52 protein-coding genes, 1 tRNA gene and 1 pseudogene (2 of these 54 running past the window's edge) are annotated in these 57,671 nt (G+C 51.6%); 18 read left to right on the top strand and 36 right to left on the bottom strand.

The genetic code is table 11. From position 1 onward, the window contains the following. The 14 genes from prmA to hrcA all read right to left on the bottom strand — a co-directional run. Positions 1–443, bottom strand: the beginning of a protein-coding gene (prmA, locus tag J2S20_RS00810) for a 50S ribosomal protein L11 methyltransferase (RefSeq protein WP_307252006.1). Its footprint begins 538 nt before the window's first position; the window shows 443 of its 981 coding nt (coding positions 1–443); its start codon is at positions 441–443; its stop codon lies beyond the left edge, outside the window. A gap of 267 nt (positions 444–710) precedes the next feature. Further along, positions 711–1,589, bottom strand: a complete 879-nt coding sequence (locus J2S20_RS00815; protein ID WP_307252210.1) for a ribokinase — start codon at positions 1,587–1,589, stop codon at positions 711–713. 16 nt (positions 1,590–1,605) lie between these two features. After that, positions 1,606–2,259: a class II aldolase/adducin family protein gene (locus J2S20_RS00820; RefSeq protein WP_307252009.1), complete on the bottom strand. Its 654-nt coding sequence runs from the start codon at positions 2,257–2,259 to the stop codon at positions 1,606–1,608. 17 nt (positions 2,260–2,276) lie between these two features. Further along, positions 2,277–2,720 (bottom strand): RbsD/FucU family protein, encoded by a 444-nt coding sequence (locus J2S20_RS00825; protein ID WP_106612733.1) that lies wholly within the window; start codon positions 2,718–2,720, stop codon positions 2,277–2,279. 11 nt (positions 2,721–2,731) lie between these two features. Continuing rightward, positions 2,732–3,826 (bottom strand): S-methyl-5-thioribose-1-phosphate isomerase, encoded by a 1,095-nt coding sequence (mtnA, locus tag J2S20_RS00830; protein WP_106612734.1) that lies wholly within the window; start codon positions 3,824–3,826, stop codon positions 2,732–2,734. A gap of 12 nt (positions 3,827–3,838) precedes the next feature. Next, a complete protein-coding gene (mtnK, locus tag J2S20_RS00835) occupies positions 3,839–5,068 on the bottom strand; it encodes an S-methyl-5-thioribose kinase (protein WP_307252016.1) in 1,230 nt (409 codons plus the stop codon). Between the two features lie 46 nt (positions 5,069–5,114). Beyond that, positions 5,115–6,092 (bottom strand): ABC transporter permease, encoded by a 978-nt coding sequence (locus tag J2S20_RS00840; protein WP_106612736.1) that lies wholly within the window; start codon positions 6,090–6,092, stop codon positions 5,115–5,117. Beyond that, positions 6,089–7,642, bottom strand: coding sequence for a sugar ABC transporter ATP-binding protein (locus tag J2S20_RS00845; RefSeq protein ID WP_307252020.1), 1,554 nt, complete (start codon positions 7,640–7,642; stop codon positions 6,089–6,091). The genes J2S20_RS00840 and J2S20_RS00845 overlap by 4 nt, the downstream gene beginning before the upstream one ends. A gap of 120 nt (positions 7,643–7,762) precedes the next feature. Further along, entirely contained in the window at positions 7,763–8,968 is a 1,206-nt protein-coding gene (locus tag J2S20_RS00850; protein ID WP_307252023.1) for a substrate-binding domain-containing protein, read from the bottom strand. 320 nt (positions 8,969–9,288) lie between these two features. Beyond that, complete coding sequence (locus J2S20_RS00855) at positions 9,289–10,296, bottom strand: LacI family DNA-binding transcriptional regulator (protein WP_106612739.1); 1,008 nt, start codon at positions 10,294–10,296, stop codon at positions 9,289–9,291. A gap of 263 nt (positions 10,297–10,559) precedes the next feature. Continuing rightward, positions 10,560–11,696 carry a molecular chaperone DnaJ gene (gene dnaJ, locus J2S20_RS00860; RefSeq protein ID WP_106612740.1) on the bottom strand — a complete coding sequence of 379 codons (1,137 nt, stop codon included), beginning with the start codon at positions 11,694–11,696 and terminating at the stop codon, positions 10,560–10,562. A 227-nt stretch (positions 11,697–11,923) separates the two neighbouring features. Continuing rightward, entirely contained in the window at positions 11,924–13,780 is a 1,857-nt protein-coding gene (gene dnaK, locus J2S20_RS00865) for a molecular chaperone DnaK (protein WP_307252030.1), read from the bottom strand. Between the two features lie 108 nt (positions 13,781–13,888). Next, positions 13,889–14,599 (bottom strand): nucleotide exchange factor GrpE, encoded by a 711-nt coding sequence (gene grpE / locus J2S20_RS00870; protein ID WP_307252033.1) that lies wholly within the window; start codon positions 14,597–14,599, stop codon positions 13,889–13,891. A gap of 1 nt (position 14,600) precedes the next feature. Beyond that, positions 14,601–15,641, bottom strand: a complete 1,041-nt coding sequence (gene hrcA, locus J2S20_RS00875) for a heat-inducible transcriptional repressor HrcA (protein ID WP_106612743.1) — start codon at positions 15,639–15,641, stop codon at positions 14,601–14,603. Positions 15,642–15,856: 215 nt separating this feature from the next. Here hrcA and J2S20_RS00880 point away from each other — a divergent pair, with 215 nt between their 5' ends. Continuing rightward, positions 15,857–16,414, top strand: coding sequence for an RlpA-like double-psi beta-barrel domain-containing protein (locus tag J2S20_RS00880; RefSeq protein ID WP_307252037.1), 558 nt, complete (start codon positions 15,857–15,859; stop codon positions 16,412–16,414). A gap of 197 nt (positions 16,415–16,611) precedes the next feature. After that, complete coding sequence (locus J2S20_RS00885) at positions 16,612–17,385, top strand: 3D domain-containing protein (protein WP_307252041.1); 774 nt, start codon at positions 16,612–16,614, stop codon at positions 17,383–17,385. A 153-nt stretch (positions 17,386–17,538) separates the two neighbouring features. Here the strand turns inward: J2S20_RS00885 and J2S20_RS00890 are convergent, their stop codons facing one another. Further along, positions 17,539–18,720 (bottom strand): pyridoxamine kinase, encoded by a 1,182-nt coding sequence (locus J2S20_RS00890; RefSeq protein ID WP_307252044.1) that lies wholly within the window; start codon positions 18,718–18,720, stop codon positions 17,539–17,541. Positions 18,721–19,118: 398 nt separating this feature from the next. On the opposite strand from J2S20_RS00890, the gene J2S20_RS12090 reads away from it, so the two are divergent. The 5 genes from J2S20_RS12090 to J2S20_RS00915 all read left to right on the top strand — a co-directional run bounded on the left by J2S20_RS12090 (position 19,119) and on the right by J2S20_RS00915 (position 24,582). Continuing rightward, positions 19,119–19,307, top strand: a complete 189-nt coding sequence (locus J2S20_RS12090; RefSeq protein ID WP_330692707.1) for a hypothetical protein — start codon at positions 19,119–19,121, stop codon at positions 19,305–19,307. Between the two features lie 13 nt (positions 19,308–19,320). Beyond that, positions 19,321–20,253: a cysteine synthase A gene (gene cysK, locus J2S20_RS00900; RefSeq protein WP_106612747.1), complete on the top strand. Its 933-nt coding sequence runs from the start codon at positions 19,321–19,323 to the stop codon at positions 20,251–20,253. Between the two features lie 188 nt (positions 20,254–20,441). Further along, on the top strand, positions 20,442–21,641 hold the full coding sequence (locus J2S20_RS00905) for an amidohydrolase (RefSeq protein ID WP_307252052.1): 1,200 nt from the start codon (positions 20,442–20,444) through the stop codon (positions 21,639–21,641). 26 nt (positions 21,642–21,667) lie between these two features. After that, entirely contained in the window at positions 21,668–23,038 is a 1,371-nt protein-coding gene (locus tag J2S20_RS00910) for a YfcC family protein (RefSeq protein WP_307252054.1), read from the top strand. 176 nt (positions 23,039–23,214) lie between these two features. Next, positions 23,215–24,582: an MATE family efflux transporter gene (locus J2S20_RS00915; protein ID WP_106612750.1), complete on the top strand. Its 1,368-nt coding sequence runs from the start codon at positions 23,215–23,217 to the stop codon at positions 24,580–24,582. 182 nt (positions 24,583–24,764) lie between these two features. Here the strand turns inward: J2S20_RS00915 and J2S20_RS00920 are convergent, their stop codons facing one another. After that, the gene (locus J2S20_RS00920; RefSeq protein ID WP_307252058.1) at positions 24,765–26,528 is read right to left on the bottom strand and encodes a hypothetical protein; all 1,764 of its coding nucleotides are present in this window, start codon (positions 26,526–26,528) and stop codon (positions 24,765–24,767) included. Between J2S20_RS00920 and J2S20_RS00925 the strand changes: the two genes are divergently transcribed. Then, positions 26,476–27,117 carry a hypothetical protein gene (locus J2S20_RS00925; RefSeq protein ID WP_307252060.1) on the top strand — a complete coding sequence of 214 codons (642 nt, stop codon included), beginning with the start codon at positions 26,476–26,478 and terminating at the stop codon, positions 27,115–27,117. The two genes, J2S20_RS00920 and J2S20_RS00925, sit on opposite strands and share 53 nt — an antisense overlap. A 90-nt stretch (positions 27,118–27,207) precedes the next feature. Here J2S20_RS00925 and J2S20_RS00930 read toward each other — a convergent pair whose 3' ends face one another. Both J2S20_RS00930 and J2S20_RS00935 read right to left on the bottom strand, forming a co-directional pair. Further along, positions 27,208–28,203 (bottom strand): hypothetical protein, encoded by a 996-nt coding sequence (locus J2S20_RS00930; protein WP_307252062.1) that lies wholly within the window; start codon positions 28,201–28,203, stop codon positions 27,208–27,210. Between the two features lie 96 nt (positions 28,204–28,299). Continuing rightward, a complete protein-coding gene (locus tag J2S20_RS00935) occupies positions 28,300–28,434 on the bottom strand; it encodes a hypothetical protein (protein WP_307252064.1) in 135 nt (44 codons plus the stop codon). 124 nt (positions 28,435–28,558) lie between these two features. On the opposite strand from J2S20_RS00935, the gene J2S20_RS00940 reads away from it, so the two are divergent. Then, positions 28,559–30,238, top strand: a complete 1,680-nt coding sequence (locus J2S20_RS00940) for an AAA family ATPase (protein ID WP_307252066.1) — start codon at positions 28,559–28,561, stop codon at positions 30,236–30,238. A gap of 174 nt (positions 30,239–30,412) precedes the next feature. Then, positions 30,413–30,688: a hypothetical protein gene (locus J2S20_RS00945; protein ID WP_106612753.1), complete on the top strand. Its 276-nt coding sequence runs from the start codon at positions 30,413–30,415 to the stop codon at positions 30,686–30,688. A 7-nt stretch (positions 30,689–30,695) separates the two neighbouring features. Here J2S20_RS00945 and J2S20_RS00950 read toward each other — a convergent pair whose 3' ends face one another. Together J2S20_RS00950 and J2S20_RS00955 are read right to left on the bottom strand one after the other, a co-directional pair. Beyond that, entirely contained in the window at positions 30,696–31,847 is a 1,152-nt protein-coding gene (locus tag J2S20_RS00950) for a sensor histidine kinase (protein WP_307252068.1), read from the bottom strand. Beyond that, entirely contained in the window at positions 31,844–32,521 is a 678-nt protein-coding gene (locus J2S20_RS00955) for a response regulator transcription factor (protein ID WP_106612755.1), read from the bottom strand. Before J2S20_RS00955 ends, J2S20_RS00950 begins: the two co-directional genes overlap by 4 nt. Positions 32,522–32,667: 146 nt before the next feature. Here J2S20_RS00955 and J2S20_RS00960 point away from each other — a divergent pair, with 146 nt between their 5' ends. From J2S20_RS00960 to msrB, 4 genes are read left to right on the top strand one after another with little or no spacing between them, the layout of a single operon-like run. After that, positions 32,668–32,814, top strand: coding sequence for a CD1871A family CXXC motif-containing protein (locus J2S20_RS00960; protein ID WP_170065407.1), 147 nt, complete (start codon positions 32,668–32,670; stop codon positions 32,812–32,814). Positions 32,815–32,839: 25 nt separating this feature from the next. Then, on the top strand, positions 32,840–33,733 hold the full coding sequence (locus J2S20_RS00965; protein ID WP_172463669.1) for a 4Fe-4S binding protein: 894 nt from the start codon (positions 32,840–32,842) through the stop codon (positions 33,731–33,733). A 5-nt stretch (positions 33,734–33,738) separates the two neighbouring features. Continuing rightward, complete coding sequence (locus J2S20_RS00970; protein ID WP_330692709.1) at positions 33,739–34,695, top strand: TlpA disulfide reductase family protein; 957 nt, start codon at positions 33,739–33,741, stop codon at positions 34,693–34,695. 37 nt (positions 34,696–34,732) lie between these two features. After that, positions 34,733–35,845, top strand: coding sequence for a peptide-methionine (R)-S-oxide reductase MsrB (gene msrB, locus J2S20_RS00975; protein ID WP_307252076.1), 1,113 nt, complete (start codon positions 34,733–34,735; stop codon positions 35,843–35,845). Here msrB and J2S20_RS12375 read toward each other — a convergent pair. From J2S20_RS12375 to J2S20_RS01030, 11 genes and pseudogenes are all read right to left on the bottom strand, one after another. Beyond that, positions 35,760–36,214: pseudogene (locus J2S20_RS12375) on the bottom strand (DUF6061 family protein). The gene msrB and the pseudogene J2S20_RS12375 overlap by 86 nt on opposite strands. A 169-nt stretch (positions 36,215–36,383) precedes the next feature. Further along, positions 36,384–36,527: a hypothetical protein gene (locus J2S20_RS00985; protein ID WP_170065406.1), complete on the bottom strand. Its 144-nt coding sequence runs from the start codon at positions 36,525–36,527 to the stop codon at positions 36,384–36,386. Positions 36,528–37,243: 716 nt separating this feature from the next. Beyond that, on the bottom strand, positions 37,244–38,341 hold the full coding sequence (locus J2S20_RS00990) for a Fic family protein (RefSeq protein ID WP_307252080.1): 1,098 nt from the start codon (positions 38,339–38,341) through the stop codon (positions 37,244–37,246). A 314-nt stretch (positions 38,342–38,655) separates the two neighbouring features. Continuing rightward, positions 38,656–39,045, bottom strand: a complete 390-nt coding sequence (locus J2S20_RS00995) for a hypothetical protein (RefSeq protein ID WP_307252082.1) — start codon at positions 39,043–39,045, stop codon at positions 38,656–38,658. After that, positions 39,026–40,096 carry a 5-methylcytosine-specific restriction endonuclease system specificity protein McrC gene (gene mcrC / locus J2S20_RS01000; protein ID WP_307252085.1) on the bottom strand — a complete coding sequence of 357 codons (1,071 nt, stop codon included), beginning with the start codon at positions 40,094–40,096 and terminating at the stop codon, positions 39,026–39,028. Before mcrC ends, J2S20_RS00995 begins: the two co-directional genes overlap by 20 nt. Then, positions 40,093–42,588 (bottom strand): AAA family ATPase, encoded by a 2,496-nt coding sequence (locus J2S20_RS01005; protein ID WP_307252088.1) that lies wholly within the window; start codon positions 42,586–42,588, stop codon positions 40,093–40,095. Before J2S20_RS01005 ends, mcrC begins: the two co-directional genes overlap by 4 nt. Positions 42,589–42,633: 45 nt before the next feature. After that, entirely contained in the window at positions 42,634–43,764 is a 1,131-nt protein-coding gene (locus J2S20_RS01010) for a hypothetical protein (protein ID WP_307252091.1), read from the bottom strand. 97 nt (positions 43,765–43,861) lie between these two features. After that, positions 43,862–44,251, bottom strand: coding sequence for a hypothetical protein (locus tag J2S20_RS01015; RefSeq protein ID WP_307252094.1), 390 nt, complete (start codon positions 44,249–44,251; stop codon positions 43,862–43,864). Positions 44,252–44,357: 106 nt separating this feature from the next. Then, on the bottom strand, positions 44,358–45,743 hold the full coding sequence (rlmD, locus tag J2S20_RS01020) for a 23S rRNA (uracil(1939)-C(5))-methyltransferase RlmD (RefSeq protein WP_307252097.1): 1,386 nt from the start codon (positions 45,741–45,743) through the stop codon (positions 44,358–44,360). Positions 45,744–45,811: 68 nt separating this feature from the next. After that, positions 45,812–46,756, bottom strand: coding sequence for a 3'-5' exoribonuclease YhaM family protein (locus J2S20_RS01025; RefSeq protein WP_307252099.1), 945 nt, complete (start codon positions 46,754–46,756; stop codon positions 45,812–45,814). A 36-nt stretch (positions 46,757–46,792) separates the two neighbouring features. Next, the gene (locus tag J2S20_RS01030) at positions 46,793–48,181 is read right to left on the bottom strand and encodes a S1C family serine protease (protein ID WP_307252101.1); all 1,389 of its coding nucleotides are present in this window, start codon (positions 48,179–48,181) and stop codon (positions 46,793–46,795) included. Positions 48,182–48,433: 252 nt separating this feature from the next. On the opposite strand from J2S20_RS01030, the gene J2S20_RS01035 reads away from it, so the two are divergent. From J2S20_RS01035 to J2S20_RS01050, 4 genes are all read left to right on the top strand, one after another. Beyond that, positions 48,434–50,815 carry an endonuclease MutS2 gene (locus tag J2S20_RS01035; protein ID WP_307252103.1) on the top strand — a complete coding sequence of 794 codons (2,382 nt, stop codon included), beginning with the start codon at positions 48,434–48,436 and terminating at the stop codon, positions 50,813–50,815. 21 nt (positions 50,816–50,836) lie between these two features. Next, positions 50,837–51,541, top strand: coding sequence for a response regulator transcription factor (locus tag J2S20_RS01040; protein ID WP_307252107.1), 705 nt, complete (start codon positions 50,837–50,839; stop codon positions 51,539–51,541). Between the two features lie 14 nt (positions 51,542–51,555). Continuing rightward, entirely contained in the window at positions 51,556–52,965 is a 1,410-nt protein-coding gene (locus J2S20_RS01045; protein ID WP_307252109.1) for a sensor histidine kinase, read from the top strand. Between the two features lie 87 nt (positions 52,966–53,052). Then, positions 53,053–53,125 (top strand) — tRNA-Gln (locus J2S20_RS01050). 160 nt (positions 53,126–53,285) lie between these two features. Here J2S20_RS01050 and J2S20_RS01055 read toward each other — a convergent pair. From J2S20_RS01055 to J2S20_RS01075, 5 genes are all read right to left on the bottom strand, one after another. Next, positions 53,286–54,356, bottom strand: coding sequence for a tartrate dehydrogenase (locus J2S20_RS01055; protein ID WP_307252111.1), 1,071 nt, complete (start codon positions 54,354–54,356; stop codon positions 53,286–53,288). A gap of 41 nt (positions 54,357–54,397) precedes the next feature. Next, a complete protein-coding gene (locus J2S20_RS01060; RefSeq protein WP_307252113.1) occupies positions 54,398–54,694 on the bottom strand; it encodes a VOC family protein in 297 nt (98 codons plus the stop codon). A 149-nt stretch (positions 54,695–54,843) separates the two neighbouring features. Next, positions 54,844–56,166: a TRAP transporter large permease gene (locus tag J2S20_RS01065; protein WP_307252115.1), complete on the bottom strand. Its 1,323-nt coding sequence runs from the start codon at positions 56,164–56,166 to the stop codon at positions 54,844–54,846. 2 nt (positions 56,167–56,168) lie between these two features. Continuing rightward, positions 56,169–56,708, bottom strand: coding sequence for a TRAP transporter small permease (locus J2S20_RS01070; protein WP_307252117.1), 540 nt, complete (start codon positions 56,706–56,708; stop codon positions 56,169–56,171). A 147-nt stretch (positions 56,709–56,855) separates the two neighbouring features. Further along, positions 56,856–57,671 carry the 3' portion of a TRAP transporter substrate-binding protein gene (locus tag J2S20_RS01075; RefSeq protein ID WP_307252119.1) on the bottom strand. Its footprint extends 294 nt past the window's final position, so only the last 816 of its 1,110 coding nucleotides appear in the window; its start codon lies beyond the right edge, outside the window — the gene reads right to left on this strand; its stop codon occupies positions 56,856–56,858.

The raw sequence follows: 57,671 nt of genomic DNA on the forward strand, positions 1-57,671 counted from the left end.
CCCGGATCTATCTGGATGGGCGTCTTCCCCTCCGCTCCGGCCGGAATCTGCTCCCAGCTCGGCTTAATCAGAATATCGTCCACCGTGAAGGGATGAAAAAAGGTCTTCCAGTTGTTGATCCAGTCCCGGTCCTCCGTCTCGCTCTCCGAAATCTCTCCGGGGCCGATGTCCGTGAACAGCCTCAGCTCCTCAAGGCTCTCCCGCACACGGACAAGCATCTCTTCCGTATCGCTCTCCGGCTCCAGATAGAAGCTGACCCGCGCACGCCCGTCATCCGGCGGCAGCTCCGGCAGTATGTCAATGAACATACCCTTCGTGTCCTGCTCCGAGAGCGGCACATGATCCTCTATTTCGATCCCCTCTATCCCAAGCTCCGAAAACGCGGCGCTCACGAGATCCACCGCCGCCGTCGTCGTGCTCAGCGTATACTTCTTCCACTTCATCTGTTCTGCTCCTGACTGCTCCTAAAAAAGGCCTGCCGCGCAGATACCACTGCCCCTTTTACAAGGACGCGGGTAATGCTGCCGACAGGCCGGTATTCTCTGCTGAATCATGGTAACACAAGACGACGCTTCCTGCAATGCGAAGGGCTGAAAGGCCTGCAAAAGACAGCGCCGCCCTGAACGAAACAGGATCGTCCGGAACGGCTGTCTTCTCTGTTTTCTTTTCAGGTCTGCGTGCTGCCAGGCAGAACATGTTCCTTCCCCGCCTCACAGCTCCTCTCTGCGGGGGATCGCGGGTGCTGCGCCCCGGCGCGATACGGTGATCGCAGCCGCCCTTGCGGCGAGAGCCATGGCCCGCTGCACCGTCTCTCCCGCAAGCAGGGCGGCGAGAAGATAACCCGTGTAGGTGTCCCCGGCTGCCGTCGTATCCACCACCTCCGTCCGGTAGATTTCCTGACAAAAGCGCTCCTCCCGATAGCCGTAGAGGGCCCCCGCCTCCCCGAGAGTCAGAACGATATGCGCCTCCGGGAACTTTCGCATGAGCTCTGCAAGCAGCAGCTCTCCGTCCGACGCCTGTCTTTCCGTGAGCTGCGCCGCCTCCACCTCGTTCAGAATAAACCAGTCAATAAGCTGAAGCGGAAGCGCCGTGATCTTTTGATCCATGGGGGAGGGATTCAGGACAATCACCATGCCCCTCTCGTGCGCCTTCTCCACAATATAATGCAGCTCGTTGATCTCATTCTGAAGCACACAGTAATCTCCTGCAAAAAAGCCGGAGAGCGTCTCATCAACCTCCTCTCTCGTGATAGCTAGGTTGGCGCCACCGTAGAGCAGGATGCAGTTGTCTCCCTGTGCATCGTTCTGAATGATTGCATTCCCGGAGCGCTCCATCTCTGTCACCCGTATAAAGTCCGTGTGTACACCGGCCTCCCGCAGCACTTCGAGCAAAAAGCTTCCGTCCTTCCCTATCTTTCCGGCGTGATATACCTCTGCGCCCGCCCTGCCGAGCGCCACAGACTGATTGAGCCCCTTTCCTCCGGAATAGACGTGCAGTGCCTCAGAGGAGAGAGTCTCCCCCTTTTTGACGAAGTGATCTACTTTATATACATAATCAATATTCAAGGATCCAAAGTTCAGTATTTTCATGGGAAATATTCCGTTCTTATAGTTTGATCTCACTGGGATAGGCCCACTTCTTAAGCTCCTCCGCCGGGAGCGCTGTGGGCTCCTTTCCGCCCATGGCTGTCAGCGTGAGGTAGTAGAGCTCTGCGACCTCCTCGACATACTGTGCCTTCAGAAAGGCCTCCTCCATGTCCGTACCGATTGCTATGGCTCCGTGGCTCTGCAGCAGACAGCAGTCCACTCTCTTCAGTGTCTCCGACACCACCTCCGCCAGCTCTGCCGTGCCCGGTCTCCTGTAGGGAGCCACCGGTACGACCCCGCCCCCTGTGATGCAGGCGCTCTCATAGACAATCGCCGGAATCTCCTTATTCATCACCGCAAAGGCTGTCGAGTAGCGCGCGTGGGTGTGGACGATGGCCCGCATCTCCGGCCGCACCCGGTAGGTATAGAGGTGCATCAGCGCTTCGCTCGAAGGTCTCGCCGCACTCCTTCGCTCCACAACCCGCGCGTCCAGATCCAGCACACAGACATCGTCCGGCGTAAGCAGCTCTCTTGCGACACCGCTCGGCGTGATGACCACATAGCCGCTCACCGCATCATACATACTGAAATTTCCCGATTTGTGTTTGCACATCCCGATGCGGTCCGCCTCCTTTGCGACCGCAACCACCTGTTGTTTCAGCTCTTCCAGCATGTCTTCCTCCTCTGCCTCTACAGACAACCCTTTTGCAGTATGATACAGGCATAAAATGCCTTTTCTGTCGTTGATACGACCGCGTAAGCCTGCTTCGCCTCCTCATAGAACTGAAAGCGATCCAGAAAACCGATGCGATCCGCCATCTCCGGTGCGTTTTCCCTGACAATCTCACGAAACGCATCCCATACAGGTGTCTCGAGCTCCGCATGCATGGGCATCTTATCCATGATGAGCACCGGCTTTTCCACAAAATCGTCCAGCGGCAGGAGCTTCAGAATCGCGTCCAGAAGCTCCGTCGCCCGCAGTCCGTCACAGCGGATATTGGTATGATGCTCTGCGGCCGCGACAGAGGCCGCTGGAAAATTCGCATCTCCGATCACAATGCGGTCTCCGTGTCCCATCTCATGCAGCGCCTTCAAAAGCTCCGGCGAAATGCAGTCCGGTATGTTTTTCAGCATAGGCGCTTCCCTCACATTCCAAGCTGCCGGAACGCTGCACCATAAGGCGCGGTGCAGAGTCCCTTTTCAGTGATGATACCGGTGATCAGCTCGTGATCTGTCACATCAAAAGCAGGATTGTAGACATCCACCCCATCCGGAGCCATGCGCTCCCGGTACCACATCTCTGTGACCTCATCCGGATCCCTCATCTCGATCGGGATTTCCGCTCCCGTCGGCGTCCTCATGTCAATCGTGGAGCTCGGCGCACAGACATAGAAGGGAATCCCGTAGTGCTTCGCGAGGATCGCAACGCCGGAGGTGCCGATCTTATTCGCTGCATCGCCATTCGCCGCGACACGGTCGCAGCCCACAAAGACAATATCAATCTTTCCGGACTTCATGAGGATGGAGGCCATGTTGTCACACTGCAGAGTGGTTCTGATCCCTGCACTGTGCAGCTCAAGCGCTGTGAGCCGCGCGCCCTGAAGGAGCGGTCTGGTCTCGTCGCAGTAGACATGGATCTCCTGACCGGCCCAGCCGTGCTCCAGGGCGACATACATGGGTGCAGTCGCCGTGCCGTACTTCGCCGTGGCGAGCGTGCCCGCATTGCAGTGAGTCAGAATTCCGATCTCCCTTCCCTTCTGTTTCAGTTCCGACAGCAGCCGGAAGCCGATCTCCCCTATGCTTCTGCTGATCTGCACATCCTCCTCCCGGATCCGCTCTGCCTCCGCGAAGAGCAGCTCACACAGCTCCCGCAGCGGCATTTCTTCATGCTTCTTGACACAGTCCTCCATCCGGTTCAGTGCCCAGAAGAGATTCACAGCTGTCGGCCTTGAGGACGCGAGATACTCTTTCTCCTTCCTGAATTCTTCAAAAAAGTGCGCGTAGTCCGCCGCCTCAATCTTCGATGCCAGCAAGGCTATGCCACAGGCCGCACACACACCGATCGCCGGTGCGCCGCGCACCCTCAGTTTTTTAATCGCCTCCCATATCTCCTCCCTTGTGGAGAGACAAATCCGCTTTCTGGTTCCCGGCAGCAGGGTCTGGTCGATGATATCGACTGCCGTTCTGTCGGCATTCATCCTTACAGAGAGTAGCTCGTCAAAAAAACGTTCCGCATCCATCGTCCTTCCTCCTCATCTGAGACTTTCCGCTGCCTTCCGCTCCGCGCGGCGCACTGCATCCACAAAATCGCGCCCGCAGCGATACTCCGCTGCATTCAGGATATAATCCTTGCCCGCGTAGATGTTGATGCGCTCCGCCATCAGGCGGTCGTGTTCATCCTCGATCCCCGTGACATCGGCTACATTCGCCATGCCGACTGTCCTCCGGTGAAGCTCTGTGCCCGCATAGCCCGCGGTGTCTCTGAGTATCCCGGCGAGATACCACTCCTTAAAGCCCGGCACCTTCGCCATGGGCTCCGTGACCGCCTCATCGTACTTCCGGCAAAACTTCTCGATAAAGAGATCCATGCTCTTCTCGATCGACTTGAGGATCCAGTCACAGAACTCCCGCTTTCCGTGCGCCAGACCGTTGTCGTAGGCAAAGATCAGGTTTGCAACGACATTGCCCGTGTCGTAGCCCATGGGCGCGTAAGTGCCAAACTCCGAATCAAAGACCTTCGTCGCCCCCTCCCTGATGAATATGGATCCGGTGTGCAGGTCCCCCTGAATGAGTGCCTGTGCATTTGTCATGAACCCAAATTTCAGCTTTGCAACCTCGAGCTGCAGAGTCTCGTCCTCATAGAGCTCCCGGCGTACAAAGTCCGCATTCGGTGCATAGATATTGTTTCTGCAATTAATATCCATGTAGGGCTCCATGAGCACCAGCTTCTCCGTGATGTCGCAGAGATCCGGAGAGATGAACCGTCCCACGAGCTCCTTCTTCTCCCGGTGATCCATGACCAGATCGCTGCTTAAGAGCAGTGTGTTCACCAGAAAGTCCGAGATGTCCTCCGCAAAGTGCGGGTAGATCTCGTGCTTCAGCATGGCTTGGCGCATCACCTGAAAATCCGAGCAGTCCTCCATGCCGCAGGCGCACATCACCGTGTCATAGAAATAGATGCGCGGCACCATGCCCGGCGCGAATTTATCCTCCAGGGTGATGATCTCTGCCTCAAGGCGGTTTCTGTCCTTTGAGGGCTTCATATCCTTCGATATACGGGTCTCTGTTCCCGCCTGCTTCACAAAAATAGAGTTTCCCTTGCGGTCCATCACGCGGTAGACATAGTTCAGGTTGCCGTGCTCCGCAGGGACTATCACTTCCATGCTCGCCTCATCCCAAGCTATCATGGAACCTGTCTTTTCAAGCGTATACTCCTTTACATCGCTCGCTTCCATCTGAAAATAACTGTCAAATCTGGACATACTTCCTGATTCCTCCTTTGCTTACTCTCACTCGCTGTCTTCTGTTTCAACTTTCCTTCTTGTACGCGTATGCTGCAATCAGAGCCAGTGCCAGCACCGCTCCCTTCACTGCCGGAAGCACGTAAAACGGCACTGCGCAGATGGTAAGGCCGTTCTCCAGTGTGGATACCAGCATGGAGCCGATCATGGTTCCGAGCGCGTTCGGCTTCTCCGCGCCGCCCACCGTTCTTCCGACGAAGACCGCCGCGAGAGAGGGCATCAGATAGTTGTCACAGCACATCACCTGCGCGGAGCTCCCTCGCGAAGCCACCAGTATACCGCCGATCGCGATGAAAACCGCAGTGATCATACCCGCGAGATAGCGGTACTTCTTCGTGTCGATGCCGGAGAGCTTTGCCGCCTCCTTGTTCCCGCCCATCGCATAGAGATAGCGTCCATGCTTCGTGAAGTTCAGAAAGACGTAGGCCGTGAGCACACAGCCCAGCATGATAATGATGATCCACGGAGCTCTTCCGATCGCCGAGAAAGACTCTGAGAGCGCGGTTCTGACCGGTGCTGTGTTCCAAGGCGTCTTCATGCCTGTGGAGACTGCGCCGCCGCCGATATACCACTGCCCCAGCCCCTGATGCACAAACATCAGCGCACAGGTGGCAAGCATATCCGGAATCTTGCAGATCAGGATCAGGAACATGGTCAGCTGATACATGATCAGCGTCGCAACAATGCAGACGAGTATGGACATCGGAAGCGAGAGCCCGAACCACAGGTATGCAGAAACAAAAACATAGGCAGAGCAGCTCGCAAGCGTGCCCGCTGACATATCAAAGCCGTCCGGCGCCATGGTTACAGTCGCTGCAATTCCAAAGACCGTATTGATCGCCATAGCTCTCAGAATATTGACCATATTGCTCTCTGAAAAAAATGCGCTGCCCTTCATCGCCGTGAAGACCACAAAGCACACCAGAAGAGCGAGGACCGCGGCCCAGTCCACGAGAAACTTTACTGTGTTTTTCTTCTGTTTCATAGCTGCATCTCCTGTCGTTCTTTTCCTTTTATTTGCTTTCCGCCGACGGAATAGTACATGATTTCATCCTCGCTCGTCTCTGCACTCACAAGCTCCGCCTGGATCTGTCCGTTGTACATCACATACATCCGATCGGTCAGAGAGAGAAGCTCCGCGTTCTCACAGGTCGCATAGAGCACCGCATTGCCCTCCGCGGCAATCTTCTGGATCAGGTGGAAGATATCCTGCTTCGCACCGACATCAACCCCCTTCGTGGGCTCGTCAAAGATATAGAGATCACAGTCCGCCGCAAGCCACTTTCCGACCGCGACCTTCTGCTGGTTTCCGCCTGAGAGATTCTTGACAAGCTGGCGCTCCGACGGTGTTGCAATTCCGAGATCCCGGATATAGCTTCTCGCATTCTCCAAAACCTTTCCGCGGTTCACAAAGGAGGCGGTGCAGAAGCGGGACAGGCAGGCCGCCGAGAGATTGAAGCTCACATTCTCATGCACCAGAACGCCCTCTTTTCTCCTCTCTTCCGGAACCAACGCGATGCGCTGCTTTACCGCATCCGAGGAATTCCGGATATTCAGGGCCCTGCCCTTCAGCTTCATACTGCCGCCGGTTCTTCTGTATGCGCCGAAGATCGTCTTGCAGAGCTCCGATTTGCCTGCGCCGACCAGTCCCGCGATACCTACGATCTCGCCACGCCGCGCGTAAAGGGAGATATCCCGTATTCTTCCATCCGCTCCGGAGAAGCCCTCCAGCTCAAAGAGTATCTCTCCGGTATGAGCCGCCTCTCTTCTATGATTCTCCTCAAAGCTTCTGCCCAACATCATTTCAACAATTTCTTTTGTTGTGGTCTGCTCTATAATATTCCTGCTCTCTATGATCTGTCCGTTTCGCATAACCGTGTAGCTGTCACAGATCTCCAAAATCTCATTCAGACGATGGGAGATAAAGAGTATCGCTACATTTTCCGTCTCGTGCAAATGTCTGACTACACGAAAGAGCTCCTCTGTCTCCTGACTGCTGAGCGGCGCGGTCGGCTCGTCCAGTATAAGAAAATTGCAGCGCGCACGTATCGCCTTCGCGATGAGCACCATCTGTTTCTGTGCGAGCGAGAGATTCTGCACCAGCTCCCTCTCATCGATCTGCTCTCGGCTGATATGGAGCTTTTCCAGCGCCTCACGTCCCTCCTGATAGGTCTTCTGCCAGTTCATGAAGAAGCCGGTTTTTCCCATGACCATATCGTTCTGGATAATATTTTCCGCCACAGAGAGCGTCGGATAGAGCGCGGTATCGACCTCCTGATACACGATCTGGATGCCGAGACGCTTCGCCTCCACCGGCGTCCGTATCTCCACAGCTCTCCCGCCGAGCGATATCTCTCCGGTGTAGCGGGGATTTGCCCCCGCAAGTATCTTCATCAGAGTGGATTTGCCCGCGCCGTTTGCACCAACCACCGCCCGTATCTCCCCGGTTTCCACCTTGAAGTTCACCTGATCCAGCGCCTTGACCCCCGGAAATTCAATCGATATATTCCTTGTCTCAAGCTTTATTTTTTCCATATTATTCCATGCTTTCTCTGCACTTTTTAAACCAGAGGGAGGTCTCGGCTCCCCGATACCTCCCTCTTTCAAAGCTCTGTCTGCGGCTCCGGCAGCGCCACGCGCCGCAGCGCGGATTTCTTACTTGTGAATCAGATCCTTCGGCATCCACTCCGCCTCAGAGAGATAGTCTATATTGCCATAAGTCTCGCCCGCAATCTCGCCGAGATTCTCAACGGTGGACTCTGCCTTCAGCTCGCTCGCCTTGATTGCAGTTCCCGGAACCTCTACGACATCAACACCTGCTTCCTTGCTCGCCGGATCGTAGATCTTGTCGTACTCACCAGCCAGCTCGAGCATGAGAATGCGCATACCGATCTCGCCGTTCATCGTCCAGTCCGTGGTTCCCGCTGCGGTCCAGATATCAGATCTCATCTGCATATTGGTGACATCCACCGGATCGATATCGACAGATGCCATGGGAAGGGCCTCGCCGTTCTTACCGTTGAAATTGTCGTTCTCGGCAATAGCGTTGTAGACGCCCTGACCGTACATATCATAGTAGGCGATCACACCATCCACATCCTCGCGCTTCACACCCTGCAGGTACGCAGCGGTGACAGTATTTGCGGAGTCAACGGAATCCTGAAGCGGCTGAATCTCGCCGACGGTCTTGATCTTTCCGGCAGCCTCGTACTCTGCCCAGCCTACCTCGCGGCGGTCAAACGGGCTGTTGAAGTTCGGGCCTCTCCAGACCTTGATGAGACGGACGCCTTCGCCGTACTTTTCGATCATCTGATCCAGGAGCACGGTCACGAGAGACTTGTCCTGCTGGAACATCTGGGTTACACCCGGGAGCTTCTGGTACTGACCATCGGTGTAGAACTGTGTGTCAAAGGTCACGATCTTCAGATCCGGATACTGCTCTGTGATCTCCTTCAAGAAGACATAGGAGCCATCCTGGTTTCCGTGGCTCAGCAGCAGTCCGTCGTAGCCCGCGGATGCGCAGGTTCGGATGGTATCCTGCCACTTGTTGAAATCGCCGTCACAGAAGAAGAAATCAAAATCCACGCCGAGGGAATCGCAGAGATCCTGGCAGGAATCCTTCCACATCTGGAAGATGGTCGCGGAGGGCAGGAGCATGACATAAGCCACCTTTTTGCCCGCTACCGGGTTCTGTGCAGCAGCCGCCTCGGGGGTCTCTGCCTGAGCTTCGCTCGAGACCTCTGCCTGCGCCGTCGTCGCAGCCGGAGTCGCACCGCCGCCGGAGCTTCCGCAGCCGACAAGCATGGGGATGACCATAGAAACCGCAAGTACTGTACTCATTAATTTCCGAAACTTCCTCATAATACTTCTCCTCCTTGTTTAGTAAACATTTTTGCTTTGGTTCTGAAATGTTCAACTAAACATTAACCCTATTTTGATTCAAAGTCAATATTTTATATATATTTCTTACACTTTGTATAATTTTATCCCCACTTACTTGTGCATAATCCCCATTGCCTCTCCTCTACCATTTACTAAACTACGTTATTTTTTTATCTAATTTTCAGAGGACGTAGGAATGTTTTCTGCGCAAAAAAAATCGCAGACAGAATGTATTCCGTCTGCGAAGCTATATTATAGATATATGGAATGCTTTACGGCCGCTCTGCACTTTCGACTCTCTACGGCTGCGGCAGCACCCTGACACTGTCTCTCACAACCAGCCTCCCTGTGAGCTCCGTCTTCATAGTAGAAAATCCCGGATCACTGATGAGCTGCAGCAGCTGCAGCACCGCCTGCCTGCCGATCAGCTTCCGCTGCACATGAACCGTAGTCAATGCCGGCGAGCTGATTGAGGCATAGGGAATATCATCAAACCCGATGATCGAGACATCGCGCGGAATCTTGTAGCCCTTCTCCTTCAGCGCCTTCATGGCCCCCAGCGCAATGGTATCATTTTCCGCAAAGAAGGCGGAGGGAAGTGTGACATCACCCTCAAGATGAGCCAGAAAATCGTCGTGCGTGCCGATCATGGTGGGATTCAGCTTATAGTCGTGCTGCTCGTCAAAGCTTAATTCCAGCTCGTGAACCAGCTTCCGGAATGCCTCCTCGCGCTCCCGGAAATTTTCCGTGTCCATAGAGCTCCCGAGAAAACCGATCTGTCTGTGTCCGCACTTCCTCAGATAAAGCAGCGCAAGGCGGACATTTTCATAATTGTTCATGCACACGCTGCTGTAGCTGTGACTCGGAATATTGTTATCCACAACCACAAAAGGAATGCGGATATCCCCCATGAGCTGATACTCCTCCCGGCGAAGCTCTGTCCCGATCATGATCATACCGGCATATTTCTCATAATCAAGGTTTTTGAGTCCCTGCTCGAGATCGCTCTTCATGACCGTGAGCGTCATGCCGATATTTTCCTTGCGCAGCTGTCCCTCGATCGCATCAATGATCATGGAAATGAAGCCCTGATTCTCCTCCACAAAGAAGCCGTTCTTATAGTATTTCATCACCAGTACGTTCCGCTCCGCAGCCGCCCGCTTCGGTGACGGGTGATAATCATATTTCTCCAGTGCCTTCCGGATCTTCTCTCTGGTCTCGTCACTCACACCTTTTTTTCCATTCAGCACGATGGAGATTGCAGAAGGGGAAAAACCGGTGATCTTCGACAGCTCCCGAATTGTCATACCCTCCCCTCCTCTCTCTCATAAACAAAGCTAAACTCTTTCATAATTTTACTAATCGTTCGCTTGTAATATACTATTCCCTTCGTATTCTGTCAAGAATCACCGAAACCCTGCGCTTTCCCCGGGACTGATCAATCTACCGCGACAGTGATCGGACAGCAAGAACTGCTCTCCAACAGATGAGCAGCAAAAGGGCCTGCACTCCTCTCCGGAAATGCAGGCCTCCATGTGACGTACCTCCGAAGGAGAGATGCGCCGCAAGTTTACTTAAACAGTCCCTTTTTCTTCTCCTTGCCGTCCATCGCATCGGCAAAGCCCTGAAGCGCCTCTCTCTGCGCCGCCGTGAGCCTGGTCGGAACATCCACCACAAGCGTCACATAGTGATCGCCCCGGATGTTTTTATTTCTGAGAGAGGGGACGCCCTTGCCGCGCAGACGCACGCGCGTATCCGTCTGGGTTCCCGCCTTTACCTCATACTCCACCTCTCCGTCCACGGTCCTGATGCGGATCGCACCGCCGAGTGCCGCCGTCGCAAAGGAAATCGGCACTGTGGAAAAGATGGTGGTCTCCTGCCGCTTAAAGATGGGATGCGGACTCACAATGCACTCCACCAGAAGGTCTCCCCGCTCACCGCCGTTCACACCCGGCTCACCGCCGCCCGCCATACGGACGGACAGGCCGTTGTCAATGCCGGCCGGAATGGTCACGCGGAAGGTCTTACGCTTCTGGTTATAGCCGGTTCCATTGCAGCCCGGGCACTTCTCCTTCACAACCTTTCCCGCTCCATGGCAGTTCGGACAGGTCTGCACGTTCTGCATGGTTCCAAACATCGTGCGGCTCATCTGTACAATCTTTCCCTTCCCGTTACAGGTGGGACAGGTCTCCGGACTGGTTCCCGCCTTCGCACCGCTGCCGCCGCAGGAGCTGCAGGTCTCCTTGAAATTGACTGTGATCTCCTTCTCACAGCCAAAGACCGCCTCCTCAAAGGTCAGGCGCACGGAGCTGCGCACATTTGCACCGCGCATAGGCTCATTCGCCGCCCGCGCTGAGCGCCTGCCGCCGCCAAAGAAATCACCGAATATTCCGCCGCCGTCTCCGAAGAGATCGCCGAAAATATCGCCGAAATCGGCAGCATTCCCCTCGTAATAGCCACCGCCGCCCGCGGCGCCGTCAAAGGCCGCGTGACCAAACTGATCGTACTTTCTTCGCTTATCCGGATCGCTCAAGACGGAATACGCCTCGCTGGCTTCCTTGAAGGCGGCCTCTGCCGCCTTATCGCCGGGGTTCGCGTCCGGATGGTACTTCTTTGCAAGCGCGCGGTAGGCCTTCTTCAATGCCGCATCGTCCGCATTTTTTGGAACGCCGAGCACCTCATAATAATCGCGTTTCTGTTCTGCCATCGTGATCCTTTCTTCGCTTTATCGAAAATCCCATTTCCCATAAAGCAGACCTGCTCCGGGAAATGCAGCCGGTGCGCAGCCGAAAAGCTGAAAATGCAGGCAAAAGCCTGCCGCACCGGCGCGCAAAGAGCGCGCTGCATCTTTGCGCTTTTAATGGCGCGGCCTGTGGCCGCGCCGAAAGACTCTGTTCTTCAGAATAAGCCTGAATCTGATTCAGCAGGAGCAGCTCAGACCTCCTTGAAGTCTCCGTCCACAACGCCATCATCCGCTGCCGGACCGCTCTGCTGTGCATCACTTGCATTTGCCGCGCCCTGCTGTGCCTGTGCGCTCTCATAGACCTTGGAGAAGAGCTGCTGCGCAGACGCCATGAGCTTCTCCTTGCCGCTCTTGATATCGTTTACCTGATCGTCTGTCATGGACTCCGCCGGAGCGCGGTTGATCGCCTCCTTCAGTGCGGAGAGATCTGCCTCCACAGTCGCCTTGTCTGTCGGATCCAGCTTATCGCCGACTTCCTGGATTGCCTTCTCGGTCTGGAACACCAGCGAATCGGCCTCATTTCTCGCGTCAATGCTCTCTTTTCTCTTCTTGTCCTGCGCCTCGTACTCCGCAGCTTCCTTCACTGCCTTGTCGATGTCGTCCTTCGACATGCTGGAACCGGAGGTGATGGTAATGTGCTGCTCCTTGCCCGTGCCGAGATCCTTTGCAGAGACGTTTACGATGCCGTTTGCGTCAATATCAAAGGTGACCTCGATCTGCGGAACGCCCCTTCTCGCCGGAAGAATGCCGTCCAGACGGAACTGACCCAGCGTCTTATTGTCTCTTGCGAACTGACGCTCGCCCTGCACGACATGAATATCAACCGCAGACTGATTGTCCTCCGCAGTGGAGAAGACCTGACTCTTTCTGGTCGGAATGGTCGTGTTGCGCTCAATGAGCTTCGTCGCGACGCCGCCCATGGTCTCAATGGAAAGAGAGAGCGGAGTGACATCGAGGAGCAGGATGTCGCCGGAGCCCGCCTCGCCGCCGAGCTTTCCGCCCTGAATGCTTGCACCGATCGCAACACACTCATCCGGATTCAGAGTCTTGGAGGGCTCATGTCCGGTGAGCAGCTTCACCTTCTCCTGTGCATTCAGCATACGGGTAGAACCGCCGACCAGCAGCACCTTGCCGAGCTCGGTATTTGTAATGCCCGCATCCCGCATTGCGTTCTGTACCGGAACTCCGGTGCGCTCAATGAGATCTGCGCTCAGCTCATCAAACTTCGCGCGGGTCAGAGTCATGTCAAGATGCTGCGGCCCCGCCGAGGTCGCCGTGATGAAGGGGAGGTTGATGTTGGTTGTGGTAGCTACGGAGAGCTCCTTCTTCGCCTTCTCCGCCGCCTCCTTGAGTCTCTGCAGCGCCATCTTATCCTGTCCGAGATCCACGCCGACCTGCTTTTTGAACTCATCGATCATCCACTGGGTGATCTTGTTGTCAAAGTCGTCACCGCCGAGGCGCGTATCGCCGTTTGTCGCAAGTACCTCGATCACGCCGTCTCCGATCTCAATGATGGAGACATCAAAGGTGCCGCCGCCGAGATCGTAGACCATGATCTTCTGCTCCTTCTCGTTGTCAAGGCCGTAAGCCAGCGCGGCCGCGGTCGGCTCGTTGATGATACGCTTGACATCGAGACCTGCGATCTTGCCTGCGTCCTTCGTCGCCTGACGCTGTGCGTCGTTGAAGTACGCCGGAACCGTGATGACCGCCTCCGTAACCTTCTCTCCGAGATAGCTCTCTGCATCCGCCTTCAGTTTCTGAAGTATCATCGCGGAGATCTCCTGCGGAGTGTAGTTCTTGCCGTCGATATTGACCTTGTAGTCCGAGCCCATGTGACGCTTGATCGAAGAGATGGTGCGCTCGGAGTTGGTAACTGCCTGACGCTTTGCCGGCTCACCAACCAGACGCTCGCCGGTCTTCGTGAATGCAACAACGGACGGGGTAGTTCTGGAGCCCTCGCTGTTCGGGATCACGACGGGCTTTCCGCCCTCCATAACCGCCACGCAGCTGTTGGTTGTTCCCAAATCAATGCCGATGATCTTGCCCATAAGTTTATCCTCCTGATAATATCCTGATTTATTCTGTTATGATTCTGCCCCGGCAGTCGCCGAAGCCCTGTCTGTAATATCCTGTTGCCGCTCTTAAGCCCTCAGAACTCAGTTTGCGACCTTCACCATGCTGTGCCGCAGCACGCCGTCCTTGTAGTAGTATCCCTTCTGAAACTCCTCCACAACGACATTCTCTTCGAGGCTCTCGTCCTCTACGTGCATCACTGCGTTGTGCAGGGCCGGGTCAAAGGGCTTGCCCTTCGCATCCATGGGTTTCGCCCCCGCCTCCTCCAGGTTCTTAAGGAGCTGACGGTATATCATCTCCATACCATCCGCATAGGGCTTAAGCTCCGGCGCGTCCGGTGCGCTCTCGAGACTCCGTTCGAAGTTATCGATCACAGGAAGGAGCTTCTCCAGCACGTTCTTAGCTCCGAGATCAAACATCGCCATTTTTTCCTTCTCCGTGCGCTTCCGGAAATTATCAAACTCCGCAAGGTTTCGCTTCAATCTGTCCGTGAGCTCCTCAATCTTCTCATCCTTTGCGTCCTGCTTCGGTTTTGCCCGTCCCGTCTCCGGCGCAGACTTATCACTCTCCTCAGCCACAGCCGCCATAGCCGCGGCCTCCGCCGCAAGCTCCTCGGAGCTCTTCTGCTCCTCCGGCTGGTTTTCAGAGACTTCCTCCGCCTCCTTAGAAGTCCGCTGCGCCTCACACTCTGCCTGCCCGGAGCTCTCCCCGCCGACAGGAGCATTTACCTCTGTCTCTGCCCCTGCGACCTTCTCCTTCTGCTCCGTTCCGTCCTCTTTTCTGTACTCGTTCATTCTAAGTCTCATCCCTTCCAAAATGCTGATCCAGCTGACTCATAAGACTCCGCAGCGTGGTGAGCACCTTCTCATAATCCATGCGCTTCGGCCCGACAATGCCGATCGTGCCCCGAAGTCCGCCGCCAAGATCATAATTCGCAGTGACCATGCTGCAGTCATTCATCTCCGGTACCGGAGACTCATCGCCGATGAACACCTGTATCCCGTGGTGCTCCTCGTCTTCGCCGGTATTGACCTCCTTCAGGAGCCTGCGCAGCCTGTCCTTCTCCTCAAAGGTATCTATGATCCGGCTCGCGCTGTTGCCATCTGTAAGTTCAGGATACTTAAACACATTCGTGGCTCCGCTGGTGTAAATCTGAAGATCCTCGTCATTCGAGAAGGACTCCGAGAGCTCGTTTAAGATGTGCTCGACCAGCTCCTTCTGAGCCCCTGCATCCTGCTTCAGCTGACGCATAATATCCAGATTGATCTCATTGATCGTGAGGCCGTTCAGTGTCGTGTTGAGGAGTATGTTCAGATTCAGGAGCTCCTGATCGCTGATCTCCGTCTCCGCAGGAATGATACGGTTGCTAATGATATTCCCCTCCACAACAATCACCGCGAGCAGCCTGTGAGCATCCATGCGTGAGAGCTGCAGCAGCTTGATCCTCGCCTTGTGCGCGCTGGGACTGCTGATCATCGCCGCGTAGTTCGTCTTCGCCGCAATGAGTCGCGCCATCCGCTTCAGCACCAGCTCCAGGCGGTCCACCCGCTGAAACATCTGATCCTTCAGCTCCTGTACCTCGGCCTGTTTCTCCTTCAGGATCTCATCTACATAGAAGCGATAGCCCTGATCGGAGGGAATGCGCCCCGCAGAGGTATGAGGCTGAATCAGATATCCCATGTCCTCCAGATCACACATCTCATTTCGGATCGTGGCGCTGCTGAGCTTACAGTCCGGGAGCTTCGAAATGGTTCTGGAGCCGACCGGCTCTCCGGTCTCCATGTAATTCCTGATCACCGCCTTCAGAATCATAATCTTGCGATTGTCCAGTTCCATGTACCGCTCCCTTCCGTTATTAGCACTCAATTATCAGGAGTGCTAACATCTACATTGCCTAATATATTCCAGCCGACCAGCTTTGTCAACTGCTTTCGTAAAATTTCACCATTTCAGGCATATTCCCCCCGCAGATAGCTCTTGCAATCCTTCTCCGGCTATAGTAAAGTGTTCGTAACAATTATGTAACATATGAGAAATCAAAGGAGCTTTCTATGAAAAATATATGTATGCTTCGCCTCTCCACCACTCTGGTGCTCTCTGCAGCTCTCCTGCTCGCAGCGCCGGCTGAGAGCTATGCGGCAAAGATACGAAAAAATCGTCAGCCTGCCATATCCGCTGAGCAGAGTGCCCAGGCCGAGCAGGACAGCAGCACCGGTCCTTCCTTTCAGAAGGGTACAGAGACAGGAAACGCGGAGCCTGTGAAAGACGGCGCCGCTGCAAATGCAGCCGCCACGGACACAGTCTCTACAGAGACTGCCGCAGCTGACAGCAAGACGGAAGTGTCACTCGGAATCTTCTGCACCAGCGGCTACTCCAATCCGCACGGCGAGCGCAGTGCGGACGGCTCCGCTCCTCAGGTGGGGCACACGGTTTCCACAGACTGGTCTGTAATCCCGGCGGGCAGCAAAATACGTCTCGCAAACAGCGAGCTGATCTACACGGTCGAGGACCGGGGCGTGCACGGCAACTGGGTGGACGTCTATTACAGCACGGAGGCCGAGGCGGAGACACATGGGCTTCAGTATCTGGAAGTGTTTTTGATCCGGTAAAGCTTAACATTTTACTTTCATCTCAAATCTTAAGTTTATCCATATCATGTCAACAAGCCGGGGCGAAGTAACCATTTCGCCCCCATTTTTATGCTTTTTTTTGCATTTTTCTCCCACTTTTCTATTGACAACCCCACTTTTCGTGTTATTATAGGCGTGTAAAAATATTACATAATTATTAAGAGGATTTTACGAAAATGTTCAAGATGTTGTTGCCAATCAAGAAGGCCACCATATATCTCGTGGTTATGGCACTTGTCTTCTCCCCGCTGACTGTACTCGGCCTCTCAAAAAAGACCTATGCCGCGAACAGTTCCCAGTCAGGCATCCAGGCGACCTCTGCAGAGGCGGAGACGCAGACTGCCGCAGATAATACAGAACTGGTGCAAACAGACACGGGAGAGAACAGCCCCATGCTGCGTACACATCTGGGCAGCAGCGCCATCCAGAGCCCGGCAGAGCTACCGGAGATCGATCAGCTGGATATCCCGGAGCTTGAGAGTGCCAGAATCGTCGCACAGAATACCCTGATCGCAAAGCGCCAGGAGATGGATGAGGAGTGGCTGAAGGCCGTGCAGAGCGAGAACAGCGCGGCAGAAGAATCTGATGAGCAGACTCAGACTTCTGAAAATGAGAGCTCAGAAAGCGAGAGCAGCTCTGGCTCCGCAGAGAACCCCGGCACTGTGAGCCTCGGAAGATTCAAGCTCACCGCCTACTGTCCCTGCTACCAGTGCTCCAAGGGCTGGGGCCGCATGACGAGCTCGGGAAAGATCGCCCAGCCACACCACACCATTGCGACAGACCCCTCAGTCATTCCGGAGGGTACCGTCGTCATGATCAATGGCGAGCGCTATGTCGCAGAGGATATCGGCGGCGGTGTCAACGGAAATCATATTGACATCTTCTACGAGAGCCATTCTGTCGCGCTGGATTTCGGCGTGCAGTACGCAGAGGTCTACGCAGTGTATTAAAGCAGCGCGAAGATTTTCTCTCCCGACTGCAATTCGAATTGAATTCTGAAGATAATATTTTCCAAAAGGCGTGGAGCGAAGGGATTTCTCCCCTCCGCTCCACGCCTTTATTTTTATATCAGGAATATGTCTATTCCGCAGAAGGCTGCACATTCAGAATTCTATCTTTAACACACAGTCATGCTCCTCCTCGTGATTCAGGATAATGCTCACGATGCGGAGCAGCTGCTCTGCTCCGAGAGTCTCTCTGCTCTCCTCAAAGCTCTCCCATATAAGCTCTATGGGCTCACCATAGGCGTGCCGCCCAAAGCCGCCTCTCAGAAGATCATTCAGCGCATCCAGATTGTGACCGGTCGGCACAGAGCCATCGGTCAGAAGTTGATCCATCTCGCGGTAGAATCCCTCAAGGTCACGGAAGCTGCCGCCATGAAGCACATAGCGTCTCCGCGTCCGCTCTTCCGCTGCTGCGGCGGCGCTTTTCGGCGCACTCCGGTTCAGGCGACGCACCAACAGCGGCAGTGCCTTTTCGAACTTTACACCATACCAGTGTGCAGGGTCGTCTTCCGTCTGCAATATGCTCTCCACCACAAAATCTGCGGCAAGTGCTGTTGCCTCACAGGCGTCAAGTCCCTGCATGAGAGCTCCTGTAAAGGCTGCTGCGAAGCAGTCTCCAGTTCCATGGCTGCTCCTCGGAATGCGCTCCGTAAAGCAATAGTGCAGCTCTCCGCTCGCGCAGTCATACACTGCATTGCCGAGCTGATCCGGCCGGAAGAAGATCCCCTTCAGTATCACCTTGCGGGCGCCAAGAGCAGCCAGGCGTGAAAGAAGCTCCCGCACATAGTCTTCGGTCTGAACATCTGAAGTATACTCCATACCAGTCATAAAACAGGCCTCTGTGAGATTTGGCAGTATGATATCCGCCTTTCCGCAGAGCTCTGCCATCTTCTGCACAAACGGCTGGTCGAAGCCCTGATAGAGACTCCCATTGTCTGCCATGGCCGGATCTACAATCTTCAGGCCTCCCGGAAGCAAAAGCCTGTCCATAATCTCCCTCACCAGGGCGATCTGCGCTACACTGCCGAGATATCCCGTGTACACCGCGTCAAAACGGATACCCTCCTTCTCCCACTGGCTGCATATTTCCGGAATATCCTCTGTAAGATCCCGAAAGGTAAAGCCGTGGAATCCTGCTCCCGTGTGGTTTGAGAGTACCGCAGACGGCAGTATGCAGGTCTCCACACCGCAGGCAGAAATGATGGGCTGAGCCACTGTGAGAGAGCACTGTCCCACGCAGGAAATATCCTGCACCGTCAAAATTTTCTTGTCCTGAGCCATATGTTTACGCGCGCCCTTGACACAGGGCTTCCTTTCTCCCGGAGTTCCCCGAGTGCTTCTGTACTATATTATAATATAAGGTATGCCTATATACCGTAATGCCCGGCGCTCATTGCCACGCTTCCACCACTGAAGTCTTGGTTTCCAGTATAGCACAGAATCCCGGTGCCCTTGCAAAGATTCTATTTCGGTACTAAAATTAACTAAAGTGCGATAATCCACCAAGACTTTCGTTCCTCCGCCAAGTACGGATACGAACATCGGAACAGAAGCTTTTATGGTAGTATCAACAAGAGGGCGCTATGCACTCAGAGTTATGATCGATTTGGCGAAACAGAACAACGCTTCCTATACTCCTCTGCGGGATATCGCACGCAGAGCTCTGCCTGACTCTGCCCATGTGGAAAAAGCTGGACCATATCATCAATGAATTTTTTGACAGCTACACACTGGCAGATCTCCTCGCTCCAGCTCAGAGCGGAAAAGATTCTGTCATATGCTCAACTCTGCCCTTAAAAAATGTTAAGGTTCCCGATATTGACGAAATCCCGAAGGTTCGGAGCTCCAAGCCCTGCCAGAAGCCCTGAAAGGAGTGCCTCCATGTCCCGCATTTACAGCTCTGCCGATCAGCTGATCGGCCACACACCTCTGTTGCGCCTCTCCCGCGTTGAACAGCGCACAGGTGCAGGCGCCGCGATACTTGCCAAGCTTGAATACCTGAACCCAACCGGATCCGCAAAGGACAGAATTGCAAAAGGTATGCTGGATGATGCTGAAGCCCGCGGTATTCTGCATCCCGGCTCGGTCATCATTGAACCCACCTCAGGCAATACCGGCATAGGCCTCGCCTCCGTCGCCGCAGCGCGCGGTTACCGCATCATCATTGTAATGCCGGATTCCATGAGTGCAGAGCGTCGAAGGCTCATGGCTGCCTATGGCGCCGAGCTGGTACTCACACCGGGCGCTGAGGGAATGGCCGGTGCCATCAAAAAAGCGGAAGCACTCGCACAGGAGCTTCCGAACAGCTTCATTCCCGGACAGTTTACCAATCCGGCAAATCCGGCGACACATCTTAACACCACAGGACCGGAAATCTGGGAGGATACCGGAGGCAACGCAGACTACCTGGTTGCCGGCGTCGGCACCGGAGGGACCTTAAGCGGAAGCGGGCGCTACTTAAAAAACCGGAATTCCAAAATTAAAATAGTGGCAGTAGAGCCGGAAGGCTCTGCCGTGATCTCCGGAAGGCCCGCAGGACCGCACGGACTTCAGGGCATCGGGGCCGGATTTATCCCAGATACCTTTGACAGAACCATCTATGATGAAATCATCACAGTATCTGACAAAGATGCCTATTCCACAGGACGCCTGCTCGGGAAATCCGAAGGGATACTCTGCGGAATCACCTCCGGCGCTGCACTCTGGGCTGCACTTCAGATCTCCATGCGCCCCGAAGCAAAGGGAAAAGCAATTGTAGTGGTGCTCCCGGACTCCGGGGATCGCTACCTCTCCTCACCGCTGTATGAAGCGTGATTTCGCCCTGTACGCCTGACAATTCCGTCTGCCGCTTTTTGCGGCAGTTTTTTTATTTGAATCAGAAACATTTCTAAAAATATGATTTAATACTTCTCAAAAGTGGTATGATTATATAAAAAGCTGTTTTATTACGCGTTCAGCGTGTATTTTTTGAGCAGCTCCAATTCATTCAGAAGGAGAGGTATATGCAATTAAGACAACAAGTGGATCTCGCAATTGATCGCAACACTGAAACGGCAGAGCAGCTGGTCCGCTTCATGTATGAGCATCCGGAGACCGCCAAGGAGGAGATTCTTGCGAGTTCCAGGATCACCGAGCTGTTGAAGAAAAAGGGCTTTGCTGTGGAGTATCCTTACCTTCAGAAGGAACTCGGTTACGGCACAGCCTTCCGAGCGGTCCTGGAAAATGGCAGTGGTCCGAAGGTCGCGATTCTGGTGGAATATGATGCACTTCCGGAACTCGGACACGGCTGCGGACACAATCTGCACGGCGCCCTGTCAACATTAGCCTCATTGGCTCTCTTTGATCTTAAGGAGCAGTTTCAGGGCACCCTTTATGTGATTGGAACTCCTGCTGAAGAAGGAGACGGCGCCAAGCTCCTCATGTCAGAGCTTGGAATCTTCGATGCGATGGATCTCGCAGTCATGATGCACAGCTGTGGTGCCATTTCCTATACTGACATGGATGCACTGAGCCTGCGCTGCTATGAGCTGACATTTCACGGACAGCAGTCTCACGCTGCCGCTGCTCCCTGGGCAGGTCACAATGCTCTGACGGCAGCCAGAAAATTTTTAGATCTGGTGGATGCGAGGAGGGAGAGTCTTGCCCCGTACAGCATATTCAGCGCGGTCATAAAGGAAGGTGGTATACAGGCAAATATCATTCCGGATTACGCGATGCTTCACCTGGAATTCCGCTCAAAGTCAAGAGCGGAACTGGAGGAGCTCAATAGAATTGTAAAGAACTGCGCCTCTGCTGCGGCACTGGCGATGGACTGTACAGCAGAATTCAAAGCGCTCTTCCCCGATTTTTACGATATGGTTCGCATCCCTGTGCTCGAAGAAGAGGTGCATACGCTCATGCAGTCGCGTGAGGAGGAAATTGCCGCGCCGGAGCGTCCTTCCGGTTCCACAGACATGGGAAATGTCAGTTACCGTTGTCCATCAATTCAGCCAATGATCTGCATCACAAAGCAGGCACTGGCACTGCACACCGCAGAATTGCGCGACAGTACAATACAGCCTTTTGCCATAGAGCAGATGAAGAAGGGGGCCGCTGTGATCTGCGAGCTGGCACTGAAGCTATTTCACGATAAAGCATTTTGCACCGAGGTAAGAAAGAGCTTTGAGACAGAGCTGAAAAAAAAGGAGGACATTGCGTTATGACAGCAACAGCTTCAAAAAAGAAGAATTTGAAACTGCCACATATTTATGTACTGCTTTTTGGCATTACTGTGCTCTGCACTATTCTCACTTGGATATTGCCGGCAGGAAGCTTTGACCGAACACTGAACGAGGCCGGAAGGGAGATCGTTGTTGCAGGGACCTTCCACCTTACAGATCCATCTCCTGTGGGTCCCTTTGAGATGTTCAAATGTATCTATGAAGGGCTCTGCGATGCCGCAGGAGTAACCATGTTTGTCTTTGTCGCCTATGCATTCATAGGGCTGATTATTTCCACAGGTGCCTTTGATGGACTGATCGCCGGCCTGCTCCGCACCTTTAAAGGGAAATCAAAGGCCATCATCATTCCTATCTTTATCACACTGATCGGATTTGCCTCCTCTACCATCGGCGTGTTTGAGGAGACCTTCCCCTTTATTCCGATCTTTGTCGGCATCTCAATCGCCATGGGCTACGACGCAATCGTCGGGCTGGCTATTGTTGCCCTGGCAGCTGCCATTGGTTATTCCGGTGCATTTATGAACCCCTTCACAGTCGGAACTGCACAGAGTATTGCAGATCTTCCCATCATGTCCGGCGCCGGCTTCCGTATCTTCTGCCATATCTGTATGATTATTGTCGCGTCTGTCTACACCGTCCGCTACGCGCTGAAGATCGAGAAGGATCCGACCAAGAGTCTGGTATACGGTGAAACAAATGAATTTGCCATCTCAGAGGAGGAAGTGCAGAACCATCCCTTCGGTATTCGTGAAAAGCTCGTGCTGGCAACACTGCTGGCAGGCATCTTACTGCTGATTTATGGCACAAAGACCTTTGGCTGGTACTTCACAGAGCTCAGTGCACTTTTTATCATTATGGGGCTCGTAAGCGCTATTATCATGGGATGGTCATCCAATGTTATCGCGGGAAAGCTCTCAAAGAGCTTTTCTGATATCGCAGAAGCCTGTCTCATGATTGGAATTGCCCGCGGCGTACTTATCGTGCTGCAGCACGGCAATATCATAGACACAGTGGTCTATGGTCTCTCACTCCCACTGGTGCATCTGCCCTCTCTGGTATCCGCAGAGTGTATGCTGCTCGTGCAGACACTAATCAATTTCCTGATGCCCTCCGGATCGGGACAAGCAGTTGTGAGTATGCCCATTATGGCGCCACTCTCCGACATTATCCACGTACAGCGCCAGATCGCTGTACTCTGCTTCCAGTACGGAGACGGCCTCTCAAATGTTCTCTGGCCCACTGCTCTGACTCCTGTTGTGACCGGTATTGCCGGAGTGAAGTTGGAGAAATGGTGGAAATGGTTCATACCGCTCTTCCTCATGCTCCTGGCCACCCAGATGGTTACAATCGCCATCGCTGTTTTGATCGGATGGTCATAAACCTGTCTGTAAAAACTGATTCCATCTATTCAGCGTAATTCTAAACCATTCTTTCCACTCCCGGGGATTCCTGCCCCGGGAGTGCTTGCATTTTTCTCCTTTTCCTGTTACTCTAAATGACTATCATCTCAGATATCTGTTTCAATTCATTCTTCAACATCTCAGGAGCGCCGCTTATGCCACAGGAAAAAAACTTACAGGAAAATAAGATGGGGACACTGCCGGTCGGGCGACTGCTGCTCTCCATGTCCGTTCCGATGATGCTCTCCATGATGGTGCAGGCACTGTACAATATCATTGATTCCATCTTTGTCTCCATGATCAGTGAATCTGCCCTGACTGCAGTGAGCCTTGCCTTTCCGATTCAGTCCCTCATGATTTCATGCAGTGTGGGACTTGCAGTCGGCATCAATGCCTATCTCTCAAAGGCTCTGGGCGAGCAGAATTTCGAGCGGGTCAATAAGAGCGCAGCGAATGGAATCTTCCTTGAATTTGCCGTGATGATCCTTTTTGTTCTGACCGGGCTTTTTCTTACTGTACCCTTCTTCCGTGCGCAGACCTCTGATCCGGAAATACTGCACTATGGACAGCAGTATATGCGTATCATATGCTGCTGCAGTCTGGGCATCTTTATGGAAATCACCTTTGAGCGCATTTTGCAGTCGACCGGAAAGACCATCTACGCTATGGCAACGCAGATGGTTGGCGCCATATTTAATATCTGCATGGATCCGATCCTGATCTTCGGACTTTTCGGCGCACCGCGGCTTGGAATGGCAGGTGCCGCCATTGCAACGGTCATGGGGCAGCATATTGCTGCCGTACTTGCCGCTGTTTTGAATCACAAATTCAATACCGAGGTACATATCCGCTTCCGCGGCTTTCGCCCAGATCCTCAGATCATCGAGGGCATCTTTGCCGTAGGTATTCCTTCTGTTATTATGCAGGCAATTGGCTCTGTCATGACCTACGGAATGAATCAGATCCTCATCGCCTTCACCCCCACGGCGACCGCAGTTTTCGGGATCTATTTCAAGATCAACAGCATTATCTTCATGCCCGTCTTTGGCCTGAACAACGGCAGCGTCCCTATCATTGCCTACAACTACGGAGCACAGAAAAAGGAGCGCATTCTGAAAACCATGAAGCTCGCCTTCTCTGCAGCCATCTCCATCATGACTGTTGGCTGTCTGCTCTTTGAACTGATCCCTGCATTCTTCTTCTCGCTCTTCAATGCCTCAGAGAATATGCTCTCGATCGGTGTGCCAGCCTTTCGCATCATAGGCCTTGGCTTCCCCTTTGCGGGCTTTGCCATCGCCTGCGGCTCTGTCTTTCAGGCACTGGGAAAGGGCAGCTACAGCATGATTGTGTCTATCTGCCGGCAGATGCTGGTGCTGCTTCCCATGGCCTACCTGCTTTCACTCTCCGGCGTTTTAGAATATGTATGGTGGTCCTACAATATTGCTGAAGCCGTATCTGTGCTCCTCTCCGCCTTCTTTCTTCGAAAGATATACCGGGAGATCATAGCAAAGGTCGGGACCTGAGGCCCCGACCTTTTATCAAAAACCATTTTCCCTCTATTTGTCAGAACAAAAAATGACCCACGGCAGATTATAGTGCCAACCACTATCTCAGTGGTCAGATCTGGTATGAACCAGGCATTGCTGCCTTCCGTGGCGCTCTTTTATGTATATCGGTTCCCAGATTTGTTTTAAAGCCAGTGCCATCACAGAGGATCAGCGGCAGATGCTTCAGGCTTCAGCGTAAAGGTCGTGTTTCCATCTTTCATATCAGGCAAAACATCCCATTCAACATAGGTATTTCCTCTGCGCGCATACAGAGAATAATACGGAAACCCCTCTCCTTCAAACGCATTAAACTGGTAGACCTTTCCAGCTTCCGTAATTACAGAGGCCACCTTTTTGTCCCGTACCATTTCTCCATTTTCTTCATCAAACTCAAGAGACCACAGCTCTGCTGTCACGCCATCCGTGTCACATTTGAATCTCATATCCGTATCCGGGCCCTCATTCATGATCTGTATGTCGTTTCCCAATCCTCTGTAATCGGCAGTGCTGGGATCAGAATACACGGTGATCGTAAAATCTCCCCTCGAAAGCTCTGTATGTTGTCCCTCCGCAGGATCCGTCCTGTCCTTTACATATTTTTCATACAGTCCATCATAGATCTTCTTATCGGCAGGAAGCGATTCATACGTATCAAGATTCTTGCCCCCCACATGATCTATGCTGTACGCTCCATTAAGCTCATCTATATAGTAATAATCTGTGACAGCCTCATCCCCCAACAGCCAGATCTCATATTCATTGGTATTTGAACCGCCGGCGCCATGCCAGTGGCCTGTCACAATGACAGCGCTCTCCTTTTTATTGATTCCCCCTATCCATCCCTCTATGCCCAGTTGTATAAGTGCATCGTCCGCTACGGTATATACATGAGCGATACCGTACATTCCGGAACCATACAGAAAGAGCTCCGGGATGCCGTCTCCATTTACGTCATCAAGCGCATAACTGTCAAAGCCGTAATGATCTCCGAAATACATCTTCAGATAGTCATTCCCGCCCGAATATTCTTCGTCAAGGGTCCAGTCCTCAATAAGAGGCTGATACTGCTCAGGAACTGCTGCGGATAAGAAATGCCGCTCACGGAACTCATCAAGGGTCATTTCCTTCATGAACACTTTATAGGAATCCATAAGTACCGAAGCCTTGATGCTCCTTCCCTTATTCTCAAAATGCTCGTCGTCCGCATAGAACATATGGTCATACATGAAAGCGATTATATAACCATCCTTCTCCATGCCGCCGAACATATCTTCTTCTGCCGACAGGTATTTTTCTTCAGAGACTTTTCCATCAACAGTCTCATATGTAATATTTCCGTCATAGTCGCCGGTTTTGTCATTCCATGTATGCTCCGTGACAGAAGCGGCAAAACTGTCAATATCTGCCTTCCCGTTTTTCAGTGTCAGGTCACACTCGATAAAGCCATTATAAAAACCGCCTGAGCGAACAACGTTTTCACAGATATAATGGTACCGGTCTTCCGCTTTGTCGTAATATACACGGAATGCATCAGCTCCATTGTCATTCATCAGGTCAGGCGCAAAATCGCCGTTGTTTTCCCTCTGAATTCCACTCCCGCTCCATTTGCACTCCGTAAAACCATCACCCGCTTCATTGATCTCATAAATATGATTTTCAGAGTAGTATCCCGTCCCTGTCGTAAACGCCACGATAAGCTCAGTCCTGCCGTTATGATCCAGATCTGTCACCGCATACCCCATCGTGTCATAGTACGGCTCAGACTCGCCTGCCCAGAATCCCCACTCCTCCTCGCGGTCAAGGAAGATATCAATCTGGCGCATCAGTTCATCCGCATCCGGAACATTTTTTACGGGGTTCCCGGGAAGTATGTGCGTTTTTTCTGCTGCCGCCTCTGTTCCGGAAACATTTTCTGTCCCCACAGGCGCTGCTGTTCCGCTCTCCGTTTTTGCAGCTCTCTCCCCGCTCTTTCCACAGCCCGAAAAAAGAACCGGCAGGCACATCAGAATAACAACTGCTGACAAGGAACCTTTTGTAATATCTTCATATTCATACCGCCCTATCCTCCAAAAACGGCTTCGCCTTTTATTAGAAATCAACAGTCTTCTGTTTTCTGAACCAACCTTTGATTACAGCCACCCGCAGTTCTGCCAACATATCTCCCACACCCACTTTTCGGCTGCGGCCCGGGAGACCAACATCTGCTCTCCACAGCACTTTCAGTCCGGCAACGAAATACTCCCTGAAATGAAAGTATATATCTTTATAATTATTCTACCATTTTTGCCATATTTTTTCTATATAATAGGAAGAAAGCAAATAATTTTTGATTATAATTCTAAAAGTCCGAAATTCGATTCACAAGAATTTTTCGAAATTCCTGCTCCTTTCGGAGCCCTAAAGTCCAGCTTTTTGTCCGCACCCCCTTATCTAATACCTTTTATTCTATTTGCCACTTTTACCCCTCCTTTCTTAAAAATGGGCATGAAAAAAGACATCTACTTTTCGTAAATGTCTTAGTAATATGTTTTATTCAATTCGACAAACTGGGAATTGTTGTTAAATTACAGCTTTCTGTACATCATCTGGTGCTTTCCCGAATTAATGCCAATCATTTGTTTTCTCATCCGTAATCTCCAATGTCTCAGTATCTATTAGATAGAAATCCACAACCTTGGTGGAAGCTACTTCATTACCGGATTTGTCTTTAAATTTAATTTGATAAACATATTCTCTTGAACCATTCTCAACATAAGATTCATTAATAATAATGTAATGCGTTGCTATAGCTGAAATACCATCTTGCTCGTATACTTGCTCCGCAATATTAACGTAAGGATATCCCTTAGCCGAAATATTATATGCCAGAAACTCGCTAAGTTCATCCCCTGCCTTTACTCCTTGGTATGACTCGGTATTTCTGATATAAGTTGCAACAGCTGTTAGTTCCTTCTTATAGGACTGAAATTCTTCTGTCAGAGGATAGCCGTCACTGTCTGTATCTATTGCTGTGTCATCCTCCTTCTCCTGTTGAGAAAATATATTTTCATTATCTATTCCCTCGTCTTCTGAATCATCAGTTATTTCAGTGGTATCATCCATTGCAGCATTTTCTTCCATCATACTATCATCTTCGTAACCATCAACAAATGGATCAAATCCGCCTTTTCCAAAGTGATCAGTAAAAAGTACTTCATCACCTGTAATAAGTGGATTTTTGTATTCATAATAATCAACATATACCTGCAGAAAGGCTCTCACATAGGCAACACATTTTATTCCGTCTTTTTCAACTATATGCATCGGTTTATAAGAAAAAGCAAATAATAAAATGCAAATATAAGTCAAAGGTATGAGACAAATGGCTTCAACACATATTGCTACATATTTCACATAATTCTTTCGTATTTTTAGCAATAATTGAAATATGCCCAACAATATTCCTATTATTATGATTCCGATTACCGCATAATAAACCCATTCTATAAACTTCAGATGAAAAAACGATAATATGCCGTGAGCACCTGCAAATGACGTAGCTGCTACAAGTGTATCTAAGAGTATATACTTAGAATAATGCTTTAAAATATCTTTCATCTGAAAGCCTCCTTGTCATGTGCAGACACAATTACAAATTCAAATTTATTCAAATGTTGTAAATACGCATTTTTATTAAATTTAATATTGCTATTTTTATAAATCCAATGCAGCTTCATCTAAAAGAAAGTCCTCTACACCAATATATAAAATACCATCATCATCATATCCTGGCACAATATTATTTCTAACTATAACAACCTTCTTAAAGGAATCTCCGGTTCTCCTCAAAGATTCTGTTTCTTGTATTTGCTTTTGTCTCTATGTCATGCGCTTTTAGTCTCTGTTGACTTCTGTCGCATTTATTCTAAAATCTCGGCATAATATTGAGGAAATGCGTGAGAGAATCCGACGCATGAACGACCCGCATTATCTTCATACCGTTTCCATGACAGAGCTGTATCAGACCGCCTACAAGAGCAGACCGCCCGTCATAGACGGTCTGCTCTACTCAGGGGCATATATCCTCGCAGGAGCGCCCAAAATCGGAAAATCATTTCTGGTAGCGCAGCTTGCCTACCATGTCAGCACAGGGCAAAGGCTGTGGGGCTATGAAGTCCATCAGGGTACGGTTCTGTACCTTGCACTGGAGGATGATTTCCAGAGAATCCAGAGCCGGATGTTTATGATGTACGGCGTGGCGGATACCGCCAGCCTGCATTTTGCAACGGCAGCAAACAAAATCGGAAACGGTCTTGATGAGCAGCTTGAAAATTTTGTACGTGAGCATCCCGACACCAAACTCATTATCATTGACACCATGCAGAAGATTCGGGAGGCCGGAGGCGAGGCTTACAGCTACGCCAGCGACTATAAAATCATCGGAAAGCTCAAGCGTTTTGCGGACAGACACAGCATTTGCATCGTTACCGTCCATCACACAAGAAAGCAGCCAGCCGGGGACAGCTTTGAAACGATCTCCGGCACGACGGGACTTCTTGGTTGTGCAGACGGAGCACTCCTGATGCAGAAGAAGAAACGGACAGCATTGGAGGCCACGGTCGATGCCGTGGGGCGAGATCAACAGGATCAGATTCTATATCTGAAAAAAGATGCCGACACGCAGATATGGAGCCTTGAACGGACGGAGAACAAGCCTCATCAGGAGCCGCCCGACCCTGTATTGGATACGGTTTCCCAGCTTGTTTCCTCCGAAAGCAGAGAATGGGCAGGCAGTCCGACCGAGCTTGCGGAAGCGGTGAATACGGGCATGGTGGCAAACGCCCTCACCCATGTTGTCTATATCCCCGTCGTGGAAAAACAGATTCTATGGACGAAACGCTGCAAGGATAAATCGCTGGTGGGGACGGTCAAGGAAACGATACAGCAGGTCAGTATGAGTAAAAAGTGGGATTCCAAGCCCGCGCTGGACGAGCATGGGAAACCGCTGCTGAACGCAAACGGGAAAACTGTGCTCCGAAAATCCTATTCCGTTCTGCAAGATGATTTCTTCGCCGCCATGCGAAAGGCAGGGTATGACGATGTGGAGCGAGGCGAACGCGGCAGCTCCGAGGAACATCTGACGGTGACGCAGTTCAAGGTACAACAGGAACAGGCGCGGCTGGCAGCATTCACAGAACAGAACCGTCAGCAGGAAAAACAGGCAGCAACGCTTGGGAGCAAAATTGAAAAAATCCAGAATCAGCGGGTCGATGTGCGGTCTATCGAAAAAATCGTGGCAACGTCCATTCCCTTCTCATCCAAAGTTGCCGTGGAGCGTGAAGATTTTGACCGGATTTCCACTCTGGCAAAGAAGTATGTTACAGCAGAGAAAAAGGAATCCAAACTGCAAAAGGCGGTGGATGCGGCAAACAAACTGATTGCAAAGCTCAAGGCTGAGATTGACAGTTTGAAACAGGAAATTTCTGATTATAAGTCTGTCCACAGCAAGCTCCGTGCGGCAGAATTGGAGCGTGAAAATACGGAGCTGCGCGGGAAAGTCCGCAGCTATGAGGATGTAATTCAGCGTAATAATCTGTGGCGATTCTTCCATCCGCTCAGAGAAAAAGCGGTCACGAGGGACGAAGCTCGCTGATTCCTGTGTAGAGCCGGAAAAAACGCATTTTATCGAATGGGAGCGCGTCGGACAGGGCAGACATCGTCCGGCGCGCTCCTGTTTGAAAATCGCCATTTTTCCCAAGTCAAGAGCCGAAGAAAATCCCCGAAAAACACCCCTATTGCGTGACAGAGCCGCAGAAAGGATAAGCCTATGAGAACAGGACTTACCAAGCAGGAAAAGACCACCGAAATCTATTTTGACGAGAAAGACCCCACCATCTTCATCCGCACCCACAACACCGACCTCAAAAACAGGCTGACCGCATACAGCCGCAAACACCCTGCCGTCTGCAAGCTGACGGACGTAGACCCGGACACGGGCTGCAAGGAATTTGAGATTGAAAAGGGACGCTTCTCTTTCCGGCTGACCGCCCCATACAGAGAGGAACGCCGCAGGGCGGCAAGCGAAGCGGCGAAAAACGAATAAAAGGGTTTTAGGGCTTCGTTGATTGTTGCGTTGGCAACCCCACCGCAATGGTAGTGCCCTTCTCCGAACTTTTCTCTACCCAAACGGAGCCGCCGTGGAGGTCGGCGATCTCCCATACCAGTGAGAGCCCCAGTCCTGCGCCACCGTATTCCCGGTTGCGAGACTTGTCCACCCGGAAGAAGGGCTGGAAGATACTGCGCTGATACACCTCCGGGATGCCGCAGCCGGTGTCGGAGACGCGGAGCAGGAGCTTTTCCAACTCCTGAGTGACAGAAACCCGTACCGAGCCGCCCGGCCGGTTGTACTTGACAGCATTCTCCGTCAGGTTGAAGATCAGCCGGTAGATCAGTGCATCGCTGCCGGTCATAATGCCGTCGCCCTCCGCCGTCAGCGTGACGCCGAGCTTATCTGAGAGCGGCGCAAGATCTGTGAAGATCTCCTCGATCATGGGAGCGAGCTGGATCCGCTCTTTCCGCGCCACCTGCCGCAGATTGCTCATCTCCAGCAGTGTCCTGGTCATCTGTATCAGCCGTTCCATCTGCTCACGCAAAAGCGTGAGGAACTCCGCCGTCTCCGGTCGCACATCAGGATGCTCCGCGGAAAACAGCTCCAACTGCGCCTGTATTAGTGCCAGTGGCGTGCGCAGCTCGTGGGCGGCGTTGCCAGCGAACTGACGCTGGGCGGAAAAGGCGTTGTTCAGCCGCTCCAGCATCTGGTTGAACGAACGGCTCAGCTGCCGGAACTCCGAAATAGCATCTTCATCGATCCTCATATCAGCAAGATTGTTCAGCTGCACCTGCTCCACCTGCGAGGTAAAGCTGCGCAGGGGCTTGAGAGCGCGTCCGCTGACGAAATAGGCGAGGATGCCGCTGAGCAGCGTTACCGCCGCCGTGATGTACCAGTTGGTGGTGCGGAAGCGCCCCTGCACCCCATCGACGACGATGATCAACTCCTCGTTGGGCGCTATGAGCTGCGGGTCAAAGCTCGCCGCTCCGCCATCATTCAGTATCACCGTGCCGCCGCCTTGTAAACTGTCCGCAATGGTGTCCATATAGTACACACCGGAGGAGCACAGCAGCAAATTCATGGCCACGCAGGTGATGCCGATGAGCAGGACGGACATCAGCGTGATGCGACACTGCAGGGAAAGCCGCTTCATTCCTCCTCGCCTCCCATCAGATAGCCCTCGCCGATGCGGTTGCGGATGGGGTCATAGCCCAGCACGGCGCGGAGCTTTTTGCGCAGGGCGGAGATGTGGACGCGAATGGAATTGCTGAAGCTGTCCACGCTATTGCCCCAAACGTGATCCATCAGCTCCTCCTGACTTACTGGCCTTCCTTGATGCACCATCAGGTATTCCAGGATTCCCGTTTCCTTCCGGGTGAGCGTCAGCGTCTGCCCGTTGACGGTGGCGGTACGGGAGCGGGTGTCAAAGGTCAGGCCTCCGCAGCTTAGCAGCACATCCTGCTGGGTGAACTGCCGCAATGTCAGGCTGCGGATGCGGGCCTCCAGCTCCGCCAAGTGGAAGGGCTTCGCCAGATAGTCGTTCGCCCCGGCATCCAGCCCCTGCACCTTGTCCTCCACTTCGCTGCGGGCGGAGAGGATCAGCACCCGCGTCTCCCGGTCGGTCTGCCGCAGTGTGCGCAGCACCGTCATGCCGTCCTTTTTCGGCAGATTCAGATCAAGAAGCACCAGATCGTATCGTTCCACGCCCAGAAACGCCAGCGCCTTTTCGCCGTCATAGCAGTAGTCCACGCTGTAGGCCAGCCGCCGCAGGCTGCGAACGATGGTCTCGCACAGGGCGCGTTCATCTTCAATTACTAAAAGGTGCATGAGAGCCCTCCTTTTTATTCTTCGTTTTTGTGTTGCTTTCATCATAGCAAAAACAGATAAGGTTTGCGTTAAGTTTTCGTTCTTAACAGAGACTTTAACTCTCCCGCGCTATGATGGGGGCAGAAAATCGGAAAGGGTGATGAAAAATGAGCTACGGGAAAAAGGCCGCGGCGCAGATCGTGCTGCTGATGGCCGGAGCCGCCATGCTGTGCTTTGGTGTCTGGCGGGGCGAGGCGGCGACAGTGCTGAGCAAAGCAATCAAATTATGTCTGGAGTGTGTGGGCATTGGGTAAAAAGTTTTCAGGCGTTTCACAGACCATGTCCCGCTTCCGGGGCTGGATTCAGGCGGGGGCGACGCTGCTGACCAACCTGCATCTGCCGAACTTTCTCAAGGGCGGACTGTATCAGGGGACGGGGAAGACCGTCTGCGTGCCGGGGCTGAACTGCTACTCCTGTCCGGCGGCGTCCGGGGCCTGCCCCATCGGGGCGTTTCAGGCGGTGGTGGGGTCTTCCAAGTTCAGCTTCTCCTACTATATCACAGGCTTCCTTATTCTGCTGGGCGTGCTGCTGGGGCGCTTTATCTGCGGCTTTCTATGCCCCTTCGGCTGGTTTCAGGAGCTGCTGCACAAAATCCCCACTAAGAAGCTTTCCACAAAGAGGCTGAAGCCGCTGACATACCTGAAATACGCTGTCCTGCTGGTGATGGTTTTCCTGCTACCGGCGTTCCTTGTGAACGATGTTGGCATGGGAAACCCGTTCTTCTGCAAATACCTCTGCCCCCAAGGTGTGCTGGAGGGAGCCATCCCGCTGTCCCTTGCCAATTCCGGCATCCGGGCGGCGCTGGGCAAGCTGTTTACATGGAAATTCAGCATCCTGCTGTCGGTGATTGCGCTGAGCGTACTGTTCTACCGACCGTTCTGCAAGTGGCTCTGCCCGCTTGGCGCGTTCTACGCGCTGTTCAACCGGGTGTCCCTCTTCCAGATGAAGGTGGATAAGAATAAGTGCGTCTCCTGCGGGAAATGCGCTAGAGCCTGCAAGATGGATGTGGATGTGACGAAAACGCCCAACCATACCGAGTGCATCCGCTGCGGAATGTGCATCCGCGCCTGTCCGACGAAAGCCGTGTGCTTCCGCTACGGCTTCGGAGACGGTAAAGATAAGGCAAAAGCAGCGGAAACGCTACAGACAAGCAACAATAACAAGGAGGAATAAAACGAATGAAGATGAATAGGACGAATACTGCCGGCAGAATTCTGGCGCTGCTGCTTACTGCACTGATGGTGCTCTCTCTGGCAGCCTGCGGCACAAAGGGCGGAGACAAAATGGACGGAATGAGCAGCGAACCGAAGAATGCCGAGGAAGCGGTTGCCATGCACAAGGAGCTGATGGCGCAGGAAAATGCCATTCTCTCGGAGGACACAGCGCTTTGGGAAAAGGTTTTCATGGCGGCCGACAAGGGCATGACCATGCAGGAGGACGACAAAAACTATGGTGAGTTCTTGTTGGACACCATCGAAGGTTCCAAAGATCAGTTTACGGAGGATGAGCTGAAGCTGCTCAAGGAGGCGGCGGAGAAGATCAGCGAGATTGAAAACAAGCTGACCATGATAGAGAAAAAGTACCCCGAGGCGGCACAGCGATCTATGGATGGCGCTATGAGCGTGCCCGCGGGCAGCGACATGACCACGCTGCCTGATGACGGCAGCATGCAGAAATTCCCCGCCTTTGAGGGCAAGGACCTGGATGGCAACACGGTGAAGAGCGACGAGCTGTTCTCCGCCAACGCCGTCACCGTGGTGAATTTCTGGTTCACCACCTGCAATCCCTGCGTGGGCGAGCTTTCCGAGCTGGACGCACTGAACAAGGAGCTTGCGAAGAAGGGCGGCGCACTCATCGGTGTCAACACCTTCACATTGGATGGCGATGAAGCGGCAATTTCCGAAGCAAAAGATGTACTGGCCAAGAAGGGCGTGACCTACCAGAATGTGTATTTCGCTTCCGACGGCGAGGCGGGAAAGTTCACTACAAACGTTTTTGCCTACCCCACCACCTATGTGGTTGACCGCAACGGCAATATCGTGGGTGACCCCATCGTAGGCGCCATCACGGAAAAGAAGCAGGCGGAGACGCTGCAAAAGCTCATCGACCAGGCTCTTGCCGCCGATATGGGCTGACAAACGAATTTATCTTCTCAGAAAGGAGGGATACACCATGTATCGGAGGGTATCGCCGCTTCTGCTCACCGCGGTACTGCTGCTGAGCGGCTGCACTGCCGGGCAGAAAAATATGCCGCATAAGACGGACGAGAAGGAAATGACCGGACAGCCCTCTGATATGTCCGGTGAAGGAAGCATGTATATGGATACCACGGAAAATGTCATATATCTGGCGGGCGGCTGCTTCTGGGGCATGGAACAGCTGATGCAGTCCATCCCCGGCGTCATCGATGCCGAGAGCGGCTATGCCAACGGCACCTGCGAGGCGGACGCCGATTACAAGACCGTCTGCAAGGGCGAGACCGGCTTTCGGGAGGCCGTGCGGGTGGAGTATGACCCCGGACAGGTGAGTCTCGACGCCCTGCTGCTGGCCTACTTCTATGTGATCGACCCCACGGTGGAGAACCGGCAGGGCAACGACCGGGGCAGCCAGTATCAGACCGGTGTCTATTACACCAACGAAAACGCGAAGGAAACGGTGGAGCGCATCGCGGAGATCGAGCGAGGACGCAGTGAAAAGTTCTTCGTGGAGATCGGCCCACTCAAGAACTACTACCCCGCCGAGGAGTACCACCAGAACTACCTCGAAAAGAACCCGAACGGCTACTGTCACATCCCGCGCGCGGAGATGGAGCTGTTTTCCCGGCTGCGCATCGATCCGGGCGACTATCAGAAGCCCGCGGCGGAATCCATCCGGGACAAGCTGACGGCGGAGCAGTACCGTGTTACGCAGGAGAGCGGCACGGAGCGCGCTTTCACAGGCGAGTTCTGGGATAAGTTTGAAAAGGGCATCTATGTGGATGTCGTCACCGGCGAGCCGCTCTTTTCCTCCACGGATAAGTACGAGAGCGGCTGCGGCTGGCCGGCTTTCACAAAGCCCATTGAAGAGCCTGCCGTGGTGGAACTGGAGGACCTGAGCCACGGCATGCGCCGCACAGAGGTCAGAAGCCGTGCCGGAGATTCTCACCTTGGTCATGTGTTCACCGGCGATCCGGAGTCCCCCAATGGCGTGCGCTACTGCATCAACAGTGCGGCCCTGCGCTTTGTGCCTTACGCAAAGATGAAAGCAGAGGGTTACGGATATCTTCTGTATCTGTTCGAGGAATGAGTTCGCAAAATACAATGATATAATAAGCAGCGGCCCAATCATTATGAACCGGGCCGCTGTCGTTTATGCTCATGTCGGTTGATTCAAACAGGACGTTCAGCTTGCTGTTCAGAATCAGATCGGCATAAGCAAGCGGGTCGTTGTAGATCAGATATTCCAGCTCTGACCGCTGGAAGCGGTTATCGGCAACTTCGTTTTCAACGGCGGTGAAGTAATGGAAATCTGGCTTCTATCGTCAAAAACCAATTCTACGCAGGCTGTATCTATGTTGAATGGATAGGATATAAGTTTGCTCATGATCATACCTCCAAGATGATTTTTGAGGTGAATCAGGCGGTCTATTTCCGGGTGATTATTGGCGGGAATCATATCGAAATCTGCTGCAAATCATTTAAAACAAGTCGTTGCGAACGGTTAGTACGTATAAAATAGCTGGCTACAAAACGGCTACAAAATTCGCAAGGAACCTATGTACAGCCCGAAATACGTGGATTATTTGGACGAAAAGCGTATCGAGAGTGCATTTTATAACCCTAAATCAAAGCTCAAGACTTGAGTATGATTTTTCTCTCCACTCTTCTGTTCTTTCGTTAGATAATCTTGTATAAATTCCGGCCTTAAAGACTTTTCTTTCTGTCTTTTCATTTTTCTTTTCAATATATCTTTTGGAAGTTCTTGCCATTATAAAACACCTCCAGCTAATTGCATTGGAGTCTTATTTTCAAGAGCATTTCCAAATACCTTATTGATTGAAATCAAATTCTTCTTTACTTCGGACTTGCTTTCACTTTCTTCTTATCTTGTTTTGTGAAATTATATCATCAAAAAACATCTCTATATTCAAATAAATCACCTCCACAAATTCTAAATCATCTATTCTACTGCCAAGTTTGCCCCTTAGTGTAGAGTTGCCTGAACTGCGGTCGGCTCTGTTATCCATATCACTGCTACAACCTATGACATCTAATCCGCAGCCTAAACCCTGCCGCTTATTTTCTATCCCCGGAAAAATCACTCAGTAGATATGTTTCCATATAAAAAAACCGATCTATTTTACAAGGAAGCCCCGATGGCGCTTACCTCGCAAAAATCCCGGAAATACGCCACTTTTTAGCACTTATTTATCTTTCCTTGACATCAAACAGACCATCTCAACATGGCTCGATTGCTCCAAATTGATGTCAAAAGTCCACTGAATTGAGCCGTTCGTTCTCGGAAACATATCCACAGCCTTTTTGACCTCAAAATCGCCATTTTCTCGACCGCGCTCGTGCTCGGAAACAGGTCGATGTGCTTGTCCCTACTATATATAAGCAGACGCACATATTTTCCAATCGCCTCAACACTTCGCTCTGAGGGAATATGTCCGCAAAGCTGTGATTTCCCATCCACTCAACTCTATTGCTGCCGGAAGCGATACTTGCCTTTTCCGTGTCCGGTCACAGGCTCAATGATCCCGTGCTCTGCCATTTCACGCAGCAAGGCAGTGCATCTTGTCGGCTTCAGATCGAGCACTCTCTGCACATCCGATCTGCCGAATACGATCTCTTTTCCTAAAGCCTCTTGTAATTTGCGAACATGCGAAGCGGTCTTTGCTGTAAAATCCTCTTCAATGTTCACTTTTTTATTTTCAATGTTCGCTTTTTCAGAGTCAATGTTCACTTTTTCCGGTTCTTTAAAAGTGCCGCTGATGTGCAATATCCGGTTATGAAGAGGATGATTCTCGTTCAACAGGAGATTGCGAAGGAATACCTCAAGGAACTCTGTCGTTTCGTGAATGCCGTTTTTCAGGTCATTGTAATTTGCCCTGACCAGTGAATTACGAAAATACCACGCATTCTCAGCAAAAATATCGTTTGTCACATCAAAGCCCAACGTGCGCAGATACTTGATAAAGAATACCGCCGTCGTTCTGGTGTTGCCCTCACCGAAAACATGGATCTGCCACAGTCTGGAAACAAAAAACGCAAGGTGGTGGATGATCTCATCCATCGAGAGATTCTTATAAGAGAACTTCTTCTCCTCCGAAAAATCATAGTCCAATGTCGCCCGCAGCTCCGTGGCGCTGCCGTAGAGTACAGTCGCGCCATTTAAGACCCATTCCTTCTTCGTGATGTTATAATCCCGAATACGTCCGGCGTGGGAATAGATACCGGCAAACAGCTTTCTGTGAATAGAGATGTATTCATTCGGCGTGAAACTAAAGGCACGCTCGGAAAGCAGCGCAGCAATCCGTGCGGACACCTTGTCGGCCTCCTCAGTACGATCTGACGCATCACGAGTGGGATTTTCCTCGTAGTAGGTCTGCAAAAGCGCATTTGCCTCTTCAAAGGAAATCTCGCCCTCGATATTCCGGACGGCAGTATGCACCAGATATTCTGATGTCTTCAACCCGTCAACCGCCTGCAGGCCAATGGCCGTATGCCATGCATAGCCCTTGTCTCGCTTTGCAGGCTCGGATTCCCTAATATATTCCTTAAATGGATCTTTGTTCACTCCATATCACCTCGCTTTTTTGCCCATGCCATAAATCCACCGCTTCCGCAGGTCTCGTCTAACAAGACTCTATCTTTGATACAATGTGCTTTTCCCGAATATGTACCTCGATGCCCGTAGAAAGCCTTATGCTGCGGGCTTTTTCGCATTTCAAAGGGCATAAACCGGCCTGCGAAATACGGCTGATATGCTCTTGCTGTCGCTGTACTCATTCCGGCTCTGCCTCCTTTCCGAAACCCTTAACAGGCAATCCTTAAAAAGTGTGCAATCCTTAAATTGTGTAGGAAACCTTAAAAGGTTTAACTGTGCTCCAATCAGCCGCAGCTGTATCCTACTTCCACCATAGCATCATTGATCGGCTCTTTATTGCCGTATGCTTCTCGTATATATTCTGCTCGTTGCCGTATGAGATTTGTGGCGACTTCAGCAGAAAAGTGCCAGTCGCTTAGCATTAGTCTCCGAAAGATATGAACGACATATTCTTCATAGCTAAGGGATGGATCGAAAACTTCACATTTATCATAATACTCTCGATTGCTATTTGCGTTTGCTCTTCGCCATGTATCCATGATGCTTGCTTTCGTGGAAGTAGCTGCCTCCTCCGCTTCGGCAAGAGCATGCGCTTCCTCATATGTCATTTTGCCAAAGGCCTGAAGGAATTCATCTGCACTCTTAAATGAGTTTCTATATTCCGAATATGTCATTTCTGGCCACCTCCGTCTGTATCCTGAAATGCTCTGCTGCAATACCATCAAGCTGCTTTGCTATTTCCGGGAACTTTTTATTCAAATCCAGCGTCCGGACGCTGATCTTATTACCGCTCATCACGTATCGATTGTCTGGCTGTATTTCCTCATCTGTTCCTGCATATAACACCATTCCAGAAACTTCATGGTCCTGCCCTTGCAACTGTACTTCCTTATTCTTGACGTAAGTGAAAATCTGATAAAGGTTTGCAGAGTGAATCGTTCTCTTGTTGAACTGCACCTGTATTGTACTTTCATAATATTTTGCATCAATTATCAGCGTTTTTCCTTGGTAACTTAACATGATGTCGGATTGCATCACCGGCAGGAACTCATTCTCGCCATCATCTAACTGCCAAGGAATCTGTGCAGCGCTTGCAGACAGGCGTGGAAATTCTCTCCTGTAATATTCAAGTATGAATTTTTCATACAGGCGGCACATCCGCTGCTCATCAAGGAAATCCATGAGTTTTGTGGAGCCGTCCGATTGTGTCTGCAATAGGCCTTTTATGACCAAATAGCAAACCGAGATAAGCATCCGATAAGTTTGATTATTCCTGTTGTACTGAATATCCCAATTAATGTGATGAACGTCCAGTGTCCCCACATTATTAAAATAAACCATCAACTTCCGCAGTTCCTTTTTTCTCGCCTTGGAAATATCCGAGCGCAAAAGGAGCATTACGGTCGATTTTATAATCCGGTTCATATACGAATCCACAGAGAACTCATCAAACGTACAAACCATCTGTTTTTTCAAAATCGTCCGGCTTTTTATGGAATCGGAGATTTCGAGTTTTCCGCGTAAGGCTGCCCGGCTCTCGGTTACTGGAATATATTCTCTACCGAGGCCTCTCTTTATTTGCACTGCAATACCCCTCGACAATATTGCAGCACAAAGTTCCGCTGTATTATCGAAGTCCTCTGTAGCTATATTTTTGTACCCCTGCTCATTCAAAACCTGAAATGCGTAGGAGAGCATATAGTATACATTTTGTATTGCTATCACTTAATCGCACCTCTCAGATTTGCAGTCCAGTCCCTTACCTTCGTAGGCTCATCAAACCAGTATTCCTTAAGCAGTGGCACTAACTCATATTCAATAATCCCAGAAAGCGCATTGTCATCCACCACATCTGGATTAAGATTACAGAAATAGCTGTGTCCAATACAGAATCCTTCACCCAGTGATTCATCATCAGCAATAGCCTTATTGAGATTCTCCACACACGCCACCAACCGATCAAACTTTATATTGTCGATGCTCGATTTGTACACCTTAAACCCTTCCGAGTCGAATCCCGGCTTAATCTCAACAAAAGCGAATCGTCTGCGCAGAGCATAGTCAAGCATTGCCAAGCTGCGATCTGCTGTATTCATCATGCCAATAATATAAACATTGCTCGGAACCGCGAATTTTTCATCCGAATACAGCAGCTGAAGCTCAATGCCGCGTTTATCGTTTTCAATCAACATAAACAGCTCACCGAAGATCTTGCTCAGATTTCCTCTGTTTATCTCATCAATAATGAAGAAGTAATCGTTATCGCTGTCAATTTCTGCTTTCTTACAGAAGTTATAAAAGGCTCCCTTTCGTAATTCAAAGCCCGTAGCTGTAGGACGGAAACCCATAATAAAATCTTCGTAAGAATAGCTCTGATGGAACTGAACCATCATTACCCGGTCAACATCCTTAACCCCCATAATGGCGTATGCAAGACGTTTCGCCACGAATGTCTTTCCAACGCCCGGAGCGCCCTGAAGAATAATGTTCTTTTTGTTGCGGAGCACAGCGACGATATTGTCGTAGGCATCTTCATCCATGTAAACTTCGTCAAGGAAATCGTCAACAGAATACGGCGGATAAACCACTGCCTTATCTTCATCTTCGTCAAGAACCTCATCATCAAATAGATCTTTAATCTGCTGGACGAAGTCACTATAAGGTGTGATGTCTGTCAATGTTTTCTGCGGAGTTTGATGCTGAATTGTCCAATCACCTTTATGCGTCCACTTTACTGCACGGACGTTATTAAATTCATCTGAACGCTCAGCATCATATTCATAGGCAGACTCAACAACGCCACGACCAATAATTCCATAGATGCCTTTCTTAACGAAAACGACATCGCCGGGCTTCAGGTCGTGTACAAACTGCCATGTCGCGTGGGCAGAGTTCTTATAGGAGCTGGTGTCCCCATAGACCTCTTTCATCTTTTGCTTCATTTCATCTTTTGAATCAAATGTATTGAGGTCGCCGATTTCACCCCACCCCAGAAGCATAATCCCGTTTTTATAGCACTCGTCCCATTTTTCTGCGCCAGAGCCGGGAGCATAAATCCAATACCGAATAGTATCCACATTGCTATCGGCAAGGGCTCCACTCCGTTTTGCGGCACTTTCTGCCACGGTATTTTTAAAGAGATCGGATGCCATTTCATCTGTGATATCGACGGCCATCCCTGCTTCTGTCAATGTCCACACTCCATGAACACTTTTGTCAATATATCCAGCAACAGCAAGGTCGTTTCTTGCAAAGGCTACTTCATTTTCAAATTTGTTAACGTTAGTTTTTCCTCTCGTGACACTTATTTCTTCTTCGGTCAAGTGCTCATTCTCTACGATTTTAGCTCTTACTTCCGCAGGAGTGCCTGAACCGCCAAGGTCACGGAGAGCCTGAACTATAGGACGTGTCCAACGGATGTGAGCAGCGTTTGATTGACTGTTTTTCTTTCCCGTTTCAGCTTCACGCTGCTCCTGATTAACCTTTTCGGATATGACCCAAGAATAGTATGAAAGCTCCGGAAATGTATGATATTCATATTTTCCGGTATCAAGCGCAGCTTTGCAGAGCTTTATGATTTCAAGATACTGATCAGCCACCGGGACTTTGTTAAGCATCGGCTTGACCTTTGTAACATAATCGGCAGGCATATTCTCCGGATCAGACATATACCAACGATTACGAGAGTCAAGATTAAGGAATGTGTAAGGGCGAATCCAATAAAGCCCCATAGTAATATTCCACCGGATTCCTTGCTGATTCAGGACTGCATCATAGGCTCGAACAAAAACCTGTCGATTTACATCCGACTCATCTTTTGCATAATCCAGAGCAGCGGCGAACAGGCTCCAGAGATTATCTATATCGTGTTCTGCACGATCCTCTTGAAACCAGTAAAATGTGGCTTTCAAATTGTTCAGTACCGGAATGCCATCAAACGCATCAGGAATAGCAGCCGTGACACCGAACTCAGAAGCAATGCCCTTAATGATGGTTATCCTATTGGCATTACTAATGCCCTTGTTGAACAGCCCGAACACGGTGAACGGATCGATATCCTTGGGATTGTTATCGCTCTCCAACTTAGGCAGCTTAATCCCAACATTCACATAAACCTGACGAATCTTTCGAAGCAACTCAGGTCGAGAATCCTTATAAGGTAAGAGCTTATCCGCAAGCTCTGTATAAAAATCTATCCAGCCATATTCGTTAGCCATTACATGTTCCTCCGTTCGCATTTATTAAATGGTTCTTCCTTATTTTCACTGAAGATCCGGATCACTTCCGAGCGGAGTGATTCCATTCGCCTCAAGCATTTCATTTATTTCGTAAATCGAATTCTCTGTACAGGCCGATAGCACACACTGATAAACGTATCCTTCGCCTTTCATGGAATTCAATTTGAAGTCCGTTTTTCCAAGGAACATCTCTGCTTCAGGAAGCGGCAGTTTCAAACCAACACACAATGCCAGCACCGTCTGTACCGAAGTCGGATATTCCTCGTCATTTCTTAATCGCTGGATGGTCTTTTCACCGACAAGTGAACGATCCGCCAGCTGTTTATTTGATAATTTCCGGTCTTTTTGAAGTGCAACGAGCGTCTCCGCAAAGGAGCCGGGATACCTGCGCAGAGCCTCTGAGCGGCGCTTTGCATTCTTGATCTGGTCAAGCAATACCTTGTTATGGTTATTCAGTTCAAAGGAATACTCGACCTGATTATCGACCGGAGCAGCATTCCGCATGAACTGAGTATAATAACGTGCGCCTTGATACTTCGATTGATAGCTGTATCCCTTTGTGAAGACAACACAGCACTCATCCATGTGCGAGAGCGCATATTCAGAAAGCGCTGCATTTCCGGCCTGATCTCGCACGATGTACCGCTCATCATTCAAGACCAGATGCCTGTCAGCAAATACGAAGTTTCCGGTATCTATCAGCCTCTTGAATTCCCGGCCGAAGCAATATGCCTTAAACAAATCCGCATAAGGAATCGTAAAGGTCTGATTCTTTTCCAGTGATTCAGGCTCGAAGGAATACCCTCGCACATACCGTCCGTCAACAAACGGATACGCACCTTCGGCCTTGGCGTAACCCAAGTCAATCAGGCGCACCTTCGCTGCCTGCCGGGATACATCAAATAATTCAGCAAGTTCGTCGATCACATTCTCGTAATCTACGATGCCCGCCTCCGAAGCTCCACCATACTCAGCAAGAAGCTCATCCGCTTTCATGCGAGTGGTCTTTGCTGGCATCAGGATTCTTGGAGCGACGCCCTTTGCCTGCCACTCCATCCAGTCTACGGCTTTCCATTTATCCGAGTCTGCTGTATTGGCAGCAATCTGGCATTGGATAGCTCGCCCAAGGTTATCATTGGCACCGATCATCTTCATCAACACATGGTATGGCTGATGTCTGTGCCAATGGAAGCATTCATGAGCAACGGTCGTTCTTTTTGTTCCTACGGAGCGTTCATAGGAAACTCGCGGATCAAGATATATGGTTCCTCGCTTGGCGTTTCGAATGGTGAGTTAGCTCATCTGACAAAGGCACATCTTCAATGATCTGCAAGCCCATATCGCTGGCTATTTTTTCAATCGGCACTCTTATAGGCTTATCCAGCGCTTCAGGACAGTATCTCGTCAGGAATTTCTCTGCCTCGTCATCAAACTGATCGCGAGCGATGATGGGTACGAGTTCACCGGAAAGACGGTCATTATCTGATTCTTCCTGCGGCTCACAGCCTCCGATTGACATGATCCGGAAACCGCACATATCAATGCCAAGCGTGACCTGACAATGAATCTTAAGCCACCGCTCTGCAAAGTACCCCTTTCGGGAGTTCGACGGCATTTCTACATCACCTTTTATCGAAGTCATCCTTGGAGCCACCCTTGGATAAGTTACCGCAGAGCGATTATCCACTCGACACTCTTGAATCTGCCGGAAGCCGAAAAGTGCCTTATTTCAAGGGCTTTCGAGCCTCTTATGTGTTTTTCCTTGACATCAATGCTACCGTCTCCACATGCACCGTCTGCGGGAACATATCGACCATCTGCAGCTCCCGAAGGGTGTAGCATCCATCGGCAAGCAGATATTTAAGATCCCTCGCGAGCGTCGCAGAGTCGCAGCTCACATAGACGATGCGTTCGGGAGCCATGCGCAGCATAGTAGCAAGACACTGCTCATCGCAGCCCTTTCTGGGCGGATCGACCACAATCACGTCCGCGCGCTCCCCCGTCTTTTCATACTGGCAGGGCAATACCTCCTCCGCTTTTCCAACAAAGAATTCCGCGTTTGTGATGCCATTCCGCGCGGCGTTCCGCCGCGCGTCTTCGATGGCCTGCGGAATGATCTCCACTCCGTAGACCTTTCGCGCGCTGCGTGCCAGAAAGAGAGAGATCGTCCCAATGCCGCAGTACAGATCCCACACGGTCTCCCGTCCGCTGAGCCCCGCATAGGAGAGTGCAGTTGCGTACAGCCGCTCTGTCTGCACCGGGTTTACCTGATAGAAGGACTGCGCGGAGATGAGAAACTCTGTACTGCCGATCCGGTCGCGGATCACCCCCGCGCCCGCAAGCAGCTGCGTCTTCTTTCCAAGAATCACATTGCTTCTCTCCGTATTGATATTCTGCACCACTGTCGTCACACCGGGGAGTTCCATCAGCCGCTCTGTCAGAAGCTGCAAGGCAGAATTCTCACCACAGCACTCTCCGTTTGTCACAAGACAGACCATCATCTCCCCGCTCTGGAAGCCCTTCCGCACCAGAATATGCCGCAGAAATCCCTTCCCGCTCTGCTCATCGTAGGCGGGCACGCCGCCCTCCTCCATCCAGCGAAGCACACAGCGGCGAATCTCTGCATTCTCCTCCACACCAAGAAGACAGTCCTCACAGGGAATGATACTGTGCGTGCGCCCTGCGTAGAAGCCTGCCGTCGGTCTGCCGTCGCGCCCTGTCCCCACCGGAAACTGCGCTTTATTCCTGTAGCGGAAGGGCTGCTCCATTCCTATGATGGGATGCAGCTGCACGCCGGAGAGCTCCAGTCCGCCGATACGCCGCAGATTTCCCAGTACCTTCTGCTCCTTAAATTTAAGCTGTGCCTCATAGCGCAGAGCCTGAAGCGAGCAGCCGCCGCAGGAGGCCGCCACCGGACAAGGCGGCGCGACGCGGTCCGGACTTTTTCGCAGCAGCTCCTGAAGCCGCGCGTAGCCATAGCTCTTCTTGAGCTTCATCACAGAAGCGCGGACTCTGTCTCCCGGCAGAGCCCCTTTTACAAACCAAAGAAAGGCACCGGTGCGCCCGATGCCCTCCCCCTCCGACCCGAGATCAGTGATATCCAGCTCGATCAGCTGATTCTTACGATAATCCATGGTCCCTCTTTCCTGCATTTCCCGCTGAAATACAGACTCCGCGTGCCTTCTATTTCCGCCCACAGACCTCACTCTGAGGTCTTTCTCAGATTGCTGTCCAGAAAACGATTGAAGCCAAGCCAGCCATTGTTGCTGCCGGCCTGCACCAGTATCTCCCTGAAGGTCTCCATCTTCGCATCCGCATTATCCGCGAGATTCAAAGCCATCGCCTCAATGAGTGCCGGCTTCTTTGGCGACCCGTACTCATACTCTCCGTGATGCGCGAGAATACAGTGGCGGAGCTCCGCTGCCTTCTTTGCAGGGAAGTCCGGTATCTCCCGTATCTTCTCACCAATCATCTCACAGCCAATCACAATATGTCCGAGCAGCTGTCCCTCATCTGTATAGCTGTTCTCCGGAAACGCGGAGAGCTCCCGCACCTTGCCGATATCGTGACAGAGCGCCGCTGTGATGAGCAGATCGTGATTCAGGATCGGATAATTGACGCAAAAAAATTCACAGAGTCTCGCCACACTCAGGCTGTGTTCGATCAACCCTCCCACAAAGCCATGATGCACGCTCTTCGCAGCAGAATGAATGCGAAACTCCTTCAGAAACGCGCTGTCCTCCGCAAAGATCTTCCGCAGCAGCGCATTGAACTGCGCGTCCTTCACCCCGGCGATGCGCTTCTTCAGCTCCTCATACATTTCTTCCGGATCGCGCTCTGAGGCGGGAAGATAATCTGCCGGGACATACTCCCCCTCATCCGCGCGCCGTATCCGGCGCACATTCAGCTGCAGGTTTCCGTTAAAGAGGGTCACATCCGCTTCCACTGCCACATAATCCGGTGCATCAAAATCTCCTATGCCCGGATTCCCGGGATCCCATATCTTTGCGTCCACAGTCCCCGTCCTGTCCTGCAGGAGCAAACTCTCATACTCCTTGCCGCTCTTGGTCAGAAAAGTTGATTTCTGACGGCAGAGATAGATTGAGGATACGTGTGTATTTTCCCGCAGTGTCGCTATAAACTTCATCGCTGTCTCGCTTTCTGATATGTAATTGCGGTGCGGCTATGAGCGCGCTCCTACCGTAACCTGAAACTCAATCGGCGTGTAGCTCTCCCGTCCGTTCCGCATCACTGTAATGCCGATATGATCCTCTGCATGCATCTCCTCCAGCTTCACCGTGAGATCCCGGACAGAATCGATCTCGCTGTCATCGATGCGGGTAATGATGTCTCCGGGCTGAATCCCCGCATCATAGAGCGGTTCATTTCGCAGCACATCCACAACATAGACCCCCGCAGGAATTCCCTGCTCCTGCATCTCGGGCAGCACTGCGCTCCCGCGGAGCCCGAGCATGGGAGAGGCCTGACCGTTCATCATCCGTTCCAGTACAGGCTTGAAATCCGAAACTCCAAGCAGGGCCGTGTGTGGAGCAGCTTCCTCGGAGAATGCCTCCGTTGCCCAGCCGACCAGCTCTCCGTCCAGATTCAGCATCCATGTGCCCCGTTCCGGATTGCTTCCGCAGCTCGTATAGGCGACAGACGCCAGTCCGTCCGTGACACTGACTCCATTTGTGAGATAGGAGACCACGCCATAATCCACCGAGTGAACCTTGCCAAGCGGCGCACCGAGCGCCAACAGCATATCCCCCCGCCGCACGCGGTAGGAATTCCCCAGCGGCACCGGAGTAATATCCTGAATAAGCGACCGGTTCTCCTCTGTCACCGGAACGCTGAGCACCGCAAGTCCTGTCGGGCTGTCCGTCCGCTTTACCCGTGCGCTCATCGCACTTCCCCGCAGAAAGCTTACCGTCAGAGTATCCGCCTCCAGGGCTGCCTCCTCCGTCGTGAGTATCAAAAGCTCCGTCTCTGTCTTCGCCAGCGCCACACCGGAATAAATTCCCGCAGTGCGCAGCGGGTTATCAAACCAGTCCTTCTGCTCTCTGAGATGTGTCACCGAAGCGATCGAGGCATCCGCAGCATTTGCCATGCCCTTCAGTATGTCCGCGAGCCTCTGCACATCTGCCGCACTGTACTCCCGCTTCTCCGGAAGCGTCTCTGCCTGTGCAGCGCCCTCTGAAGCGCTCTCCCTGGCAGCCGCACTCTCCGCCGCACCGCTCTCCTGTGACGCGGCTTTCGTCTCCGCCTCCGTGCCGGTGTCCTTCGTCTCCATCGCAGCTGCAAGTCTTTTTCCCGGCGCTGTGCTGTCTCTCTCATCCCGCGGGAGAGTCACCAGCGCCGCACTGCTCTCCTCCGCTGCAAGGCGCGCCTGTACATGCGGAAGCAGAAAAACTGCCGTCATAACTGCCGCCATCGAAAAAATCGCCCCGGCAAAGGCCGCCTTCAATCCGTGCTTTATGAGACGTCTCCCGCGGCTCTCCCGCCCGACGATCTTTTCTGTAATAAAATGCTTTGCTTCCTCCGGACGTTTTTCCGGCCCCAGCCCTTCAGACATTCTCTGTCCTCCGTTCCCATCACCGCAGTGCCATCTGTATCCCTTCTGATACCGCTCTGCATTCCGCTTTGTCGGCACAGTTTTCTCTCATTCTCTTAAGCGACAAAGTGCGCCGCTGTATGTCACATTATAGCATAAAACTCTGTCTGCATACGATATCTGTGTTATACTTCTATAGGTAAATATCGAGATCTGCGGGATCTCCCCGGACTCTCTCCGCCGCTTCGCTTATATCCTTCCTCCGGAGGTTTTATGAATACAAAGGCACTCAGAATACTGGAATATGAAAAGATCACGGAGCTGCTCTCCGCCTGCGCTACCAGCGCCCCCGGAAGGGCGCTCTGCGCATCGCTCCTTCCATCAACAGACATAGCAGAGATCACCGCCGCACAGCGTGAGACCAGCGATGCCTGCGCGAGGATACGCATGAAGGGGCCCGTGAGCTTTGGTGAAGCGCGGGAGATCAGTCCCTCCCTCATGCGCCTTACAGTCGGCGCCTCCCTGTCCATCGCAGAGCTCCTGCACATCGGCTCTCTCCTTCGGGGCGTCGCACGGGTTCGCCGCTACGGCGTTCACGATGATCCCGAGCAGGAGCCCGATTCCATCGAGGCAGATTTCTGCGCGCTGGAGCCGCTGAGCCAGGAGGCCAGAGAACTGAACCGCTGCATTCTCTCTGAGGACATGGTCGCGGATGATGCTTCTTCGGAGCTGAGTCGCATCCGGAGGCAGCTCCGCACGGTGGATGAGCGCATGCACGCGGAGCTGAATGCCGCGCTGAATCAGTACCGCAGCTATCTGATGGACAGTGTCATCACCATGCGAAACGGAAGCTACTGTCTCGCCGTGAAGAGCGAGTACAAGACAAAGGTTCCGGGCGTCATCCACGATCAGAGCTCCACCGGCTCCACGATCTTTATCGAGCCCATGGCAGCGATCCGTATGAACAACGAGCGCCGCGAGCTGGAGCTGAAGGAGCAGCGGGAGATTGCCGAAGTGCTGAGACACTTGAGCCTCCTCCTCGCTCCGCACAGCGCCGTGATCCGCGAAAATTTAAGGCTCATGGCGCGCCTCGACTTCATCTTTGCCAAGGCGAAGCTCTCTGCCCAGCTCTCCGGAACAGAGCCCAGCTTCAATACCCGCGGCTTTCTGGAGATCAAGGACGGCCGTCACCCGCTGATTCCGCGGGACCAGGTGGTTCCGATCAGCGTGCGGCTGGGCGATACCTTCGACCTGCTGGTCATCACCGGTCCAAACACCGGAGGCAAGACCGTCTCACTGAAAACAGTCGGCCTCTTCACACTCATGGGACAGGCAGGACTCCACATCCCGGCGTTCCAGGGCAGCTCCCTCGCGGTCTTTGATGACGTCTTTGCCGATATCGGAGACGAGCAGAGCATAGAGCAGTCCCTCTCCACCTTCTCCGGCCACATGAAAAATGTTGTTGAGATTCTTCAGAAGGCCGATTCCCGCTCCCTCTGCCTCTTTGACGAGCTTGGTGCCGGCACGGATCCGACGGAGGGCGCAGCACTCGCGATCTCCATCCTGTCCTTCCTGCACGGCATGAAGACCCGTACCGTCGCCACCACCCACTACAGCGAACTGAAGGTCTATGCACTCTCGACTCCCGGCGTGGAAAACGCCTCCTGTGAGTTTGACGTGGAGACTCTTCGTCCGACCTACCGCATCCTGATCGGCGTTCCCGGAAAGTCCAACGCCTTCGCGATCTCAAAGAAGCTCGGTCTTCCGGACTACATCATAGAAGATGCCAAGACCCATATCGAGAGAAATGACGCCGCCTTCGAGGATCTCCTCACAAAGCTGGAGACAGACCGCAGCACCATTGAGCGGGAGCGTCTTGAAATCGACAGCTACCGGAGAGAGATCGAGAGCCTGAAAGCCCGCTACGAAAAGCAGGACGAGACCCTCGACGAGCGCCGCGAGAAGTATCTCAGAAAGGCGAAGGAAGAGGCAGAACGCATACTCTCGGAGGCAAAGGAGACCGCTGACGACTCGATACGGCGCATCAACCGTCTGACAAGCGATGCCGGCCTCATGCGGGAGCTGGAGAAGGAGCGCAGCCGGCTCCGCGAGAATCTGAAGAAGGTTGAAAAGACCGATTCCCTCCGCCCCGCAAAGCGCCCGGAGAAGACAAAGAGCGAAAAGCCCCTGAAGCTGAAGCTCGGAGACAGTGTCCGCATCATCAGCATGAATCACAGCGCCATCGTCTCCTCCCTGCCGGATAAGAACGGAAAGCTCTTCGTTCGCATGGGCATACTCCGGACTCAGGTCAGTGTTGACGATCTGATTCCGCTTGAGGAGGAGAGCTCCGGCAGCACAAAGGGACGTCAGAGCTCCGGCAGCTTTGCGCCAGGCTTTTCAAAAGCTGCCAGCATCTCCCCGGAGATCAATCTCATCGGTCTGAATGTGGACGAAGCCACTGCAAAGCTGGACAAGTATCTGGATGATGCACTCCTCGCGCATCTGAATTCCGTCCGCGTGATCCACGGCCGCGGCACCGGAGCCCTGAAAAAAGGCATACACAGCTGGCTCCGTAAGCAGAGCTACATAAAATCCTACAAGCAGGCGGAGTACGACGACGGCGGCGACGCAATCACCGTCGTCACCTTCAAATAAGCGCTACGGAAAGGAAAACCCATGGCCGAAAAGCAGAAAATACTGATCGTCGACGATGATGAAAATATCGCAGAGCTCATCTCTCTCTACCTGAAAAAGGAATGCTACGATACCCTGATCGTGAACGACGGGGAGGAAGCACTTCGCGCCTTCACGGAATTCTCTCCGAATCTCGTTCTTCTGGATCTCATGCTGCCCGGAATCGACGGCTATCAGGTCTGCCGGGATATCCGCACAAAGTCACAGATCCCGGTGATCATGCTCTCCGCAAAGGGAGAAATCTTTGATAAGGTGCTGGGGCTTGAGCTCGGTGCGGACGATTATATGGTGAAGCCCTTTGACTCCAAGGAGCTGGTCGCGCGGGTGAAGGCCGTGCTGCGGCGCTATCATCAGCCCCGCCCGGAAACGGCGGAGACAGCACCCGGCAGCGCAGTTGTCTCCTATCCGGATCTCACCATCAATCTCACCAACTATGCAGTCGTCTATATGGGCTCTCAGGTGGAAATGCCGCCAAAGGAACTGGAGCTCCTCTACTTTCTGGCCTCTCACCCCAATCAGGTTTTCACAAGGGAACAGCTGCTGGATCACATCTGGGGCTATGAGTATGCGGGAGATACTCGCACCGTGGACGTCCATATCAAGCGGCTCAGGGAGAAGATCAAAGACAGGCAGAACTGGTCTCTGACAACTGTATGGGGTGTTGGCTACAAATTTGATGTGCGCTGAGGAGAGGAGTCAATATGAAGCGCTCTCTCTACCTGAAATTTCTGCTCGGTTATCTCTTTTTCGGCGTCGCGGGCTTTATCGCCGTCGCGACGCTCTCCTCGCGCCTCACCTACAACTACCTGACGCGCTCCCGCAGCAAAACGCTCTACGACGAGGCGAGTCTCATCGCCTCCACCTATTCCACGGTCTATCAGGGGAACAATATCGAGCTGGCCAATGCCTACCCGCAGCTACGCGCAGTCGCGACCTATCTTCAGGCGCAGATCTGGGTCATGGAGCGCGGCGGCAATATCATCGTGGACTCGGACGGAAGGCGGGACGGGGACATCATCCCAAATTTTGATCCCACCGCTACCGGAAACCGCTCCTACATGACCGGCTCCTACTTCGGCTCCTTTCCCTACACGGTTTTAAGTGTGTCTGCCCCCATCACGGGAAATTATCGGACCTACGGCTATGTGGTCATCCATCTTCCTATGGAACGGGTGCAGGACAGCGCAAACGAAATTCTGAACATCGTGTACATTACCTTCGGCATCGTATTTCTGCTCTCGCTCTTCATTCTTCTGCTCTTCGGACTGCTGGTTTACCGTCCGCTGAAGGAGATCACCGAAGGGGCGCGGCAGTTTGCAGAGGGAACGCTCTCCTACCGCATTCACACTGCCTCCCGGGATGAGATGGGCTATCTCGCTCACACCATGAACTACATGGCAGAGCGACTGGAGCGCTCCGAGGCGGACGAAAAAAAATTCATCGCGAACGTCTCCCATGATTTCCGCTCACCGCTCACCTCCATCAAGGGCTACCTCGAGGCCATCCTGGACGGCACCATTCCGCCTGAGCTCCAGGAGAAGTACCTGCGCCGCGTAATCGGGGAGACCGAGCGGCTCACAAAGCTCACGCAGGGAATGCTCACTCTGAACTCCCTGGATCGCGATCACGGACTTTCCAGAAGCAATTTCGACATCAACCGCGTCATACGGAGCACCGCGGAGAGCTTTGAGGGGCAGTGCACAGAAAAGCACATACGGCTGGATCTGAGCTTCGCCGTCGAGCAGGAGATGGTCTACGCAGATCTGGGACGCATTCAGCAGGTGCTCTACAATCTCATCGACAACGCAATCAAGTTCTCGGAGGCGGATAGCTCCATCGACATCCAGAGCCACGAAAACCGCGGAAAGATTTTTGTCTCTGTAAAGGACCGGGGCTGCGGCATCTCAAAGCGCGACCGGACGCACATCTTCGACCGCTTCTATAAATCCGACCGCTCCCGCGGCAGGGACAAAAAAGGGACCGGGCTCGGACTCTCGATTGTACGGGATGTGATTCAGGCGCACGGAGAACATATCGACCTGATCAGCACAGAGGGAGTCGGTTCAGAATTCATCTTCTCTCTCCCGCAGGCGAGAGAGCCGGACGCATAAAAACTCCTGCGGATAAAAATGTTCTGTAACGCAAAAAATAATTGACAACAACGAATGAACAGGATATAATACATTCGTTGTTGTAATTGGGCTATCGCCAAATGGTAAGGCAACGGACTCTGACTCCGTCATTTTCAAGGTTCGAATCCTTGTAGCCCAGCTTTTAAGACCAGCTGAAGAGCTGGTCTTTTTGTGCGAAAAAATATATAACTGCAAGATATCAAATTTACTGTCTGCGCCACAGAAGATATAAAGTCAATAAAACAACTCCCGGTTGGACTCATTCCAACCGGGTATATTCAATCCAAGATCCACTGCTTTTAAGATAATTGTTTCAATATACCGGCTAACGCCTTGCCACATTCAGAAGTACTGGCACTTCCCCCCAGATCAGGTGTGAGAGCATGCTTCTCTGCAAGCATCTTTTCGATCGCATCAACAATTCTGGCTCCCCATTCCTCATATCCCAGGAAGTCAAGCAACTGTGAGGCGGACCATATCGCTGCCAGAGGATTTGCAATCCCTCTCCCCGCAATGTCCGGCGCAGAACCATGTATTGGCTCAAACATAGACGGATACTTGTGCTCAGGATTGATATTGGCTCCGGCTGCCAGTCCCATCCCCCCGGCAATAGCCGCTCCCAGATCTGTCAATATGTCTCCGAACAGATTGGAAGTCACCACAATCTGGAACCTTTTCGGATCTTTTACCATAAACATTGCTGCCGCATCCACTAAGAGCTTTGATGTCTTAACATCCGGATACTCTTTTCCGAGTTCCTCAAATATCTGATCCCAGAAAACCATGGAATAGTTGAGCGCATTGGCCTTGCTGATGCTGGTGAGCGTTTTACGTTCTTTTCTTGCCAGCTCGTACGCATAACGTATGACTCGCTCTGTACCTTTTCTTGAGAACACTCCGTGCTGAATCACAACTTCCTGCGGTGAGTTCTTATACAGCCACGCACCCTGTCCGCTATATTCCCCCTCACTGTTTTCCCGCACAAAAATCATATCAATATTCTGAGTATTCTCCGCCTTCAGAGGACATGGCGCTCCCTTTAAAAGTCTGACCGGACGAAGGTTAATATATTCATCAAAATCATGACGTATTTTCAGCAGGAGCTCCCGCAGAGAGATATGATCTGGTACTCCCGGATATCCTACTGCGCCGAGAAGAATCGCATCAAAACTTCGCAGTTGTTCCATTCCATCCTCAGGCATCATCTTTCCTGTCTGTAAATAGTATTGACATCCCCAGGAAAAGGTCTGGAATTCAAAGGAAAAGCTCCGGTCTATAGCCGCAACTGTCTGCAATATTCTGACATTCTCAGTCATCACCTCTGGACCTATCCCATCTCCCGGAATGACTGCTATTCTATATTGATTCATATTTCGCTCCTATTCAAGTACCCGGATCTGCTTTACAGTCCTCATTTCTCATAGGTACTGATTTCAATCAAATTCTTATCCGGATCTCTTATATAAACACTGTTTATTATGCCTGTTGCCCCCCGCCTCTGGCAAGATCCAACTCCAATGGGACAGCCCTTTGCCAAAATTTCATTTTTAATATCACCAATTTTTCCTTCCGCAATCAGACAAATGTCTGCACTGCCCTCAGTTGGCGCCGCCGCAAATGGTACAAACTCTCCCTTTCCGGAATAAAAATTTATTTTTTGATTGCCAAACTTTACCGCATATTTCCCGTTGCTGCATTCCAGTGTCATCCCTACATACATCGGTATAAAAATGAACTATATTTTTCAACTGATTGGTTGTAATCACAAGGTGATCCAAGTGGCTTATCTTCATCTTAGCTCCAATCCCTGCTGTTTCTAAAGAAACCGGGCATTAAGCCCGGTTTATCAATCAGCAGTTATATCTTCCCTGCCGCCAAATTCGGAATAAAAGTAGAGATAGCAGGGACATAGGTAGTCAGAATAACTACGATCAGGCTTGCGAACACAAACGGCAGCACATCCTGAACAATTTCAACATAGCGCGCTCCCGATATTTTCTGTGCCATAAACACAGAGGAACAAAATGGAGGGGTGATGAAGCCCACACTCAGATTAACCAGGATAATAGCGCCAAAATGAATCGTATCCAGCCCCATGGCAGTTGCTGTAGGAAGAAGCAGCGGCACAATCAACAAAATCGCCGCATTGATATCAATCAGCATACCACAAATCAAAAAAACAATATTTGCAAAAATCAGGAACAAAAACACGCTGGATACATGCGCAGTAACAAATGCCTTGATGGCCTCCGCAATACCAATCATTGATATAATTCTTCCGGAGCAATTGGACATTCCAATCAGAAGAGAGATCGTTGCTGTTGCTACCGCTGAATCAACTGTCATCTTAAAAAATCCGCAGTCCAGTTCCTCTTTTTGCGTCACAAACTTTACAAAGTAAAACAGCAGCCCGTATGCTACAGCAGCCGCTCCCGCCTCAGTAGCGGTAAAAATCCCGCCATAGATACCGCCAAAAATAATAACCGGCATAATCAGCGCAGGGATAGATTTTACAAAAGATTTTCCGACATTACCAACATAAAGATTTAATGTCAAGGCACTGGTGTCCTTCGTCTCTTTCTTTCCCTGCTTAAAATAATTGATCAGCATAAAGAAAACAATACATAAGATTGCCGGACCGACAGTGCTGAGCCAAACAGCTGAAATACTTGCAGATGCACAGAGCCCATACATAATGCCCGGAACAGAAGGAGGAATCAGTATCCCCAGAAAGCTGGATGCTGCCGCCAGTGCAGCGCAGTAGCTGTCACTGTATCCCTTCTTTTTCATTTCCGGAATCATAATTCCGCCTATACAGCTAATCGTCGCCATACAAGATCCGGTCAAAACACCAAATGCCGCTGAAGCAAGGATCGTAATTGCTCCAAGAGAACCGCGCACACGTCCGACAATTGAGTCTATAAAATTAATCAATGAATTAGCAATTCCAGAGTGCTGCATAATAGCACCTGCATAGATGAAAAGTGGAACTGAGAGCAGTGGGAAACTGTCAAGGCCTGAGAATGCCACTGTCCCCATGGCTTTTGTCTTAATTCCGGCAGTAATGATAACCATTAAAGTAGCGGTTCCTATTGAATATGCCACCGGCATTTTGCAGAACATCGCCATTCCAAGGAAAAACAGGAGAAAGATTCCCAGCAAAATCATAGGATTATTCATAGTCATTCCTCCTCCTGTTCGGTCGGTACAGCTTCATAGTCATAAAACAAGCGGCAGGCACAGTGTAACACCATTAATATCAGGCCTATCAAGACAAAACTCATGGGAATCAACATATTGATATGCATACTAGCAGATTCCTGTGGACGCTTTGCAATAGAGCTCAAATAAGAAATATAAATCACTGTAAAGGAAACAATAAAAACTTGAGTCAGAATCGCAGAAAAGCGATTAAATGCCGTCAGCGTTTTCTTCGGATTCCCAGAATATTTTTCAATCAAAGTATCCATCAGATCAATATTGATATGTCCATTGTTGATAAACGCGCGCCCGGATCCCACATAAGTCAGGGCAATAAAAAGATAGCGAGCCAGCTCTTCGCACCATGGGGTAGAAACTTTCAGTATATATCTACCCACAATCTGTATCAAAATACTTACTGTCAGGACAACCAGAGAGACACACAGGAATGTATCTTCAACTTTGACCAGTCCATGCTCCAAAGACCTGATCGTCCCTATTGAATTTTTTTCTTTGGTCATACTTTTCTTCCCTTCATTTTTCATCCAGCAAACGTTCAGGTCCCTATCGTACATGCGGAAAAGCGGCAAAACTTTTCACCGCTTTTCCCACGCAACAATAGCTATACCCTCGGCCTCTCCAATTGCATTGCCAAAACCAGAGGTCTGTTATACCGCGAAATCCTTCATAATCTTATCCATGATTTCTGCCGGATACTCTGACTTGTAATTATCCCAGAGCTCCGTAGCCTTTTCTTTCAGGGTCTTATACAGATCACTGGATTCATCAATTCTTTCCACTTCAAAATCGTACTTTGCAAGGATTTCATCCTCTGCTTCACGCATTTCTGTCCTCATATAAGCACCAGCTTCGTCTGCGGCCTTCTTAAAGCAGACCTGCTGTGCCTCCGTCATTCCATTCCAAAAATCCTCAGAGACTACGATGGATGCGCCGGAATACATATAATTCATCATCGTTATGTACTTAAGATCTTCCATAACACCCATGGAATCCATATTGGAAATAGAGTTGTCTACTCCATCCACGGTTCCCTGCTCGAGTGCCGCAAGCGTTTCTGAAGTGGCAATTGCCGCCGGAATTGCTCCAATCGCAGCATAGAAATCCTGGCAGGCTTTCGTCTCCGGCACGCGAATCTTTAAGCCATTAAAATCCTCAATGGATTTAATTGGCTTCTTGACATTTCCACACTCGCGATAAGCATTTTCCGTTGCTGCGACCCTCACAATGCCCTGTGCAGCCATCTGCTTCGTGAGCTCTTCACCAATCCAACCATTGATATAGTACTCATCAACCATATCATAGGTCGGGAGCATGAACGGGAGCCAGGCCCAGCCAAGACCACCTATTGCGGAATCAATCCCCATATCAGATATCAGGCCGCACTCCAGAGTTCCAAGCTGGATCATCTCTGTCTCTTCACGCTCTCCTCCAAGAGAGCCTGCAGCGATCTTGGTTCCCTTGAT

Origin of the sequence: Moryella indoligenes, from assembly GCF_030812885.1 — a bacterium.
Classification (GTDB): Bacteria; Bacillota; Clostridia; order Lachnospirales; family Lachnospiraceae; genus Moryella; species Moryella indoligenes.

Excerpts from the sequence above, each read along its gene's own strand:
- J2S20_RS01030 (WP_307252101.1), bottom strand. The coding sequence starts at position 48,181 with ATGTCTGAAGGGCTGGGGCCGGAAAAACGTCCGGAGGAAGCAAAGCAT.
- J2S20_RS00845 (WP_307252020.1), bottom strand. The coding sequence starts at position 7,642 with ATGGAAAAAATAAAGCTTGAGACAAGGAATATATCGATTGAATTTCCG.
- J2S20_RS00950 (WP_307252068.1), bottom strand. The coding sequence starts at position 31,847 with ATGAAGCGGCTTTCCCTGCAGTGTCGCATCACGCTGATGTCCGTCCTG.
- J2S20_RS00890 (WP_307252044.1), bottom strand. The coding sequence starts at position 18,720 with ATGGCTCAGGACAAGAAAATTTTGACGGTGCAGGATATTTCCTGCGTG.
- hrcA (WP_106612743.1), bottom strand. The coding sequence starts at position 15,641 with ATGGAACTGGACAATCGCAAGATTATGATTCTGAAGGCGGTGATCAGG.
- J2S20_RS00945 (WP_106612753.1), top strand. The coding sequence starts at position 30,413 with ATGAGAACAGGACTTACCAAGCAGGAAAAGACCACCGAAATCTATTTT.
- J2S20_RS01015 (WP_307252094.1), bottom strand. The coding sequence starts at position 44,251 with ATGACTTCGATAAAAGGTGATGTAGAAATGCCGTCGAACTCCCGAAAG.
- J2S20_RS00840 (WP_106612736.1), bottom strand. The coding sequence starts at position 6,092 with ATGAAACAGAAGAAAAACACAGTAAAGTTTCTCGTGGACTGGGCCGCG.
- J2S20_RS00905 (WP_307252052.1), top strand. The coding sequence starts at position 20,442 with ATGCAATTAAGACAACAAGTGGATCTCGCAATTGATCGCAACACTGAA.
- J2S20_RS00930 (WP_307252062.1), bottom strand. The coding sequence starts at position 28,203 with ATGAAAGATATTTTAAAGCATTATTCTAAGTATATACTCTTAGATACA.
- J2S20_RS01060 (WP_307252113.1), bottom strand. The coding sequence starts at position 54,694 with ATGACACTGGAATGCAGCAACGGGAAATATGCGGTAAAGTTTGGCAAT.
- J2S20_RS01070 (WP_307252117.1), bottom strand. The coding sequence starts at position 56,708 with ATGACCAAAGAAAAAAATTCAATAGGGACGATCAGGTCTTTGGAGCAT.
- J2S20_RS00820 (WP_307252009.1), bottom strand. The coding sequence starts at position 2,259 with ATGCTGGAAGAGCTGAAACAACAGGTGGTTGCGGTCGCAAAGGAGGCG.
- J2S20_RS00850 (WP_307252023.1), bottom strand. The coding sequence starts at position 8,968 with ATGAGGAAGTTTCGGAAATTAATGAGTACAGTACTTGCGGTTTCTATG.
- mtnK (WP_307252016.1), bottom strand. The coding sequence starts at position 5,068 with ATGTCCAGATTTGACAGTTATTTTCAGATGGAAGCGAGCGATGTAAAG.
- J2S20_RS00970 (WP_330692709.1), top strand. The coding sequence starts at position 33,739 with ATGAAGATGAATAGGACGAATACTGCCGGCAGAATTCTGGCGCTGCTG.
- J2S20_RS01010 (WP_307252091.1), bottom strand. The coding sequence starts at position 43,764 with ATGAAGATGATCGGTGCCAATGATAACCTTGGGCGAGCTATCCAATGC.
- J2S20_RS01035 (WP_307252103.1), top strand. The coding sequence starts at position 48,434 with ATGAATACAAAGGCACTCAGAATACTGGAATATGAAAAGATCACGGAG.
- mtnA (WP_106612734.1), bottom strand. The coding sequence starts at position 3,826 with ATGGATGCGGAACGTTTTTTTGACGAGCTACTCTCTGTAAGGATGAAT.
- J2S20_RS00885 (WP_307252041.1), top strand. The coding sequence starts at position 16,612 with ATGTTCAAGATGTTGTTGCCAATCAAGAAGGCCACCATATATCTCGTG.
- J2S20_RS01055 (WP_307252111.1), bottom strand. The coding sequence starts at position 54,356 with ATGAATCAATATAGAATAGCAGTCATTCCGGGAGATGGGATAGGTCCA.
- J2S20_RS00995 (WP_307252082.1), bottom strand. The coding sequence starts at position 39,045 with ATGACATATTCGGAATATAGAAACTCATTTAAGAGTGCAGATGAATTC.
- J2S20_RS01045 (WP_307252109.1), top strand. The coding sequence starts at position 51,556 with ATGAAGCGCTCTCTCTACCTGAAATTTCTGCTCGGTTATCTCTTTTTC.
- dnaK (WP_307252030.1), bottom strand. The coding sequence starts at position 13,780 with ATGGGCAAGATCATCGGCATTGATTTGGGAACAACCAACAGCTGCGTG.
- J2S20_RS01025 (WP_307252099.1), bottom strand. The coding sequence starts at position 46,756 with ATGAAGTTTATAGCGACACTGCGGGAAAATACACACGTATCCTCAATC.
- J2S20_RS01005 (WP_307252088.1), bottom strand. The coding sequence starts at position 42,588 with ATGGCTAACGAATATGGCTGGATAGATTTTTATACAGAGCTTGCGGAT.
- J2S20_RS00960 (WP_170065407.1), top strand. The coding sequence starts at position 32,668 with ATGAGCTACGGGAAAAAGGCCGCGGCGCAGATCGTGCTGCTGATGGCC.
- cysK (WP_106612747.1), top strand. The coding sequence starts at position 19,321 with ATGTCCCGCATTTACAGCTCTGCCGATCAGCTGATCGGCCACACACCT.
- J2S20_RS00815 (WP_307252210.1), bottom strand. The coding sequence starts at position 1,589 with ATGAAAATACTGAACTTTGGATCCTTGAATATTGATTATGTATATAAA.
- J2S20_RS00955 (WP_106612755.1), bottom strand. The coding sequence starts at position 32,521 with ATGCACCTTTTAGTAATTGAAGATGAACGCGCCCTGTGCGAGACCATC.
- grpE (WP_307252033.1), bottom strand. The coding sequence starts at position 14,599 with ATGAACGAGTACAGAAAAGAGGACGGAACGGAGCAGAAGGAGAAGGTC.
- J2S20_RS01065 (WP_307252115.1), bottom strand. The coding sequence starts at position 56,166 with ATGAATAATCCTATGATTTTGCTGGGAATCTTTCTCCTGTTTTTCCTT.
- dnaJ (WP_106612740.1), bottom strand. The coding sequence starts at position 11,696 with ATGGCAGAACAGAAACGCGATTATTATGAGGTGCTCGGCGTTCCAAAA.
- J2S20_RS00940 (WP_307252066.1), top strand. The coding sequence starts at position 28,559 with ATGAACGACCCGCATTATCTTCATACCGTTTCCATGACAGAGCTGTAT.
- J2S20_RS12090 (WP_330692707.1), top strand. The coding sequence starts at position 19,119 with ATGTGGAAAAAGCTGGACCATATCATCAATGAATTTTTTGACAGCTAC.
- msrB (WP_307252076.1), top strand. The coding sequence starts at position 34,733 with ATGTATCGGAGGGTATCGCCGCTTCTGCTCACCGCGGTACTGCTGCTG.
- rlmD (WP_307252097.1), bottom strand. The coding sequence starts at position 45,743 with ATGGATTATCGTAAGAATCAGCTGATCGAGCTGGATATCACTGATCTC.
- J2S20_RS00855 (WP_106612739.1), bottom strand. The coding sequence starts at position 10,296 with ATGACAATTCGGGAGCTGTCGAAGATCACCGGTTTTTCCCCTTCTGCA.
- J2S20_RS00880 (WP_307252037.1), top strand. The coding sequence starts at position 15,857 with ATGAAAAATATATGTATGCTTCGCCTCTCCACCACTCTGGTGCTCTCT.
- J2S20_RS00825 (WP_106612733.1), bottom strand. The coding sequence starts at position 2,720 with ATGCTGAAAAACATACCGGACTGCATTTCGCCGGAGCTTTTGAAGGCG.
- J2S20_RS00965 (WP_172463669.1), top strand. The coding sequence starts at position 32,840 with ATGTCCCGCTTCCGGGGCTGGATTCAGGCGGGGGCGACGCTGCTGACC.
- J2S20_RS01040 (WP_307252107.1), top strand. The coding sequence starts at position 50,837 with ATGGCCGAAAAGCAGAAAATACTGATCGTCGACGATGATGAAAATATC.
- J2S20_RS00985 (WP_170065406.1), bottom strand. The coding sequence starts at position 36,527 with ATGGCAAGAACTTCCAAAAGATATATTGAAAAGAAAAATGAAAAGACA.
- J2S20_RS00925 (WP_307252060.1), top strand. The coding sequence starts at position 26,476 with ATGTGCGTTTTTTCTGCTGCCGCCTCTGTTCCGGAAACATTTTCTGTC.
- J2S20_RS00915 (WP_106612750.1), top strand. The coding sequence starts at position 23,215 with ATGCCACAGGAAAAAAACTTACAGGAAAATAAGATGGGGACACTGCCG.